Raw genomic sequence first — 57,671 nt, 5'->3', positions numbered from 1 at the left:
TAAAATTAAATTGATTTTTCACTTTATTCCCCGCGTCTTTATGAGCTACATCTATTCCGTCTACTTTCTCGATAAATTTTAATTCAATACAAGTTTCCACAAAATCATGAACACCAATTTCTCCATGATATTTTGTGTACAACGTATTTTCAGTTGTTGCTACACTCATACCCTCCTTTAATAGATTTATGGCTTCAACAGCAACAACAGGTACATTAATATACTCGCCAATATCTTTCCTACCAATAATGTACTCATCATCTAATCCATTATACTTTTCGATGTATAATGGGAAAAATTCTATTATTGAATCATTTACGACTTTCAAATTTTAACACCTCTTTTTGAGATTCCATTGTTGCAAAATTTATTATGCCCAATGGAGAGAATAATAACTTTTTTACTAAATGCTTTTGAACTAATAATGGCAATCGATAGTGATATAGAGGTATAATACAAATTTCATCTAATATAATTTTCTCTGCTTTATATAGAGTTTCATATCTTGTAGGATAGTTATCTATATTTTGACTAGAACGAATTAATTCATCATATCTTTTATTAGAGAACCCTGAATAGTTGTAACTAGAATCTGAGTGCCAAATATATAACATTGAATAAGGATCAAAGAAATCTCCTATCCAACCACTAATAACAATATCGTAGTTTTTATTATTCAATCTTTCCACATATTCAGCCCAATCTACAGTAACTAGTTCTATCTTAAAAGGGGAGAATTTTTCTATATTATTTTTTACTTCTTGTGCAATTGTCACATACAAATCCAAATTGTTTACCATTAGTTTTATAGTTTTTTTCACTTTAGGAGTGTAATTACTAGGATATAATTCTATTTTATTATCTGATTTCAATAATGGTGTATGATTTACTAGATGCCAAGGTACAAAATTATTAGTTAACTTATTCTGTTTATATGGACTCTTAAGATGATTTTTTTTATTGACCTATCTATATAATATCTTTCTTCTCTACTTAAACTAATACAATTAAATTGAATAAATGAGGTTCCAAACTCAGGAATGTATTCGATTAATTCTTCTCTTTGATAATAATCCATATGCATTAATGGTATGCCATCGCTTATATCAATTTTTTTTAAGATAAATTCCTTGTGGATAGATTCTTCATCACCATTACATGTTATATAGATTTCATCATTGTTATTAATATTTTGTAGTAATATGTTTTGAATGTTATTTCTTTTCACCACGTAATCTTTGTTACCAATTAAACCTATATCTTCTTCTGGTATGTTATGCGGAATTGGTAAATAGGGAGTTGAAGCAGTAATATCAAGGAAGTATGGACAATTATATTCTAAAGTGACAGAAAATTTCTTATCATCTATTATATGAATTCCAATATCTCTATCTTCTGCATCTCCCTTAAGAAATTTATTTACATTCTTTATTACTCTAAACTGTTCGACATTACATGTCTTATTTTTTATTATTCGCATCCAAGGGATAACAAAATCCTTTGAAGTAACTTGAGTCTGATTTGTCCACTTTCTATCTTCTAGTTCAAATATGTATGTATTACTATTTTTATTAAAATGAAAATCTTTAACAATACCTTTCCTCAACTCATTCCTTTCATATACGTATAAGCCAAGAAATACGTTATGCAATATATTTGCATTTGCAGTATCTTGACATAAAGCAGGATTGAGATTTGAAAAGCCTAAATTATTATCAAAATTTATATTAAGCCTCAACTAAATCACCTGCTATATCTTCAAGTACAGTTTTTTGAGGAAGTAGATTTGTTTTATTACAGTTACAGTATTCTGTTTTTTTCCAAGTATCCTCAGGAATGTAATTTAAGTGTAAAAAATCTATAAACACCCTTCTTCCACGCGACACGGGGTCTATTTTCAACGCAAACATTCTAATAATTTCAGTCATGATTGAACTAGCAATCAAAGTTATACTATTTGCTATAGCTGCATTCTTATTTTTAAAATTCATTAATTGTTTTACTGTATTTTTTATATCATCATTCTTAACTAATCCATGATAAAAGCACTCTAAGCACGCTGTTGAATTTGGAATTACTGTTAAAAAGTGACCCTGGGTACATCCTAATCCACCAGAGATTAATGGGATATTTTTCATTAAACAATATTGGTTGCACCAAAGCTGTATATTTAATAGTGGTTGATCTGCAGCACATATTAATAGATCTATTTCTTCGGGTAAATGTGACAATAGATCCTGAACCGAAGTAATCTTTAAGTTCTTTGTAATAACAGAAACTTTTGGATTTAGCATATGTATATTATCTTTTGCTGCCTTTGCTTTTGATTTTCCTATGTCATTTGTTCTATATAAGAATTGTCTATTTAGGTTTTTTTCTTCTACTATATCTGGCTCTATAACATAAATTGTTTCACAACCTATTCCCACCAACTGAGTCAACAGATTACTTCCCAAACCTCCTAGTCCAACTATTCCAACTCTTAATGTTTTCAACCTTGACAATAAGTCATAACTATTAGTCTCTAAATTAGAGAAGTTGTCGAAAAAGTTGAGGTTGCTTACGTGTCTTGCTTCTATATTTTCATCGGATACATCATCATGAACTTTTATCAAGGAATTTTTATCTAACTCATATATCATATCTAATATATATTCTTCTGTTATTTCAGGATATTTATTTAACAAAATTTCTTTTATATCATCAACAGAGTTCTTACCGTTAAGTAACTGAACAAAATCTACAAAAAATCCTGATTCATCCTCTATCTCAAAACAAAAACCAGGCTCGTCGCCAATTTGTACCTTATTATTATAATTTGAAATAAAATATGTATCTTTTATCTTGTATTTTATACTTGTCATGCTTTCTACTCCTTTCTTATTAAAGAGAGTAGCCACTCGGCTACTCTCTTATGGACTTATGTACCAACTTAAAAGGGTACATTATTTAATTAAAATATATTATTAAGTTCCAGGACGAAGCTGTGGGACACTTACTGTTTCAAGTTTGCGAACTACGATTTTTTTCATGATATTTCCCCCTTTCTATTTATCTCTTAATTATTAAGTTCCAGGACGAAGTTGTGGAACACTTACTGTTTCAAGTTTGCGAACTACGATTTTCTTCATTTGAAATCCTCCTTTCAATTTATGTCTTAATTATTAAGTCCCAGGACGAAGTTGTGGAACACTTACTGTTTCAAGTTTACGAACTACGATCTTTTTCATTGTTTTCACCTCCTCTCAATGTTAGTTTTGTGGTTTTATAATTTATTACTCCAGTATTTGAAATGTCAAAGTTAATAACATTGTTACCAATTAACTGCCTTAGTTTATGTTCGTAAATTGGTAATACAGGGATTTCTTTTTTTAAAAGACAATCAGCCTTAATAAATTTCTGCTTCATAATTTGTAAATCTTCTATAATTCTCGATTCTTTAATAAGATTGTCAAATTTTTCATTCTTCCATTTTGAATAATTTGACTCACTATCAGATAATAGTACTTCATAAAAACTATGAGGATGAGGAAAATCTGCAACCCAGCCAGCTCTTGCTATATCATAGCTTCCATTTGATAACTTAATAACAAACTCGTCCCAGCTATAAATCTCTAGTTTAAATCTCACTTGTAGTCTGCTTTCCCATAAATTTATCAATTTTTCTGATAATTTTACGTACTGAGGCTCATCATTGCATATAAATACAATAGGTTGTTCAATTGATATACATTTATATCCAGTATCATTTGTATATGAAACTGTGCTCCAATTTCTGATACCACTCGGGATAAGTGCATCAGTTTGAACCTTATCTGTTCCAGTTATAAATACATCGTTATGCACAACTTGCATTAATTCTCTTCTCAATGCCACAGGTATTTTATCTTCTTTGGACATATTAAAGAACAAGTAAAAAGTGCTTAAAAAGTCATAATACTTCAAGTATTTTTCCAAGTACCTTGCGTTCGGCTCTCCATCTATTGTTCCTCCATCATGAATGTGTAGGTCTCCAATATTTAGCCTATTTAATATTTGATTATAGTCAGTACTAAAAGTAAAATGAATTTTATTGTAGATGTTGTTTTTTGTAGTGGATTTAACTACTAATTCTTTTGAACTCCAACTATGAATTTTATAACTGTTATTAGTATGTATTGTCTTATTGTTTATAAAATCTTCAATAGTATAAGGAGTTATTTGATTATCTACTCCTTTTACAGGAGATAGGTTTATATTTGTTAGTAACTCTCTAAAATAAGGAATTGGTACAATAAATTCAATAGAAATTGTTTTTGTGTCCTTAATTTTCAACCCTATTATTTTGGAGTTTTCTTGATTCTTAAATTCACTAGCACCCTTAATATTTAATAGATATGAGGAATATTGTAAATTCTCCCTTATAATATTCTCCCACGTCTTAACTAAATCACCTATATTTCCTTCACTACCGTCACTCCAATAAAAATTACAGATTGATATAGTCCATGTTGTAAAATCATCGTTATGATTGTCACTAACAACTAAGTTCATTCTTAATTCATTATTTTCATATTCATATAAAGGTCTGTATAGTAACTTACTTATATTTACTTCATTAGTCCCTATACAATAAGATGGTGATAAATTTGTTATTTTTTGTGTAAAATTTAGTTTAAGTTCCATATTCACCCCTAAATTTCTTTCTACATATTATGCTAACACAAAATTTTACATTTCTGTATTGAGAAAATACCTCATACTCTTATAATTTTTTATATGAATTTCATACAAACTTGAACTATCCAATGAAAATCCTACTATGTATTTACCTATTTCGTTAGAGCTAAATCATTCTTTAAATGAATATCACAAAAAAATCAACTCTAATAAAAAGATGATTTTTTTATGATTTGACAATAGGAATGCAAATTATGATTTGTCAGCAAAACAGTATATTATATAAAAATTATTCGGGGGATTCTTACATATTTGTGAAATTCCAATATTTACTACTCTACTTTTTTATTCACCGATTCAGTAAATTTATTATATGGAATAATGTCTATTCCTCTATAACTGTATATTTTATGCTTTATCGTTACTTTTGAGTTGCTCATCATCATGGTAAGATAAAAACTCAATTATCTCTCCTCGTTTCTTACAATATATTTCTTAATCTTCTACAAAATTAACCATGTTTCTTCGTCAATCTCGCTACATATATCTTGAAAATAGATATTTATAAAAAAAGATCTAAGTGATAAAGTGGCAAAAACCCCATTGTTATAAAATTAATTTTCAGACTAAAATACTCGTCCAAAATTTATTAGAATCTATACTAACATGTTGAGAATTTTACTTTCTTTCCACATTAAATAAGGAATAGTTAGTTGATTACTCGTATCATTCTCTCAGTTATTGGTCCATAGAGTTGAATTGATTTCAATCAATCCATAAGCTCTTATGGTAATATCCGAAAAAGTGTATCCCCATTCTCGTATCCTAATTGATTACATACCAGGTTAAAAGGTACCCCGGCCTTAATAATTAATGCAACATGTGTTCTTCGTAAAACATGAAAGGTCACTCTGCGAATACCTGCTTTCTCAACTAACCGTTTAAACCTCGCTTCAACTACCGATCGCATTTGGAGTCCACCATTTATTTGGGGGAAAACCAGGTTAATTTCATCGTCATTTTGTTCTCCTAGCTCATCCTTCATAAATTGCTGTTCTTTTTGATATTCCAGTAGCTTTGCTAACACTTGTGCAGGAATTACGATCTTGCGAATCTTGCTTCTCATTCTAATAATGCTCTGCTTTCCCCCAGCTTCAGCTACAGAATTCTTAACAATTATCGTATGATGCTCAAAATCAACATCACTCCATGATAATGCTAATAACTCTCCCAATCGTAACCCAGTAGCTAGTGCAAGTTCATACATTATACCTTCTCTGTCTATATGAGCGACTTCAAGTAACTTCTCTATCTCTAAGTAACTTAAAATTACCTTATCCCCACTGGAAGAATTTTTTGCGTGTGTAGAGCTGACAGAATTCTTGGGGAGAAATCCTTTCTTCACTGTAGAACCATCCATTGACACAAAACAGTTCTCATTATCCTTTAGTTTGTCGTCTACATCCGCCTGATTGTTCCGTTGGGTAAATAACTCCATTGCCTCCTTCTCTGAACAGTCATGAAAGACTACTGCATATTTTCCTTTGTTCCCAAATTCGATTATCGCTTTTTTCATCATTATGTTCCCTCCAATTTCAAATATGTAGATAGGTTACTTACTTGTCTTATTTTTTAGTATTCCTCATCTAATCCTTAGTACTGGTTACCTTGAAACTCTACGATTGGTGTCGACTTCTATAAATTTTTAAGCATCTCGTTTTTCACCTACCATTTCTTATAAAAGGAAATTTAGGCAAATAAAAAAAGGGCAGACGGATAGTGGGAATCACTACTCCATCGCCCTGGTTCTTCCAGCGACAATGCATGTACATCACATCGCTTATTAATCTGTTTTCATTATAGTAAAAGTATTTCTCTCATGGCAAATACGAGCGAAAAAATTTTCACGAAAAGTTTTATCTAGTAATTAGCCTATTCAAGGTACCCATTCAATTCAACATGAATCGGTAAGTAGCGCAAAGTTGTCTTTAATTTTTTATGACGAAGTTGTCTTTGAATCGATTTATAATTGTTTCCATGTTTATACAAAAGATATGCCATAGTTGCTCTTAGATCATGGTTGGTTATTTTTTGAGATATTTTTGCCTTAATTCTAATCCTGTCCAACAGTTTATTTAGATCGTAATCAGCATAAGACTTGTCTTTCATAAAAAATAACTCTTTATCTCTCTCTTGCGACCATTCTAAAAAGTAGGGATGGGTCATGTATTCCCTAAGCTTTTTTTGGAGGGCATCTGTCATTCTCACGGTGCCGATTTTTGTTTTACGACCTTTGTCCACAACAATGACATTATGTTCGAAATCAATTTGCGAAACTGTTAGCTTACATAACTCCTTTGCTCTTAACCCACAAGTAGTTTGTAGCAACATAATCAAGTAGTATTGTTGAAAAAAAGGGTCTAGATCGTAGGCTGCTTTTAATAAACGGATACACTCTTCTTCACTTATCGCTCTATTACGAATCGATTGGTAATAAAACGGATTCTTATAATGCCTAAGTGGATTATATTCTAACAAATCATAATCAACCAAAAGATCCATGAAACTTTTTATTCCGCTAAATATGGACATCGCTTGTGATTTTGTTTTGTTTTCTTGAAGGTACTCGATAAATCCGTCCATAAAATCAAGGTCAATGGGGGCATATTTATCCTGTACATTGCTATAGTAAAACTTGTCAAAGTCAAGTTCTCCCTGCCATCCTACTAATCGTAAATAATCGTCAAAGCATTTTAAGTAGCGTATATAACTTTTAACAGTTGAGTGTTTTAAGGTATTCAGTTCCAACCATTTTTTAAAATAGATAGAGGAGAAAATGATCCCTTCCATTTAGAGACCAACTCCCCAATGTTTTAATTGATTCGCTTCTAATTTCGCAAATGGATGTTTATCCATGGCTTTTTGGTACTGCTCATCGAATAGATTTAAGTAAACTTGTGTGGATTCAATGGATTTATGACCAAGTAATTCTTTCACGATATAAATATCCATCCCACTCTCCAGGGCGTAAATCGCAAACGAATGACGAAACGAATGGGTTGAATAATTTACTTTTACCTCTTCTCCACGATCACTGTCCCACACTTTATCTTTAATCACCTTGTTTTCAATAGCCGTATCAATCAGTCCCTTTACCATTTGTTGAATAGCTCGATTAGAGAGTGCACTTTTTCCATTGTCATCCGAAAACACGTAACATCGATTGTAGTCCTGCTCACTGAATACATTTTTAAAATGAGCATAGGTGAAATGAATATAGTCGGACATTACCTTGGTAGCTCCTTTTGTCATGAATCGTTTCACTTTTGCTCGTTGTTTCCTTCCTTTCGCCTTTACCTTTATCCATCCTTGTTCAAGATTGACATCCCCTATCTGAAAATGTAATTCGTCCACTCGAATTCCCGTTCCTAAAAGGATCCAAAGTATGGTATAGTTCCGAAGAGAACACCGAGTTAAACGAGACAAACTTAGTAAATAATCAATTTGTTCCGCGGTAAAAGCTCTTGGAGGTTGTGGATCTGGAGGATGCAATTGTAGTGCCCTTTTGTTTAATTGATTAATCTGTTTCTCACTAAGCAAATCTCGTGCGACTGAATTGATAAAGCTCCTTAAAAAAGCCGCCTTCTTTCGTCTAGTCGCCTCCGCTAACCCCGGCTGTTGTAAATACAACCCTAGCTTTTCAGGGGTTAATACCTCTATCAACTTGACATTTGTAGAGATACTTTTATCAAAATTGACTCCAAAGAACTTACAAAAACTTCTCGTTTCACTTTTATAAGAAGACTGGGAAGAAGGGGCCACGCTTTGATAGGTTGAAAATTCATCCTCTAGGAAGTGATGTGCTGCTTCTAATAACGTTATGTCTATATTTTTGGGGTTCTTTTCCTCCGTTATGAGTACTCCTAATGTTCCAAGTTCTTTTTCCAATTGAACTTGCCCGTATTTATTTAAAAGGGCTTGCACTTCATCCTGGATAGTGAATGGTGGAAGATTCTCTCTCTCTAGTGCCATCTTACTTCACCTCCCACGGAAACGAGACCTGCTTAGCCTTATCTCCCACTTCCTCTTCTGTACGATGGATGTATAGAGATGTCGTAGACAGGGATTCATGGCGAGCTAATCGTTTAAGTAGCTTTGGTACAACTTCTTGCTTGGTTAGACGCGTAATATATGCATGTCGCAGCTGATGAGGGCCACTTGCCTCTTTCCATTCTGCAATTCTTGTAAAAATGCGGTACTTAGACGCTAAGATGTCTCTTAATGGTTGTGCGTGCTTCCCAAAGATTAATCCGTTCTCTTTTTGTGCTACTTCCTTTAAGAGGTCCATAAGATGAGATGGAATTGGAAGAGAGTGTGTATTTCCACCCTTCGCTGTAAACTTGACGTCCTCGAGGCTCCAATTTATATTACTCCATTGTAATCTTTCCAGTTCACAAGACCGAAAGCCCAGAAAAACCATTAATCCGAATGCTAGCTTATCTAGTAAAGGGGTATCGGAATAGCGTTCGATGGCAGTAAAAAATGTTTCAATTTCTTTATCCGTTGGCATATAACGAGATTGATAATCATCCCCTTGGATATTCTTAATGCCCCTTGTAATATCATTTTTCATATACCTCATGTGATAGAGGGTACTAAAGAACGTTTTGATATTTTTAAAGTGTTTCATGGACCCATTCTCTGTAAACCGTCCACTTTGAATGCACTTGATAAGATAATTTTTATACGTCTTCAAGTGTTCCTGTGTAAACAAGGTAATGGGAACATTTTCCATTGAATAAACACGAAAATCATTTAGCATATTGCAGGACCATCGTAAGTAACGATGCAGTTCATATTGAAACTTTTTCAAACGATCTGGCTTCGTCCCCTGCCTCTTTTTATAAGCCAAAAAAGAGTGTACTGCTGGCGGTAGCTTTATCTCTGACCGTTTTTTCGGTCTGTACGTTAAAGCGTTTCCTGAAAAGGGATTCATTTGCTTGTAAAACAAATCAAAGTTTTCGTGATAAAACTGACTGGTTATGACCTCCTCATAAAGTGCGGGCTGTAAAAAGTCTTCTCGCCCAAGGTCAGATGCCTTTTTTCGAGTCGCCTTACTGACCAACGCCTCAAAGTCTTTAAATCGCAAGATCAGCTGGAACAACATTCTATACTGTAGTCGGTATGATCGCTGCACTAAAAACTGCCGAATCAGTTTGGCTTCAAGTTCCATTATCAAATTGTCTCTGAACCACTGCTTTAATCCATCCTCCCCTAATGGAATAACCTTCTGTGGAGGCGAACTTCTAAATAAGCTTTCCATAATAGAAATCAACTCTTCCTTAGTAAATTTCTCTCCATTATGAGCAAGCATTTTAGATTTTAAACCTAGTTCCTGCGAGATTATTGGATTAAAACTTCCATTCTTTGCGTGTATCTTCTTCTCTCTAGTTCCAGACAAAAAGGTGGTTAACTCTTCTGGAAACTCCCCCATTTCATTACACGTTGATGTGGGGGTTTCCCTATCTGATGGATCTTCGTTCGCTGATGCATCGGTATCCCAATCGATGGAATCAAAAGATAACTGCTCAAATGTGTCGTTTGTTACTTTACTCATTCAACCACTCCTTGTAGAAATGAAAAAAGCACTCCCATAAACAGAGATACCTAAAAAAGGTCTCTGTATTACGGGAGTGCTTCTCCATTTATTATTAGATTGATTTTGTTACTGGTTAAATCTTCTTACTTGTCATTATATAATCTCTTATTTTTAGAATGCAACTTTTACTATTACTAATTTTCTCTATATGCGAACTTATCAGTACCTCTAAGCATTGATATCATACAATAGAGCTATTTCATAAAACTTTCCTGAATTTCTCTATCTTCTGAATATAAAGCTCCTCGTCTTGTTTATCCAAAATAGTCAATATCGTATTACTATCTAAATCTGTATGAATGATTAACTTAACCATCATATCTATTTTTAGATTTATTTCAGCTTCTGAAAACCCTGTTTTTCTACCGTGTTCAAACCCCTGCCTAAAGCTCTGTTGAATCTGGGACAGGCATTTCTCGAGGTTACCATCCATTTCCTTCTTCTGTACATCTAGAAACTCTCTATACGCCCTCTTATACAATAACTCTACAAATAGACCTTCCATAGACAACCTCGCTCCTTTGAACTTAATAACTATACATAATTATTAACACGTTATAAACTATTTCTTCTATCCACTATTGCCAACATACGCAACAACGCTTCATTCTCTCGTTGACCTGGGAAGGTAATATTTCTAGCAACACAAGCTCGCTGGTTAGGATTTTTCGGAATAGACCTTTTATTTTTATCATCCACACCCACATATAATCGTTCTAACGCAGCATGAATTACATCCATCACTTCATTTTTATAGGTAATGAACGTTACTGGCTCCATGGTGATATTCATTAAACGATCTAATTCTATCAGTCTTTGTTCCTCTTGAGATGTTAAAAACCTACGTTTATGTCGCTTTATCATATGGTAAACTCCTTTAGAAGTTGGATTAGGAAAATTTCTTCATTTCTCTACGGAGCATTTAGTTTAATAAGATTCTATTGGGACACTCTCCATTCAAAAGGTTCCCATTTTTCACTCCAATTCAAACACCTAGCTTTTTTTGATACAGTATAAACAATCTTCTTCATGAAAATACCCATTTACCCCTCACTACTCTCTCTTTAATCCACAACTCTGTCACGATTGGTGCCAGGGTTCTAAAGTACAGAAACATAATCTACTACCCTAAGTTATTCCCCCTCATTGTTGACAGCAGTATTTTATTTGGCTTATAGTATGTTCCATAGAATATCATTAGTTCTTTTGACAACTAAGGATACATAAAAATATCACGGGTAAGCCCGCAGATGGATGAAGGAAGCACCTTGTCCTTTGATACAGAAAGCAACACGATTACGTGTGCCTTTCTGTATTAAAGCAGTGTGCCTACAATTCCACTGCGGGTTTTTTGTGGTTTTATCAACTGGAGGAGATGTATTGAAGGAAGCAAAACGTTTCGAAAAGTGGGATGACCTACCTGACGTGTTAACCGCAAGGCATATAGCGGAATTTCTAGAGTTATCTCGTAGTACTATTTACGAGTTGTTCAATGAGAAGGAAGAACACAGAGGTATACCCAACTTCGCCATTGGTTCTTCTAAGAGAGTACTAAAAAGTGATCTACGAGAATGGATTAGCTCGCAAAAAGAAAACAAGTAGCACATACAAACTAATAGGAGTCGGTTTAGGTGAAAGGAACGTATAAGAGGCGTGGTTGTACATGTGAAGACGAGAGAAAGTGTGGATGTGGCAAGCGATGGTCGTACTGGTTAGATATTGGCCGTGACCCTCTTACTGGGAAAAGAAAACAACTATGCAGAGGCGGTTTCCAAACCAAACACGATGCAGAAATGGCTGCTGCTTCTGTAATGGCAGATTTAAGAGAGGGTACCTATATGGAACAGTCTAATATCTTGTTTAAAGATTTTGTGGAACTGTGGATCCCACTCTATGTAGAAAGAAAAGGACCAAAGCCTGGTACTGTTCGACTAAAGAAATATGCAATTAAGAAACTACTTCCGTATTTAGCACACCTTAAAATAAAGGACATCACCGAACAGAGATATCAAGAAGCTTTAAATCACTTACAAGATAGTGGATTATCTAAAACAACACTAGAAGGTATCCACAGTACAGGTAATATGATTTTCCAAATGGCAGTAAACAAAAAATACATTAAATACAATCCTACCTTGGAATCATACATTAAAAAAGATGTTTCCTCAGAGAAGGATATCATAGATGTTCGGAACACTATCCCTAAGTATTTGGAAAAGGATGAATTAAAGATTTTCTTGGATTCTGCGAACAGTGATGGATTGTATATGGATTCATTAATATTTACCCTGTTAGCCTATACAGGCATACGGGTAGGAGAGTTAGTCGCGCTGAAATGGAATGATGTTAATATGGAGAAAAAAACGTTAACAATTTCCAAGACCTACTATAATGAAAAAAATAATATAGCCAAATATGAAATCTTGCCACCAAAAACAAAAAAGGCCAATCGAAAGCTATTTGTTTCCTCTACAGTAATAAGGTTGTTGCTTCAAATCAAAGAGGAACAAGATCAACTTATTCAGCGATTAGGAAAAGGCTATGAAGACCGAGGGTTTATTTTTACGAACGTGCGAACCTATCCAGGCCTCCCTATCCTCACAACATTAGTAGCAAGTAGAATGAAACGAGTACTGAAGAATTGTAACTTGCATCCTGGGATGACACCGCATACGCTTCGTCACACACACACTTCCTTATTGGCAGAAGCCAATGTCGAATTAGATGATATTCGTGATCGACTCGGTCACGAGGACGATGATATAACAAGAAAGATATACCTCCATGTAACAGATCCTGTGAATAAGGAGGTATCGGATAAATTTGATGATCTTATGAACAGCTTTTGAATATTGTTGCTAAGCGAGAGCCTGCTCTCGCTTTTTATGCGTCATAAAAGATAAATCCACTACACCCCCACTAGAATGTTACAGGTAAAAATGGGAAACTTACTTGTTAGCAACACCATTAAAATCAAAAGGAGGAAAGACATGAAAGGACATTTTTATTTACGAAATTGCATCTGTCAAAAGAAAAAATGCAATTGCGGTGCCAAATGGGCTTTTACCATAGACATTGGGATAGATCCACAGACAGGAAAAAGAAAACAAAAAACAAAGAGTGGCTTCTCCACCAAACAAGAAGCAGAAAAAGCTGCAGCTAGCTTACTCTATGAATTAAATGAAGGGACACACCTAGAAGAAACGAACAAAACGTTTAAAGAGTTTTCTAGCGAGTGGCTTGAGATTTATGCACAAACCCGGGATCTAAAACCAGGTACCATCCGTGTGCGACTCCATGAAATAGGAAAACTACTCCCCTATTTGGCACATGTGAAATTGAAAGATATTACGAGGACCATGTATCAAGCAGCAATGAATGATTTGTACATGAGAGGATATGCGAGTAAAACGAGGGAGGGTGTCCATCATACTGGAAGAATGATTTTTCGAAAAGCGATGGAATTTGATCTTCTTAAAAGAGATCCAACGGAATTTGCATTCGTGAAAAGAGAAAAGAAAACCATTGAACAACTGGAAGAGGAGCTGTTACCCAAATACTTGGAGAAGGAAGAATTGGCTTTGTTTTTACAAACGGCAAAAACGTATGGGTTAGAACATGACTACGTTATATTTTTAGTTTTAGCCTATACCGGGATACGTGTTGGAGAACTTCTTGCACTAAAGTGGAAAGATATCGACTTTCATCAACAGACCATACGTATTAGTAAAACCTACTATAACCCAAATAACAATGCCGAAAAGTATCAATTGCTGACACCGAAAACCAATCGATCAAGAAGAAAGGTTATTGTAGATGAAGAAGTTCTAGAAACGTTGGCCCATCTAAAGTCAACACAAGAACAGTTTATAGCACTACACAGGCACATGTACCATGATGAGGACTTTGTATTTGCAAAAATGGAACGTCAATATGGGTATCCCATTGTTCACAAGACCGTTCAAAATCGAATGAAACGGCTGCTTCTAATAGCTCAGTTAGATACACATCTGACACCACATTCCCTGCGGCACACTCATACTTCACTTCTTGCAGAAGCTGGTGTTTCGCTCGAACAAATTATGGACCGACTTGGTCATACCGATGACCAAACCACGAAAAATGTCTACCTTCATGTTACCGAAGACATGAAAAAAGAAGCCTCTCAAAAGTTTGCACAACTCATGAGAGACCTCCGTTAAACAAAGATGTTAGCAAAATGTTAGCATACCGCTCTCACCATACCAACAAACCCAATCATATCAAGGGTTCAAGGGGCAGGTTACATCATACCGCCCATTCCACCCATGCCGCCCATATCAGGCATTCCGCCACCATTCTCTTCCGGAATGTCCGCTACTACTGCTTCAGTAGTTAAGAACATTGCCGCAACAGATGCTGCGTTTTGTAGCGCTGAACGCGTAACTTTTGTAGGGTCTACAATACCAGATTCAATCATGTTTACCCACTCGCCAGTTGCAGCATTGTAACCTACTCCAACTTCTTCACGCTTTAGACGATCTACGATGATAGATCCTTCTAAACCTGCGTTGTGCGCGATTTGACGCACTGGCTCTTCTAGTGCACGAAGAACGATATTGATACCTGTTTGTACATCGCCTTCTGCTTCGATTGCAGCTACTGTGTTGTAAACAGTTACAAGCGCAGTACCACCACCAGCTACGATACCTTCTTCTACCGCTGCACGCGTAGAGTTTAGAGCATCTTCAATACGAAGTTTACGCTCTTTTAATTCTGTTTCTGTAGCCGCTCCAACTTTCACTACTGCTACGCCACCAGCTAATTTTGCTAGGCGCTCTTGTAGTTTTTCACGGTCGAAATCAGAAGATGTTTCTTCCATTTGCGCACGGATTTGGTTTACACGAGCCATGATTTTGTCAGACTCACCAGCACCTTCTACTACTGTTGTGTTCTCTTTTGTCACAACAACTTTCGCAGCGCGACCTAATTGCATGATGTTAGCTGATTTCAGATCTAGACCTAGATCTTCTGTAATCACTTCACCACCAGTTAAGATAGCAAGGTCTTCTAACATTGCTTTACGACGGTCACCGAATCCAGGAGCTTTAACAGCTACTGCATTAAATGTACCACGAAGTTTGTTCACTACTAATGTAGCTAACGCTTCGCCTTCTACGTCTTCTGCAACGATTAATAGAGGCTTACCTTGTTGAACAACTTGCTCAAGTACAGGTAGGATCTCTTGGATGTTACCGATCTTTTTATCCGTAATTAAGATATAAGGGTTATCAAGAACCGCTTCCATCTTATCAGAATCCGTTACCATGTAAGGAGATGCGTATCCACGGTCGAATTGCATACCTTCAACTACATCAAGCTCTGTAGTGAAACCTTTAGACTCTTCAATTGTGATAACGCCGTCGTTTCCAACGCGCTCCATTGCTTCAGCAATTAGTTGACCAACTTCTTCATCAGCAGCAGAAATCGCCGCAACTTGTGCGATAGACTCTTTGCTTTCGATTGGTTTAGAAATTGCTTTTAGTTCTGTTACAGCAGTAGCAACCGCTTTTTCGATACCTTTACGGATACCTACAGGGTTAGCACCAGCTGTTACGTTCTTTAATCCTTCACGGATCATCGCTTGTGCTAGAACTGTTGCAGTAGTAGTACCGTCACCAGCAATTTCGTTCGTTTTGCTAGCAACCTCCGCAACTAGTTTCGCACCCATGTTTTCGAATGCATCTTCTAGCTCGATTTCTTTTGCAATCGTTACACCATCATTTGTGATTAGTGGAGAACCGAATTTCTTCTCAAGAACAACGTTACGTCCTTTTGGTCCTAATGTAACTTTCACCGCGTCTGCCAGTTTATCTACACCACGTAGCATCGAGCGACGTGCTTCTTCACTGAACTTAATGTCTTTTGCCATGAAAATGACCTCCTCTAATTAATATGTTTTTATTATGTTATAAGACAATTAGCCTACGATCGCTAAAATGTCGCTTTCGCGTAAAATTAAGTATTCGTTACCTTCATATTTCACTTCAGTACCTGCATATTTAGAGAAGATAATACGATTACCCTCAGCAACTTCCAGTGCTACACGCTCACCGTTGTCTAATACACGACCTGTACCTACTGCTACAACCTTACCTTCCTGTGGCTTTTCCTTCGCACTGTCAGGAAGTACGATTCCGCTAGCCGTTTTTTCTTCTGTTTCTACTAGCTCAATCACAACACGATCTCCTAGTGGTTTTAACAAGTGAAACAACCTCCTCAAAAGGTAAAAATGATTATTTATTAGCACTCACAATAAAGGAGTGCTAACACAACTATTAGTTTAATGAAAACTTATCCTCTTTGCAAGTGAGAAGAATAAAATTTTTTCAGGATTCTTTCGACAGTATTTTCCTCGCTTTTTCGTCCTAATATTTGAAGTTGCAAGCGTTAACTAGTAGAATTGAAAAGGAAATGCGTATGGCGCACGTTTACCCGCGGTTGCGCAACTGGAATATGACATTTCTATTTGAATAAGTTCTTACTCGCTAAACAAAAAGGAGACTACACTATTGCCTAGAATATATATTGGGATCATTTTTACGTTTATTTGCGTTCAGTTACTACCAGCAATCCCTACATTACTTTATGGATTCATCTTAAAAATGAGGGATACTCCCGTAGCAGAGGCAGAAAAGCTTGTTGCCAACTTTGCATTATACGCTACGTTAGTAGGCTTTATACTTGGATTAATCATTATGGTCATTCTCTTACGAAAAGCTGGGAAACCATACAAGCTTGATCAAGAAACACCTCTTCCAGTCGTACCGAGTGTACTCTTTACCATTCTTGGTTTGCCTTTAGCTTTATTCGCTCAAGGGTTTGCTGCCTTACTAGAGCAAGCAATGGGAATTGAATTGGGTTCTGAGAACACCCAACAAATTATTGGTATTATCGAACAAGCACCTATCTTCATCTTAGTTGTAGCAGTCATCGGGCCAATCTTAGAAGAAATCGTGTTCCGTAAAGTTATTTTTGGGGCATTATATGAAAGATTCTCTTTCTTCCCCGCAGCCATCATCAGTTCCGTAATCTTCTCGGTAGGTCACATGGAATTGGAGCACACGCTTCTGTACACGGCAATGGGATTAGTATTTTCTTTCTTATATGTCTATACAAAACGGATTATCGTCCCAATTATCGCACACGTAGCGATGAACACCTTTGTTGTCTTAGCCCAGTACGTTTTTGCGGACGAGTTAGAAAAATATATGCAATCGGTAGAAGGATTTATAGGAGGTTTTGGATTTTAAATGAGGCCAACACCATTATCATCAGGAATTTTATACACCATACTCGGCTTACTCTTTACATTCGTAGCCGTACGACACGTGGGAGAATACGGCTGGGGATTCTTCGGAGTACTCATCATCTTCATTGCTACCATTGACCTTGGAGCAGGAATTCGAAATATCTTGCTTCACTTTAAATTAAAGAAAAGCATGTAAAAAAAGTGACCTGTTACAGGTCACTTTTTTGTTCTAATTCTTGTTGTTGCTCCGCTTCCATGGCTTTCTTATATCCAAATCTACTAATCACAATACTAATTTCGTACAACACACACAGTGGTAATGTCACTAGTATGTGAGACATGATGTCTGGCGGCGTAATAAACGCTGCTATCACGAGCAATGTAAAATACGCGTATTTACGTATGCTCGCTAAAAACATCGGTGTCACAATCCCTAGTCTTGTTAAAAATAACATAACGATAGGAAGTTGAAATAAGAAGCCAAATGGCAACGTTAGTTGAAATAAAAACGAAAAGTATTCGTTAATTCCTATTGTTGTTTGCACTTCCATATTCCCAGATAGCGTCATCATAAAATCGACAACAAAGGGAAACAAAACGAAGTACGAAAACGATAATCCGCCTAAAAATAACAGAACAGACATCGGAATATAACTAAGGGTTACCCGTCGTTCTTTCTCATATAAACCTGGTGAAATAAATGCCCAAAGTTGAAACAGAATAAGTGGAGCTGTGACCACACAAGCAAGAAAGATGGTCATCTGAATATACACTTTAAACGGATCGGTCATCCGAAAAGCATTTAACGTTAAGGCACTCGCTTCAGGTGATTGTTGTAAATATGTAATGAAGGTCGGCGCTATAAAAAAGCTTCCGATTAGCGCAACAACAAAAAAGATTGCAACGCCAAACAGACGCTTTCGTAGCTCGTCCAAATGCTCCATCACCGTCATTTGTTCGTGACTCATGCTAATCATCCTACTCTATTAACGTTCACTCGTTGAATTTGCTTGTGTTTCTTTCGCCTTGGAAGATGGTTCATCGTCATCTGCAAGACCTTTTGTTGCGTGTTTAAATTCTTTTAACGTACTTCCGAAAGCTCTTCCAAGCTCCGGTAACTTTTTCGGTCCGAAAATTAAAAGGGCTACGATTAAGATAATAATTAAACTAGCTGCTCCTGGCATGATGCATCCGCACCTCCTTATGTCCATCATAACGGAATTTCAATAATATGGCTATGATTGCTAGAAAAGTAGTTAAATCTGAATTTCCTCTGCTGCTCCGTAATGCTTTAAGAAATACACAAGTGTTTGTAACTCTACGGCTAAGTCAATGTGGTGCACACGGATATGTGACGGCACGTTTAAACGAGCAGGTGTGAAATTTAAGATTCCTTTAATATCTGAACTAACAAGTCGATCCGTGATACTCTGAGCAACCGGCGCAGGCACCGTTAAGATCGCTACCTGGATGTCCTCTACCTCTAAAAAACGCTCTAGTTCATCCATATGATAAACCGGCACGTCTCCAATCTCTGAACCCACTTTCTCATTCGACACATCAAACGCCATCTCAATCTTTGTATTATTATTCTTTAAGAAGTTATAATGAAGAAAAGCAGTTCCTAAGTTACCGACACCAATTAACGCAACCTTCGTTAGTTCGTCTTGGTCCAGTGTTTTTCGGAAAAATGTTATTAGATAGTGAACGTTATAGCCATAACCTTTTTTTCCTAACGCCCCAAAGTAAGAGAAATCTCTTCTGATCGTTGCGGAATCGACTTTCACCGCTTCACTTAACTCCGCTGAAGACACGCGTTGTTTTCCCGATGCATGAAGATTTTTTAAGAATCGATAATATAATGGCAATCGTTTCGCCGTTGCCTGTGGTATTTTCGGTTGATCTTGCATTGGAATTCCCCCCAAAATTCGTCAAGTCAAACTGATAGCGCTTCCAAAACTACAAGTTAAAATAGCCTCGCTTTCTATCATACACTATTTTATAAAAAATGTCTGTGAAATCTCACACAATGTGGAGAAGATTGCCGAAGAACCGTTGCTGCGATAAACTAGAGTAGTTGAGGTGAAAATCATGATATTGTTACAAGTCCAAAATCTATCTAAATATTTCGGGGCTGAACCCGTATTAACCAATATAAAATTAGAAGTACAAACAAGAGATCGCATCGGCTTAGTCGGTCGAAACGGTGCTGGTAAATCCACTCTACTAAAAATGATTGCAGGCTCCATGTCGTACGATGAAGGCGAAATTATGAAACCAAAAGATGTGGAGATTGGCTACCTGGCGCAGGATACTGGTCTAGAGTCGTCTCAGTCTATCTGGGAAGAAATGCTGAAAGTCTTTGACTCCCTTCGTCAAATGGAATCGCAGCTTCGTACACTGGAACAACGCATGGCAGATCCTTCTATTTATGAAGATCAGGAGCAATACGACAAGTTGTTGAAAGAGTACGACCATCTCCAAGTAACGTTTAAAGACAGCGGTGGCTACCAATATGAAGCAGACATTCGTTCGGTTCTTCACGGAATGCGTTTTAGCGAGATGGATTACGATACATCGATTGCGACATTAAGCGGTGGTCAAAAGACGCGACTAGCACTCGCACGACTGCTTTTACAAAAGCCAGACATTTTAATACTGGATGAGCCTACCAACCATCTAGACATAGAAACGTTAGCATGGTTGGAAACATACTTACAATCCTACGATGGTGCGATTTTACTTGTTTCCCATGACCGTTATTTCTTAGATAAAGTAGTAACCCAAGTGGTGGAGCTATCTCGCATGAAGTCGAAGCGATTTGTAGGGAACTATTCTAAGTACTTAGAGCAAAAAGCGCTAGATTACGAGCGCGAGATGAAAATGTACGAGCGCCAGCAAGAAGAGATTGCGCGACTAGAAGATTTCGTTCAGCGAAACCTAGCGCGTGCCTCTACGACAAAGCAAGCACAAAGTCGACGTAATAAGTTGCAGCGAATGGATCGATTGGATCGCCCAGATGGTGATGAGAAGTCCGCTTCTTTTGGCTTTTCCTTTGACCGTCCGACTGGGAATGATGTGTTGAGTGTGGAAGGTTTGGCGATTGGATATGATCAGCCGCTTTCCAAAGACATTCATTTTTCGGTGAACAAAGGAGATAGCATTGCCCTCGTGGGTCCGAATGGTATCGGAAAGTCTACTCTTCTCAAGACGTTGTTAAAGGAATTACCGGCTATTGACGGATCTTTCCGCTATGGTAGTCATGTGGTAATTGGATACTACGATCAAGAGCAGCAAAAGCTACATTCCAATAAAAGTGTGTTGCAAGAGCTTTGGGATGACTATCCAACGCATACGGAAAAAGAGATTCGTACGGTGCTTGGGAACTTTTTATTCTCGGGCGATGATGTGTTGAAACCTGTTTCGACGTTGAGTGGTGGAGAGAAAGCACGTGTGGCGCTGGCGAAGCTGATGCTTCTCCGCGCTAACGTTCTGTTGCTGGACGAGCCTACCAACCACTTGGACTTGGATAGTAAAGAAATTTTGGAAAATGCGCTGATCGACTTTGAAGGGACGATTCTGTTTGTGTCGCATGACCGTTACTTCATTAATCGTATTGCAACGCGCGTTGTGGAGTTGAGTTCTTCAGGCGCTGAGAATTTCCTCGGCGACTACACGTATTATGTCGAGAAGAAAGAAGAGCAAGCGGAACTCGCGGCACTGAAGCGATTGGAAGAAGAGAAAAATTCAGCTGCGGTAGTTGCTGCTGCGCCAACTGCGAAGAACTCTTTCTATGCGGATAAGGAAGAAAAGAAGAAAGAGCGTCAGCGTTTGAGGAAGTTAGAAGAGTTAGAAGAAACGATTGCTAGCTTAGAAGAAACCATTGCGGAGCACGAGGAAGCATTGTGTGATCCGGCAGTATATCAAGATTATGAAAAGTCAGCGGAGCACCAAGCAGCGATCGACGAGTCAAAGGGTAAGCTTGAGGCGGCAATGGATGAGTGGGTTTTGTTGAATGAATAAAGTGTGGCCACCCAAGGGATTCTTTGGGTGGTTTTTTTATGGGGATGGCGGTTCTTTTTTTGCTTCTACTCTAATTTTGACGACCGGCTCCTTGCTCTGACGGTTCACTTTTTGCTTTAACTATTATTTTGATGACCTTCTCACGCTGTAGACGGTTCTCTATTCGCTTCCATTCTATTTTTGACGACTCTCTTCTTGCGCTGACGGTCTTCTTTTGGCTTCCACCCTACTTTTTACGATCCTCTTCTCGCGCTGACGGTCTTCTTTTGGCTTCCTCACCTATTTTCACGACCGGCTCCTTGCTCTGACGGTTCACTTTTTACTTCTACTCTACTTTTGACGACCGTCTCCTCGTGCTGACGGTCTTCTTTCTGCTTCTACTCCCCCTATTAACAACCGTCTACCCCAAAACTTATCAACAAAAAAAGCCACACGCCAAGTCTCCCTCACGTGCAGCACTTATTCACATGTGGATAACCGTATTTCTCCACAATGTTACACACACTATCCACTCAAAATTGTTCTAAATCCAAGTTCGGATGTGCATTCATATCCATTTTACCTCGTTTGCCCTGTTGATAAAGTACCGTTCCGGCTGCAGCAATCATTGCAGCATTGTCGGTACATAGGGATAACGGTGGGATAACCACATCTAATTGTTCGTTATCCACAAATGTATCTTCTATCGCTTGGCGTAAACCTCTATTAGCCGCAACTCCACCAGCTAAAACTAGTTGCTTTACTCCCAACTCTTCCACAGCTCGCTTTGTTTTGCCGACTAACACCTCGACCACACTTGCTTGGAAGCTAGCAGCTAAGTTCTCTGGTTGAATCTCTTCTCCGCGCTGCGCCATATTATGAGATAGGTTTATCACGGCAGACTTTAAGCCACTAAAACTAAAGTCATACGAATCTTCCTCCAACCAAACTCTCGGCAATTTGTACGTATCTTCTCCATTCGCCGCCATGCGATCAATATGTGGACCGCCTGGATACGGTAATGATAAAATACGTGCTACTTTATCATACGCTTCCCCAGCCGCGTCATCGCGCGTTTCTCCAATGACTTCAAACACGCCATCTTCCGGCATATACACCAGTTCTGTATGACCGCCGGAAACAACCAGGGATAACAGTGGAAATTGCAGAGGTTTCACAAAAGCGTTCGCATAAATATGGCCAGCAATATGATGCACATTCACCAATGGTTTTTGGAAAGCAAAAGCCAATGCTTTAGCCGCATTAACTCCTACTAACAATGCCCCAACTAATCCTGGTCCTTCCGTCACGGCAATCGCATCAATCTCTTCCATCGTTACATTGGCTTTCTCCAGCGCCTCTTCCACCACTAACGTCATTACTTCCACATGATGTCGAGAAGCGATTTCTGGTACAACGCCGCCAAAACGTTTATGACTTTCGATTTGACTAGCCACAACATTAGAAAGCATCTCTTTACCATTCTTCACAACCGCTGCAGCAGTCTCGTCACAGCTCGTCTCTATTCCTAGTATCAACACATCTTTTGTCATAATTTCACCCACATTACTAAAGCATCTTCTTGATTATCTGTGTAGTACTGTTTACGAATCCCACCATCTTGAAAACCTAGCTTTCGGTATAATCCTTGTGCAGGCTTGTTGCTCACTCGAACTTCTAATGTCATAGTCATCGCCTTAACCGACTTTGCCACATCCATCATATAAGCAAGAATGGCTTCTCCAAGTTTTTTGCCTTGAAAAGCAGGAGATACCGCAATATTAGTGATGTGCACTTCATCGAGCACAATCCACATTCCGCCGTATCCAACAATTTTATCCTCAAACTCTAATACAAAATAACGGGCAAACCGATTATTCGTTAACTCCTGCACATAAGCTTCCCTTGTCCAAGGAACCGAAAAGCACTCCACCTCAATCGGCATCACTGCGTCTAAATCATCTACATCCATTGAACGAATGACCATCGTATTACTGACCATTGCTCTTCTCCTGTTCTTCTTGCCATTTTGCCTCCGCCTCAGCAAGTCTCACATAGGACGGCTCGAATGTATGGACGTCTTCCGCTCGTAGTGATTGTGCAACCTCTGCAATCCAAGCAGCTGATGGCATGCTAGCTGTGTTTGAGACAAATTGTGCTCTATCCCCAAGTACGTTTGTTATTTCTTGTTTAAAAGTAACGAGATCATTGCCTACAAAAAGAATGTTCTTTTGAAGAGTAGATAATTCTTCTAACCAGTCTGTTAGGAGAATATTTGTATCTTCCTTCATTGTTTTTGGTTGCCCGTCCGTAAATGAGTAAAGACCTGTATAGACTAAACCTCGTCTTGCATCAAAGATTGGACAAACTAATTCTGGATAGAAGCGAGCATTGCCACAAATAGAAAGCAAGCTAGATACTCCTACTAGCGGGACATTCCAAGACCACGCTAACGTTTTAGCAATGGTAACACCAATGCGAAGACCGGTATAAGAACCTGGTCCTTTGGCAACGGCTACTCTACTTATTTGATCCTGCGTTACTTCACATTCTTTCAAAAATTCTTCAATCGTTGGCATCACGCGGACACTGTGATTCTTTTTCACATGAATCGTACGTTCACCAATAAACTCAGTCTCACTAACAAGCGCAACGCTTAACGGGTAGTGAGACGTATCTATAGCTAAAGTAATCACAATGACTCCTCCAATACTTTCTCTAACTTCTCGTACTTATCCCCAACTGGTGTATAGGTTATTTTTCGTACCTCATCACCAATTCGCTCTATTCTCAAGACACCGTACTGCTCTGGAAGTTGATCTTGAATTAAATGAGCCCATTCAACGAGCGTAACACCTTCTCCATAGAAGTATTCCTCAAATCCAAGATCCTCTTCACTCTCGCCAAGTCGATATACATCCATATGGTAAAGAGGCATCGTGCCTTTATATTCTTTAATAATTGTAAACGTAGGACTGCTAACGGTACGTTTTATGTTAAGTGCCTTCGCTACACCTTTCGTAAAAGTTGTTTTCCCAGCACCTAAGTCTCCTTCAAGTAAGAGAACTGTTCCAGGCGACAAATGAGTGGCAATATCTTGTGCCAACTGAGTCGTTTCTTCTGGGGTAGTGGTTGTCCATTCCTTCATTTCGTGTCTACACCTCCATGATGTTATGTAATGTATATATTTAAGTAGATTGTGTTTATAGCAATAATTCTATTGTACATGGAATAGCCGAAAAGACCAAAATTATGTTTAGCCTGGATGTTGAGTGGTGTAGTTTGAGTGTTGTCTGCAAACATTTTAAATGATTCTGGTCACTTTTTTTGGAGTTTTGCTTACTTTTGGTAGCAATCCGGACACTTTTTCTGACTTCTGCTCACTTTTCATGGAGATCCGGGCACTTTCTCCGACTTCTGCTCACTTTTCATGGAGATCCGGGCACTTTCTCCGACTTCTGCTCACTTTTCATGGTGATTCGGGCACTTCCTCCGACTTCTGCTCACTTTTTAATAAAACGGCCAATGTTTGGTCGCTTTTTAAAAATGTTGGTCGCTTCCCCGTAAGTTTGGTCGCTTTCTCAATAATCCGGTCGCTTTGATCAAAGTTCGGTCGCTTTCTTCAATAGTTGGTCGCATTCCCTAATAGTTCGGTCACTTCTCCCAAAAGATTGGTCGCTTTGTATTTTTCCAGTATAAAACCCCCATCATAACGTTTGTTTATCTAATAAACTATATCAAGCACTCTCTACATTACTTAGAATGTAAGTGTTATTACAACGATGAGTGGTTACTTCACGTAACAAACAAACAAATAAATAAGAAAACCCTCTAGGACGGGTCCTAAAGGGTTTAGAATTCTTGGCATAAAAAAAAGGAACCTTTACGCTTCCTGAGTAGTTAAATATGGCGGTCCCGACGGGAATCGAACCCGCGATCTCCTGCGTGACAGGCAGGCATGTTAACCGCTACACCACGGGACCTTCAATTGGTATTGCGGGGGTAGGATTTGAACCTACGACCTTCGGGTTATGAGCCCGACGAGCTACCTAGCTGCTCCACCCCGCGATAATAATAATATAAATAATTTTTTCCATTAACACATAACCCATAATATGCCTAAACATCCTATTTGTTACAGCTGACTAGAAAAAAATAATCGCCTGGCGACGTCCTACTCTCACAGGGGGAGAACCCCCAACTACCATTGGCGCTGAGAAGCTTAACTGCCGTGTTCGGGATGGGAACGGGTGTGACCTTCTCGCTATCGCCACCAGACTATGTACATGTAAAAGAACGTTGTTCTTTCAAAACTAAATACTGCGCGCCACCAAAGCGTATTGCCGAGAATCACCAAGTTTGACTTGGTTAAGTCCTCGATCGATTAGTATTCGTCAGCTCCACATGTCGCCATGCTTCCACCTCGAACCTATCTACCTGATCATCTTTCAGGGATCTTACTTCTTACGAATGGGAAATCTCATCTTGAGGGGGGCTTCATGCTTAGATGCTTTCAGCACTTATCCCTTCCGCACATAGCTACCCAGCGATGCCTTTGGCAAGACAACTGGTACACCAGCGGTGCGTCCATCCCGGTCCTCTCGTACTAAGGACAGCTCCTCTCAAATTTCCTACGCCCACGACGGATAGGGACCGAACTGTCTCACGACGTTCTGAACCCAGCTCGCGTACCGCTTTAATGGGCGAACAGCCCAACCCTTGGGACCGACTACAGCCCCAGGATGCGATGAGCCGACATCGAGGTGCCAAACCTCCCCGTCGATGTGGACTCTTGGGGGAGATAAGCCTGTTATCCCCGGGGTAGCTTTTATCCGTTGAGCGATGGCCCTTCCATGCGGAACCACCGGATCACTAAGCCCGACTTTCGTCCCTGCTCGACTTGTAGGTCTCGCAGTCAAGCTCCCTTGTGCCTTTACACTCTACGAATGATTTCCAACCATTCTGAGGGAACCTTTGGGCGCCTCCGTTACCTTTTAGGAGGCGACCGCCCCAGTCAAACTGCCCACCTGACACTGTCTCCCACCCCGATAAGGGGCGCGGGTTAGAAGTTCAATACAGCCAGGGTAGTATCCCACCAATGCCTCCACCGAAGCTGGCGCTCCGGCTTCCAAGGCTCCTACCTATCCTGTACAAGCTGTACCAAAATTCAATATCAGGTTGCAGTAAAGCTCCACGGGGTCTTTCCGTCCTGTCGCGGGTAACCTGCATCTTCACAGGTACTATAATTTCACCGAGTCTCTCGTTGAGACAGTGCCCAGATCGTTACGCCTTTCGTGCGGGTCGGAACTTACCCGACAAGGAATTTCGCTACCTTAGGACCGTTATAGTTACGGCCGCCGTTTACTGGGGCTTCGGTTCAGAGCTTCGCGTGAGCTAACCCCTCTCCTTAACCTTCCAGCACCGGGCAGGCGTCAGCCCCTATACTTCGCCTTGCGGCTTCGCAGAGACCTGTGTTTTTGCTAAACAGTCGCCTGGGCCTATTCACTGCGGCTCTCTCGGGCTTTCACCCTATCAGAGCACCCCTTCTCCCGAAGTTACGGGGTCATTTTGCCGAGTTCCTTAACGAGAGTTCTCTCGCACACCTTAGGATTCTCTCCTCGCCTACCTGTGTCGGTTTGCGGTACGGGCACCTTCTTCCTCGCTAGAGGCTTTTCTTGGCAGTGTGAAATAAGGTACTTCGGTACTATAATTCCCTCGTCATCACAGCTTGACCTTACGGTAACGGGATTTGCCTCGTTACCAGTCTTACTGCTTGAGCGCACATATCCAGCAGTGCGCATACCCTATCCTCCTGCGTCCCCCCATTGCTCAAACGGAAGAGAGGTGGTACAGGAATATCAACCTGTTGTCCATCGCCTACGCCATTCGGCCTCGGCTTAGGTCCCGACTAACCCTGAGCGGACGAGCCTTCCTCAGGAAACCTTAGGCATTCGGTGGAAGGGATTCTCACCCTTCTTTCGCTACTCATACCGGCATTCTCACTTCTAAGCGCTCCACCAGTCCTTCCGGTCTAGCTTCGACGCACTTAGAACGCTCTCCTACCACTCACACCAACGGTGTGAATCCACAGCTTCGGTGATACGTTTAGCCCCGGTACATTTTCGGCGCAGAGTCACTCGACCAGTGAGCTATTACGCACTCTTTAAATGGTGGCTGCTTCTAAGCCAACATCCTGGTTGTCTAAGCAACTCCACATCCTTTTCCACTTAACGTATACTTTGGGACCTTAGCTGGTGGTCTGGGCTGTTTCCCTTTCGACTACGGATCTTATCACTCGCAGTCTGACTCCCACGGATAAGTCATTGGCATTCGGAGTTTGTCTGAATTCGGTAACCCGATGGGGCCCCTAGTCCAAACAGTGCTCTACCTCCAAGACTCTTACAACGTGAGGCTAGCCCTAAAGCTATTTCGGAGAGAACCAGCTATCTCCAAGTTCGATTGGAATTTCTCCGCTACCCACACCTCATCCCCGCACTTTTCAACGTGCGTGGGTTCGGGCCTCCATTCAGTGTTACCTGAACTTCACCCTGGACATGGGTAGATCACCTGGTTTCGGGTCTACGACCTCATACTCATTCGCCCTATTCAGACTCGCTTTCGCTGCGGCTCCGTCTTCTAAAACTTAACCTTGCATGAAATCGTAACTCGCCGGTTCATTCTACAAAAGGCACGCTATCACCCATTAACGGGCTCTAACTACTTGTAGGCACACGGTTTCAGGATCTATTTCACTCCCCTTCCGGGGTGCTTTTCACCTTTCCCTCACGGTACTGGTTCACTATCGGTCACTAGGGAGTATTTAGCCTTGGGAGATGGTCCTCCCGGATTCCGACGGAATTTCACGTGTTCCGCCGTACTCAGGATCCACTCAGGAGAGAACAAGATTTCGACTACAGGGCTTTTACCTTCTCTTGCGGACCTTTCCAGGTCGCTTCATCTACCTCGTTCTTTTGTAACTCCGTATAGAGTGTCCTACAACCCCAAGAGGCAAGCCTCTTGGTTTGGGCTGTTCCCGTTTCGCTCGCCGCTACTAAGGGAATCGCGTTTGCTTTCTCTTCCTCCGGGTACTTAGATGTTTCAGTTCCCCGGGTCTGCCTTCCAACTCCTATGTATTCAGAGAAGGATACTGTTCCATTACGAACAGTGGGTTTCCCCATTCGGAAATCTCCGGATCAAAGCTTACTTACAGCTCCCCGAAGCATATCGTTGTTAGTGACGTCCTTCATCGGCTCCTAGTGCCAAGGCATCCACCGTGCGCCCTTATTAACTTAACCGTTAATAATGCTATATTTTTTTCTTACCATAATGGAAAGAAATCTTAAGATGGCGATTCTCGGTTTTAATTGCTTTGGTGTCTTACAGTATTTAGTTTTCAAAGAACAAAAGTTTTGATGGATTGAACCATCAAAACTAAACAAACCAATGTATGTGCCGAACGTCAGTACTTCCGAAGAAGTACTGTTCCGTAATATATCCTTAGAAAGGAGGTGATCCAGCCGCACCTTCCGATACGGCTACCTTGTTACGACTTCACCCCAATCATCTGTCCCACCTTAGGCGGCTGGCTCCAAAAGGTTACCCCACCGACTTCGGGTGTTACAAACTCTCGTGGTGTGACGGGCGGTGTGTACAAGGCCCGGGAACGTATTCACCGCGGCATGCTGATCCGCGATTACTAGCGATTCCAGCTTCATGTAGGCGAGTTGCAGCCTACAATCCGAACTGAGAACGGTTTTATGGGATTGGCTTAACCTCGCGGTCTTGCAGCCCTTTGTACCGTCCATTGTAGCACGTGTGTAGCCCAGCTCATAAGGGGCATGATGATTTGACGTCATCCCCACCTTCCTCCGGTTTGTCACCGGCAGTCACCTTAGAGTGCCCAACTAAATGATGGCAACTAAGATCAAGGGTTGCGCTCGTTGCGGGACTTAACCCAACATCTCACGACACGAGCTGACGACAACCATGCACCACCTGTCACTCTGTCCCCCGAAGGGGAACGCCCTATCTCTAGGGTTGTCAGAGGATGTCAAGAGCTGGTAAGGTTCTTCGCGTTGCTTCGAATTAAACCACATGCTCCACCGCTTGTGCGGGCCCCCGTCAATTCCTTTGAGTTTCAGTCTTGCGACCGTACTCCCCAGGCGGAGTGCTTAATGCGTTAGCTGCAGCACTGAAGGGCGGAAACCCTCCAACACTTAGCACTCATCGTTTACGGCGTGGACTACCAGGGTATCTAATCCTGTTTGCTCCCCACGCTTTCGCGCCTCAGTGTCAGTTACAGACCAGAAAGTCGCCTTCGCCACTGGTGTTCCTCCACATCTCTACGCATTTCACCGCTACACGTGGAATTCCACTTTCCTCTTCTGCACTCAAGTTTCCCAGTTTCCAATGACCCTCCACGGTTGAGCCGTGGGCTTTCACATCAGACTTAAGAAACCACCTGCGCGCGCTTTACGCCCAATAATTCCGGACAACGCTTGCCACCTACGTATTACCGCGGCTGCTGGCACGTAGTTAGCCGTGGCTTTCTGGTTAGGTACCGTCAAGGTACCGCCCTATTCGAACGGTACTTGTTCTTCCCTAACAACAGAGTTTTACGATCCGAAAACCTTCTTCACTCACGCGGCGTTGCTCCGTCAGACTTTCGTCCATTGCGGAAGATTCCCTACTGCTGCCTCCCGTAGGAGTCTGGGCCGTGTCTCAGTCCCAGTGTGGCCGATCACCCTCTCAGGTCGGCTACGCATCGTCGCCTTGGTGAGCCGTTACCTCACCAACTAGCTAATGCGCCGCGGGTCCATCTGTAAGTGATAGCCGAAGCCACCTTTGAATCATCTGTCATGCGACAAATGATGTTATTCGGTATTAGCCCCGGTTTCCCGGAGTTATCCCAATCTTACAGGCAGGTTACCCACGTGTTACTCACCCGTCCGCCGCTAACTTGCGGGAGCAAGCTCCCACAAGTCCGCTCGACTTGCATGTATTAGGCACGCCGCCAGCGTTCGTCCTGAGCCAGGATCAAACTCTCCAATAGATGTTTGATTAGCTCATAAAAAACTTGTTTTGTTGTTTCCTAGAAACAACTGAATTAAACGTTGGCACTTGGTTTGTTTAGTTTTCAAAGTTCAATAATAATTGGAGCGGGTGATGAGAATCGAACTCACGACATCAGCTTGGAAGGCTGAGGTTTTACCATTAAACTACACCCGCGATATGTATGGCGCGCCCGAGAGGAGTCGAACCCCTAACCTTTTGATCCGTAGTCAAACGCTCTATCCAATTGAGCTACGGGCGCTTAATTAAAATGTGTTTGGTGCGGCCGAGAGGACTTGAACCTCCACGGGGTTAACCCCCACTAGGCCCTCAACCTAGCGCGTCTGCCGTTCCGCCACGACCGCTTCAGCGACTCTTACTATTATACTCACTTCAGCGTTAATGTCAAGCGTTTTTTTAGCAGTTTTTTTAAAATCTTATGCGGGTGAAGGGAGTCGAACCCCCACGCCTTGCGGCGCTAGATCCTAAGTCTAGTGCGTCTGCCAGTTCCGCCACACCCGCATAATGAAATTAAATGGTGAGCCATGAAGGACTCGAACCTTCGACCCTCTGATTAAAAGTCAGATGCTCTACCAACTGAGCTAATGGCTCGTAAATGGCTGGGCTAGCTGGATTCGAACCAACGCATGACGGAGTCAAAGTCCGTTGCCTTACCGCTTGGCTATAGCCCAATGTTTTGCAACAAGGATTATATCTTATCATGTTTCAAAATCTATTGCAACCCTTATTTCAAAAAAAGATACTCAGTTTGTTTAGAGTCACATTTAGCGACTACTACTGAGTCATTACTGTTCATGTAACAAAATGGCGGTCCCGACGGGAATCGAACCCGCGATCTCCTGCGTGACAGGCAGGCATGTTAACCGCTACACCACGGGACCAAGTTAAAAGTTATATATTATTATAGAAGAAAATGACCCGTACGGGATTCGAACCCGTGTTACCGCCGTGAAAGGGCGGTGTCTTAACCGCTTGACCAACGGGCCAGACAACACAAAGTATGTATGGCGGAGAAGGAGGGATTTGAACCCTCGCGCCGGTTACCCGACCTACACCCTTAGCAGGGGCGCCTCTTCAGCCACTTGAGTACTTCCCCATCATATGGCTCCGCAGGCAGGACTCGAACCTGCGACCGATCGGTTAACAGCCGATAGCTCTACCACTGAGCTACTGCGGAATAAGTATGTGATGTCTTATTGACATACTAGATTATAATAGCAGGATTACTATAAGTCAACAGGATATAAGAAAAACTTTTATGAAAGCCTTTCTTTTAATTTACCTCTACATTTACCACAAGCATATTTCTTTGTGTCCATCCTTCTTTTTCGCGGATATTGCATGTGACAAGTTGTGCACTCGTATATATATTTTACTGTTTGTTTCGCCCTCGGTTGTAGTGGGGTACAAAAACGCGGAGCTCCTACCCTCTTCAAAAGACGTTTAAAATCTTCATCTCCATGTTTATATCCTCTTCCTTCTATATGAAGGTGGTAATGACATAGCTCATGAAGAATAATCCCTTTAAGTTCTTCCTTAAAAGGGATGTAGCCAGGATTAATATCAATGTTATGTGATTTTAACAGATACCGGCCACCCGTCGTTTTTAAGCGACTATTGAAATACGCTCGATGAACAAATTTTTTGTGAAAATAAGTGACGGATAGATCTTCTACTAGTTGTTGAAGTTCCTCATTTGTCATATAACTCTCCCCTAACCTATATAAAAGAACCTCTTTCGCGTTCCCTACATATAGTATCAAAAATTAGGCGTAAGGAGTGAGGAATATGGTTACTATGCCGACGTGGTTTCAGAATCAAATCCGAAAAGCTTACCTAGAGAAGAACAGTAGTAAGGTAAAACTACTAAACCAATGTTGGTTCCTATATAGAAAAAAACAAACGGACTATTAATCTCCGCTTGTTATTTTGCTTTCATATCCCTTAGAACTGGATCTTCTAATAAATGATTTTTCCTTTGCGCTTCTTGTAGAGTCAATCTTAATTTCTCCGTCTCTACTAGGTAATTTTCGTACTTTAACTTCTCTAATTCTAGTTCATCTTTTAGCATGGAAGCTTTTATCTGCTGCATCTTTCTAAAGTGAGCAGTTACTTCTTGTGTAATAGGCACCATTACACCTAATAAAACAATTAAGACAACATATAACATCTTTTATTCCTCCAGTCTTTTTTACTAATACGTAAAACCTGACGAAAAAGTTCCCAAATCGTTTGATGTAATTTCCACATAAGAAAAAGACCTTAAAGTGATTTTCTACACTATAAGGTTCTTTTCCTTTATTATTCTTTCGGCGATAGCATCGTCAAAGCTAACCGTTGTTTTGGTATATCGATGGAGTCTACCCACACCGTTACTACATCCCCAAGAGATACTACGTCTAAAGGATGCTTAACAAATCCTTTTTTCAGCTTGGAAATGTGCACTAAACCGTCTTGTTTCACTCCAACGTCAACGAAGGCACCGAAGTCTACCACGTTTCGGATGGTTCCTTGTAGCTCCATCCCTGGAGATAGTTGCTCTAGCGTCATGACTCCTTTTTTCAAAAGTGGTTTCGGTAGGTCTTCACGCGGATCTCTTCCTGGCCTCTTTAATGCATCCAGAATATCTTGGAGAGTAAGTTCTCCAATCTCCAATGTTTCTGCCATTTCTTTGACGGAAATAGATTCTAATTTACGCACCACATCTTGAGATCCTAAATCTGTGACTTTAATAGAAAGCTCTTTAAGTAATTGTTCTGTCGCTTGGTAGCTTTCCGGGTGGATGCCTGTGTTATCTAAAGGGTTTTTCCCTTCCATAATACGCAAGAATCCGATGGCTTGCTCATACGTCTTCGCGCCTAGACGCGGGATTTTCTTTAATTGTTTGCGGTCCGTAAACTTCCCGTTCTCTTCACGCATTTTCACGACATTCTCTGCAACTGTCTTGCTTAAGCCAGATACATATTGTAATAGAGCTGGGCTTGCTGTGTTCACGTTAACTCCCACTTTGTTAACGGCTGTTTCTACTACGAAGGTTAGCGATTCGTTTAGTTTCTTCTGCGTAACGTCATGTTGATATTGCCCTACTCCCACAGATTTCGGATCAATTTTCACTAGTTCTGCCAATGGGTCTTGGATACGTCTTGCAATAGAAACGGCACTACGCTCTTCTACTTGCAGATCCGGGAATTCTTTACGCGCTAGTTCTGAAGCAGAATATACACTTGCTCCCGCTTCATTTACAATAATGTACGCAGAAGGCAATTTGGATTCTTCTAAAATTTCCGCAATCAACTCTTCTGTTTCACGCGAAGCTGTTCCGTTTCCTATTGCTATTAGTTCTACGTTATAGCCTTTTAGTTTCTCTACAATCTTTTTCTTCGCTTCTTCACGCTTGTTTTTTGGCGCATGCGGGTAGATCACATCCACTTCTAGCAACTTACCAATCTCATCAACAACCGCTAGTTTACAACCAGTACGATACGCAGGGTCTACTCCTAGTACCATTTTTCCTTTCAATGGTGCCTGAAGTAGAAGACCTCGCAAGTTCTCCGAGAAGATATGAATTGCTTGTTCTTCTGCTACTTCTGATAAGGAGCTACGAATTTCACGCTCAACAGCTGGTTGAATCAGTCGTTTGTAAGCATCTTTAAACACTTCTAGTAAGTATTGCTTAGCAATCGTCTCTTTCTTTTTAATCCAGTTACGTTCTAAGTAGCTTTCAATAATATCCTCTGAAACTTGTATCGATACTTTGATAATGTCTTCTTTTTCCCCGCGATTCATCGCTAACGTTCGATGTGGTACAAGTTTAACGATCGGCTCTGAGTAGTCGTAGTACATTTCGAATACTCGTTTCTCATCCGCTTCTTCATTCTTCACTTGTGTAACAATTTGTCCTCTGTGGAACGTGGTATCACGAATCCACTGGCGAGTCGTCGGATCATCAGCCACTACCTCAGCGATAATAAATCCCGCTTGCTCTACTACTTCTTCTACTGTATGTAATTCATGTTCATCCGATAAGAAAGGCTTCGCTAAGTCTTCTAACGTTCCTTGTTCTGGAAGAGTTAAGATCGTTTCTGCTAAAGGCTCTAGTCCTTTTTCTTTTGCAATCGTTGCTTTTGTTCTTCGTTTTTGTTTGTAGGGACGATATAGATCCTCTACTTGTTGAAGTTTCGTCGCTGCTACGATCGAAGCTTGCAATTCTTCTGTTAGTTTGCCTTGCTCATCAATTAAGCGGACTACTTCTTCTTTTCGCTGCTCTAGTTGTTGTAAGTATGCGTGACGATCTTGGATTTCTTTAATTTGCACTTCATCCATACTACCCGTCATTTCTTTACGATAGCGGGCAATAAAAGGTACTGTATTCCCTTCCCCTAGTAAGTTAAGTACAGTCGCTACTTTGTTTACTGGAAGTGATAATTCTTTCGCAATTAGTTCTTGTATGGATTTTGCCAACATCATTACCTACTTTCTATTCAATCGATTTCCTTGTCTTTCAGTTTATCATAGATTAGGTGGGACTTCCTAAGCGCAATGAAAAAGCCACCCATTGTGTAATGGATAGCTTTACATAATACCTGCTAAAAGAGTGGCATCATCTTTCTCTGTTGCATAGCGAGTAAATAGGTCATTAACAGTGATTTCAAATGATAACGGAGATTCCGTGACTAGCTTGGAAGACGGAAACTGAAAACCATCTGAATAGAGAAGGAATCTAGTCCCTTCGTCTAACACCATTGTGTGAACTTTATATGGAAACGGTCGTCCCGACAAATAACCTGTTGTCGATAAAGGATAGATAACTTTGCCGGTAGTCGGATAAATATACAACCGAACGTTCCCGATTGATACATATTCTACTCGTTTGGAGTCATGCCAAAGTTTCATAATTGCCAATGCAGCCCCTCTTTTGTAAAGCAAGTGATGATTGCACTCTTTCACCAGTTGGTCTAAAGGAATATCTGCATTGCCTTTGATAACATCAATAACAGTCCTAGAAGACTCTGCAGCTCCCGGGCCGCTTCCTAGTCCATCCGCGATCACAAAAAGAGAGAAGTTAGTTCTAGTAATAATAGCGTACCGATCTCCACATTGCATCTGTCCCAATTTATTCTGTTGATGAGCATATATATGTGCGGGCCCAGATACATAGGTAGACTTCGTTCTAGTCAAAAGCGACTAACTTCCCTTCTCAGCTTGTATAGCTTGTTGCAGTTTTTGGATGGCTTTTCGTTGCAACCTTGAAACGTGCATTTGAGAAATATTTAGTTTTTCTCCCGTTTCTTTCTGGCTAAGTTGATCTAAAAACGTCAGTTGGATAACTTCTCTCTCTCTTTCTGTTAAAACATGAAGTACTCTTTCTAACACCATTCGTTGGTCTACTTTTTCAAAGTCATCATCGTTTTTCCCTACGATGTCTAGTAGCGTAACTGATCCACCTTCATCATCCGCATCAATAGAATGATCCATGGATAAAGCGTGATAGCTTTGGCCCATTTCCATGGCTTCTAGTATTTCTTCTTCTGTTGCTTCTAGGTACTCTGCAATTTCTTTAATTTGCGGAGAGCGCTGTAAGATTGTCGTGAGATTCTCTACCGCTGATTTAATTTTTGGACCTATTTCTTTAATACGACGAGGGACGTGTACACTCCATGTTTTATCCCGTAAGAAACGTTTGATTTCACCCATGATAGTAGGGATGGCAAAAGACTCAAATGATTTCCCCATGGTGACGTCATATCGCTTAATTGCCCCTAATAATCCAAGCATTCCAACTTGCTTCAAGTCTTCCGCATAGTACTTACCTTGTCCATATTTACGAGCAATAGAAACTACTAAAGGAGTATAATGAATCACTAGTTCATGCTGTGCTTGTTCTGTTTGATGCTCTTGTACTTCTTTAATCAGTTCGAGGACATATCTCTTCTTATCCTCAATCTGTGGTTGAGATTGGTTTGACATCTCTGTCCACCTGCTCTTTCTCGAGGTACTTCGTCATAAATACCGTTACACCATCATGTTGAAGTACTTTTACATCATCCATCAAGCTTTCAATCAAATACAGTCCCAATCCTCCTTCGCGAAGATTGTCCACCTGTTCATCTCCTTGATAAGGGCCTGTTTCCATCCTAGCTTGTTGGAAGTTAAAGCTTTCTCCATGATCTGTAACCATTACCTCTAGTTTATCTGTGTGGAGCGCAAAGCCAATTTGCACATCTCCAACATGATTAGAATAGGCGTGTTGAACGGCGTTAGTGATCGCTTCACTGACAGACACTTTAATATCTTCAATAGCTTCGTAAGAGAAACCCATTCGACTTGCTATACCCGATAACGTCAATCGAACAACACCTACATGCTCTGGTTTCGCAGGTATCTTCATTTCAATGTAATCGTAAGTCTCACTCATCTCTCTTCACCCTTTGCTGATGGTTTAATGTCCATGATGTCTGCTAAGCCTGTAATGGAAAATAAACGTTCAATCCTATCTGACACACCAACTAATTGAAACTTCTTATTGGTAGCAGTTACTTGTTTAAATGCACCGACTAATACCCCTAGACCAGTACTATCCATGTAACTAACATTGTGTAAATCTATTGTTAAATCCAATTCTTTCGTCCAATTTTTTTCTACAGTATCTTTTACTTGAGGAGCTGTGTAGACATCTACCTCACCAGAAATAAACACAGTTAATGCAGTCTCTTCTTTATTTATTGTTAACGAAAAGTTCATCGTTTCCACCTCGTATAGTTTCGGTATCTAGTTCTTTTTACCCCATACTGTTTCGCTTCAAACCTATTCTTCTTTTTTCATAACAATCAATGTAAAGTCATCACGAAGTTCGAAGTCTTGTAGTTTCTCTAAATCTTTATATATGTGATTTACTAGTTCCTGCGCAGGCAGGTGGAAGTACTTACGGATGTAGTGAATCACATCTTCACGCTCTAGGAATCCATCGTCTGTACGACATTCGGTTACACCATCGGAGAAAAGAATAATCATGTCTCCAGCTTCGAGTTTCTTTGAGTACGTCTCATAACGAACTCGTTTATTTACCCCTAGCAAGAGACCTTTAGCAGTTAAATCGTGAAATTCATCTTCTTCCGCATGGTAATAAAACCCTGGCTCATGACCTGCAGATGCGTAAAGGAAAGTTTCCATTTTTTGATTATACAATCCATAAATCATTGAGATAAACATATGACTATCAACATTTTGCTCTACTACTCTATTTAAACTTTGTAAAATATAGGCCGGAGAATGACGGTCGTCTGGTATACTGTCCATCGCGTATTTAATCATAGACATGCAAAGTGCAGCAGGAATACCCTTTCCAATAATATCTGCCACTGCAATACCCAATGCACCGTTACCATCTTCTATAAAATGATAGTAATCTCCGCTCATTTGTTTGGCAGGAACGCTAATGACACCAAGGTCTAGACCTTTTACATTTGGAATGTGGCTTTGCAAAAGAGATTGCTGCATATTTGCAGCTACTTCTAGCTCCGATCGAAGTTCTTTTTGCTTTGAACGTAAGCTTTGGTGTTCTTGATATGCAAGACCGTACCCCATCATAACTTCTAGCAATATATCAAATGAGTTTATAACGTGGCCTGATACTCCGGATTCTTGTAGAATCTGTTTATGAATAGAGATGATTTCTTCCGGAGAGATTTGGTGCTCGATAGATTGACGGCTAAACTTCTGCCCATCGTATAGCCCATTTTCACTCGGTTGTTCCATATATCGCTTTACCATTTCGGCGTACATCGCTTGCATTGACTCTTTAAAGTCCATGTTTTCTCCTCCTAGCGAAGCCATTTGGTCGCCTGGATCGTCGTTCCCTTTCCAAGATCCGATTCAATAGAGAACTCATCCATCAGTCGACGAACTCCAGGTAATCCGGCTCCTAGGCCTCCGGAAGTGGTAAACCCATCTTCCATGACTTTTCGCAAGTCACCAATTCCAGGACCTTTATCTATAGAAGCAACCATCATTCCTTTTTTGGTGGCTTGCTCTAGTTTTTGAATACAAATTTGTCCATCTTCTGCATATAAATAGATGTTTCTAGCTAACTCACTAATTGCAGTGGTAATCCTAGCTTGGTCAACCGTACCAAACCCAAGTTCTTTCGCTACATTTCGGCCTAGTTGGCGAGCCGCAACAATATCCCACTCGTTCATGATTTTCACGCAGGATCGCATTTCCATGCGGTTACTCCCCCAATTCCAAATGTAATTTCTCTAAGCCTTTTTCTAAATCTAGTGCTGTTAGAACGTTGTCTAAGTAAATACCAAGTTCAATCAATGTTATAGCGACAGCTGGTTGGATGCCAGTTAACACCACTTTCGCACCCATCAATCCAGACATGGAGATCACATCGCCGAGTACTTTTGCAATAAAAGAATCGATAACATCTACAGAGGTAACATCAATCACAACTCCTTTTGCGCTTGTTTCGTGAATTTTATTTAAAAGATCTTCTTGAAATTCTATCGCTGTCGCGTCATCAAGTTCCGTTTGGATAGAAATTAGTAAGCAGTCTTTTAGTTTTAAAATAGGTATCTTCATCTTCCATCCTCCATTACATCCACGATTTTACGATCTGTGTATTGTAATGCTTTCGCAATTCCTTTTCGCAAGTTACTTGTTGTTGTAATATCCGATAAATTAATGCCTAGTGTCACCATTGTTTGTGCGATTTCCGGGCGAATTCCGACTAACATACATTTACATCCGACAAGTCTAACGGCGCTCGCAGCTTGGATAATATGATGCGCGACCATCGTATCGACTACCGGGACACCTGTGATATCAATTAATACTACCTCTGATCGATGTTTCACAATCCCATTTAAAAGGTTTTCCATAATTAGTCTTGCACGTTCTGTGTCAATTGTTCCCACTAGAGGCATGACCGATATTCGATCAAACACCGGGATTACTGGTGCCGTTAGTTCTTGGAGTGCAATTTTTTGCAGGGAAACCGTTCGTTCCCACGCCTCGTCATAACGTTGGATAATTTGGTTAACCATCGGTGTCATCCATGTTTCAAATTTATCGAGGTAATCAAGTGTCGGTACTTCTTTTTTCATTTCTGTGTACGTTAATTTGCCAAGCGTTTGTAGACCAGTGATGACAAACGTTACTGGCCAACCAATTCGAACAACTCTTTCTGCAAAGTCATCGAGACGGACGTTAAAATCGTCTGAGTCTGTTAAATGCAGTACCACTAGATCAATAAATTCCACACTTGTTTTATAGAAAAGTTGGTCTGAGGCAGCTTGTACCACTCGCCCATCTCCAACTACTTTCATTTTATCAATCCACTCGTTCATAAACGTTTCTTTATGTTCTGTTATATATTTTGCAACTTGTAGGTACATCCCAGCATGTACTCCTTCCAATTATAAGAATGTATTTTTAGACATATTTTGTTCTATCTTATCAATTTTTGTATTTAAATCCTACTATGAGTCTGTTCCAGTAGTGGTGGAGATTGGTTTTGGGGTGTTTTTGCTGGGAATTGGGTGATTTTGTCGTAGTTTGGTCGCTTTTGCGGGAAGTTGGTCGCTTTTCTCGAAGTTCGGTCGCTTTTGCCGATGTTTGGTCGCTTTTCCCGAAGTTCGGTCGCTTTCGCCGAAGTTTGGTCGCTTTTCCCGAAGTTCGGTCGCTTTCGCCGAAGTTCGGTCGCTTTCGCCGAAGTTCGGTCGCTTTTCCCGAAGTTCGGTCGCTTTCGCCGAAGTTTGGTCGCTTTTCCCGAAGTTCGGTCGCTTTCGCCGAAGTTCGGTCGCTTTCGCCGGAGTTTGGTCGCTTTCGCCGAAGTTTGGTCGCTTTCGTGCGAGTTTGGTCGCTTTTCCCGAAGTTCGGTCGCTTTCGCCGGAGGTTGGTCGCTTTTCCCGAAGTTCGGTCGCTTTCGCCGGAGTTTGGTCGCTTTCGCCGAGATTCGGTCGCTTTTCCCGAAGTTCGGTCGCTTTCGCCGGAGGTTGGTCGCTTTTCCCGAAGTTCGGTCGCTTTCGCCCGAGTTTGGTCGCTTTTCCCGAAGTTCGGTCGCTTTCGCCGGAGTTTGGTCGCTTTCGCCGAAGTTTGGTCGCATTCGCCGAAGTTCGGTCACTTTCGCCGAAGTTTGGTCGCTTTTCCCGACTTCTGCTCACTTTTCGGCCGGATCTGCACATTTTTCCCCACTTCTGCTCACTTTCCGGCCGAGTCTGCTCACTTTCCGGCCGAGTCTGCACACTTTTTCCGATTTCTGCTCACTTTCCGGTCGAGTCTGCACACTATCTCTGTCTTCTGCTCACTTTCTGACCCGAGTCTGCACACTTTCCAGCCGAAGCTGCACCTTGGTCACGTACAAAAAGAAAAAACGTCTTATGAATAAGACGTTTGCTTAAAATTCTATGAGCCCAACACTTATTTGCAGAGCTTCGTCTACGCGCTCCATCATCTCGTCGTCGAGATGTGTGATTTTGTCCGTCAGACGCTGTTTGTCAATGGTTCGAATTTGCTCCAATAGGATTACCGAGTCACGTTCAAACTTATAACGTTTCGCATCGATTTCGACATGTGTAGGTAACTTTGCTTTTTGGATTTGTGCGGTGATTGCAGCTACGATAACAGTCGGACTAAACCGATTCCCGATGTCGTTCTGGATGACCAAAACCGGCCGGACGCCACCTTGCTCGGAGCCAACAACAGGCGATAGATCTGCAAAATACACGTCACCACGCTTCACCATCAGAGTTTTACCCTCCGCTTACTAAGCGTTCAACAGTATGTTCTGCTTCGAACTCCGCTTGAAGTGCTTCAGAAGCAATCTCCAAGTTAATTTTCGCCATTTCCATATATCCTCGTCTCATCGTTTCACGGATTTGACGCTTTTTTCTCTCTCGAAGATATACCTTCGCAGCACGATAAATAAACTCACTACGATTGACGTTTTCTTGCTCCGCAAAACCATCCAATTCGGCTAAGAAATGTTGCGGTAATTGAATAAGCACTTCCGTTTTTGCGCTAGATTCAGACACAAATGACACCTCCACCATCGCTACAAACCGATTCTTTATACCTCCTCTATCATACCATGATAAAGTTGGGGTGAAAAGAACCTTTCCGCATTCTTTCCCTATTATCCTCCATTTGACATGGTCTTTATACCTTATTTTAGTAAAGGGTTGATGACTTTCGTATCTTTTCCCTCTCTAAAATAACGCCTTGGAACTCGGGAGGAGATAATACACGGAATCTCGTATTGTATTGTCTCGGACTTCGCAGCGACTTCTCCCATGCTAATTTGCTCGGTTCCTTGTTTTCCAACCAAGGTAACTTGTGTCCCTAAAGGATATTCTGTCGGTAACAAAATCATACATTGATCCATGCAAATTCTTCCAACAATCTCACACCTCACACCACCCACTAACACGTCAGCACCTTGTAGACGACGTAACCAACCGTCTGCGTAGCCGATAGGGATGGTTCCTATCCATGCCGCTTCCTTCGTGTGATACGTTGAGCCATAACTGACTGGTTCACCCGCTTCCACTTTTTTTACATGAATTAAACGAGAATGTAAGGAGAAACTTTCTGCTACACCTGCTGGCATTTCGTTCTTCATTTCTTCAGATGGAAGCAAACCATACATCGCAATGCCTACTCGTACCATGTTCGTAGGGTCGTCTGGAATTTTAATCGTAGCTCCACTGTTAGAATGATGAATGTATTTCGGCTTTTTAGGCAACGCCTCTACATACTGTACAAATTTATCCCGTTGTTCTAACATAAATGATTGATCGTCTTCATCCGCTTTCGCAAAGTGCGTAAACACACCATCTAACTCGATACCTTTATGACTTTCAATCCAATCCGTCATCGCCAAGAATTCTTCCATCGTTCGGACGCCAAGACGTGCCATTCCGGTATCGATTTTCACATGAACTTTTACCGGGATGGATGAATCCAACCATCCTTCCGCTTCCACCAACCAATCTTGCCTAAAAACAGTTAACGTTAATTTATTCTTTTGTGCTAAAGGAACGTCTTGCGGTCTCGAGGCACCAAGCACCAAAATTGGGTGAGTAATTCCCCCGTTTCGAAGCACTAAAGCTTCATCAATAAAAGCAACCGCTAAGCCACCCACTCCACTTCGGATAGCACTCTCTGCTACTTCTACCGCACCATGCCCGTAACCGTTTGCCTTAACCACCGCAAAAATCTCTTTCCCTTTAGGCAATGTATTTTTTATTGAAATGATATTTTGTTCTATTTGTGTAAGGTCTATATCTACCCACGTATCTCGGTAAAAAAGATTGTTTTTCTGCTCCATGGCTAGATCCTTCTTTCTTTTCCATAATAAAAGTAGGCTCCCCTAGGAGCCTACTTTTATTATTTTACCATGTGACCTTGAACAGAGCGAGCAATCATTACCATCTCATCAGGCGTTAGGTTTGTAGAAGCTACCATGTAGTCTACTCCGTCATACGTCCAAGTGATAGAACGATCTGTTACTGCAGCAACTGTGAATCCAAGATCTACTACTTCACCATTCATGTTTGTTGGTGCAAAAGAAGATGTAGCTACTACTTCTGAACGCTCTTGTACAACTGTATATGATTTCTCATCTCCACCGTACGTCAATACTACGCGCTCGCCGTTTTCAGTTTTCACTGTTTTTTCCTCAATTAATGTTACACCAGCAATTTCAGCTGTAGGATATTTCACCGCAAACTCTTCTTCAGGCGTTGCTGTTACTGGCATGTTTTCTAATTGAGCACCTGTCATGTTCTTTTGCATGTCGAAGTCGCCTTCTTCAAACTTTGCGTCCCACTCGAACTTCGAGAATTCCACTTTCACTACTTCGTTTCGGTCTGTGTCCATTACCACAACTGATTGTGGGCTTAGATCTTTTTTATTGAAAGTAATTGTTTGTGTAGGTAGCATCTTGTTATGTTGATAGCGAGTTTTCGTTTCGAAAGCATACGCTTCTTCTGTTGGCTTGAACGTTGCTTCTGCATCTTCTGTGATATCTTTAACTAGAGATTCTAGAAGATATGCTTGAGAGCTGTTTTCTGGCCACTCGCTTTGGAATTTAAAGCTTTTGTTTAATGTTGGTGTTAAAACAAAAACACCTTCATCATTTTTTAAGATCATTTGGCTTTGTTGTTTCGCATCGTTTTTCAGGTGTACGCGATAGTAAGATGGAGAGTTATGCCATACTTCTACTTCATATGTCTGCGCTTCTTCTCCCATTTGAAGAGTCATTGTCGCAGTTGCTTTATACCCTTTCATCTCTGTTACTTTTTCTGTAAGGTCTTTCTGTACATCCGCCTGTGTCTTTTGGCCACACGCTGCTAATGCTAGAACTAAAATTAGCGAAAAAGCCATAACTAACCATTTTTTCATCTGTGTCCAACCCCTTTTTTTGGTCTCGTATCACGTTGCTTGAAACGAAGCATGTGGCGTACACACCTTGTCTCACTCTCGCAATATGAATATATGAGACAACCTTTCGTGATATTCTAAAAGGGACAAGATTTTTTAAAAATGTTAAACAGATGATTAATTTCTGCCGCGGCTTAACGCACCCCTTACGCTCTTCTATCTTGGCAAGCTTCAGGGGTGCAACCGCTCGGGAAACTCCATAAGCCCTCCGGTGGTTGGAGAGCTACCTCCTCAGGCTTCTCAAGTTTCCTGCCGCGGCTTAACGCACCCCTTACGCTCTTCTATTATCACTTGCGCCATCGCATAGTGTAGACTATGAGTAATAGATACGTGTGCTACCTGGCTTTCTGGATGCGGACCTGTTATCTCCGGCTTACCTGATGGTAGTTTGGTTATTTCGATATCTTGAAAAGAACAATGCTCACCGATGCCGGTTCCCAGTGCTTTAGAGTATGCTTCTTTTGCAGCGAATCGACCTGCTACCCATTCTGCTCTTCTTCTATTAGTAGTAGTTGGCATCATCTCTTTTTCCTTTGGTGTAAGTATTCTATCGATAAAAGAAGGTTTTCTTGTAAGTAATGATTCCATACGATCTATTTCTGTCATATCTATTCCTAAGCCAATAATCATTTCCCTTGTCCTTTCATACTATTATTTATATTAGGAGGTTTTGCCATGTTTATTCGAAATGAACGATTAAATGAGTTTACCAGATGGTACCCGGTAGTAACTGCCATCGTCATCGTCCATGTTATTACGTTTCTTTTAACCGATATTCCTTTTCTAGAAAATCCTTGGATGTTTCGAATGTTTGCAGGGACAAACCTTTACATTGAACTAGGAGAATGGTGGAGATTAATCACTCCGATCTTCCTTCACAGCGGTTTCGGACACTTTATTTTCAACACATTTTCACTAGTCATCTTCGCTCCGCCTTTAGAGAGAGCACTTGGTAAAGGACGTTTTATTCTCACTTACTTAGGCACAGGAATTATTGCCAATGTCATGACGTTTTTCGCTGAGGGTCCTATGTATACGCACGTTGGATCTAGTGGAGCCATCTATGGTTTATTAGGCGTCTACTTAGCCGTCATTCTTTTTGCTAAACACTTAATTCCGCGCCACTCTTCTCAGACGGTTCTACCAATTTTAGCACTTGGTTTCATTATGACGTTTATTCAACCACAAATAAACATTATTGCGCACGTTGGTGGGTGTATTATTGGACTTGCATTCGGATATTTCTGGATTCAACGAAACAAATTACATTTTTACTAAGAAACCGTCATGCCAATTGCTCCTTCTAGCATAAGTTGGACTAGGAGGGGATCTTCATGCTTGGTGGTGTATTGGTTGTTTCATTTGCATCTCTTTTAATTTTCGCTGGTGCGATTGGGTTTATCTTAGCCATTCGTAAACCTTTGGATGTCGAAAGTGCTCATCGTGTAGACCCTGTGCCAGATAAAAAGAACTCAAGTGACTAGTCACTTGAGTTTTTTAATGCTCATAGATCATCTTTCTTGTCATTCCACCGTCCACCGTTAAATTAATACCGTTCACAAAGTTATTTTCCTTATCCGCTAAATATTCCACTGCTTTTGCAATATCCACAGGCTTTCCTACTCGTTTAGACAAATGTTGCTCATGGTCGATATCTCGTAATTGACTGTAGTCTCCCGTTTCAATCCATCCAGGTGAAATAGCATTGACCGTAATCTTGTCATCGGCAAGGGATGCTGCTAGTGCATGCGTTAACGCAACAATCCCGCCTTTCGTTGCCGCATATGCCTCCGAGTTTGGTTCCGACATAGACGCTCTCGTCGAAGCAATGTTTATAATCGCTCCGCCGTGACCTTTCATCTTTTTCGCGACTTCTTGCGATCCAAAAAATACACTGCTCAAATTTGTCTGCAGCACGTCGTTCCACTCTTCCTCCGTCATATCTTCTAGAGGTGTGAAGCGAGAAACACCAGCATTATTAACCAGGACATCGATTTGCCCAAACTTCTTCTCCGCTTCCTCTATAAAATGAGCTATTTGCTTTTGTTTTCTTACGTCTGTTTGGATAAACAAGTAATGATTACTCTCTTTTATATCACTTTGGTGCTGGATGTCTGCAGCCGCTACGTTCCAACCCTTTTCTAGAAAATAATTGACCAATCCTCTACCAATTCCGTTGGTTCCACCAGTTATTAAAATCGTTTTTGGCATATGAATCCCCTTTTTATCTTTTTTACTACTATAGCCTATTAAACAAAAAAGAAACCATTCAGAGAGCTTATCTCCCCGAATGGTTTCGTTTATTTTTTCGGTACGTACCACTCTAACATTTCTTTCGCCCTATCTGAAGAAAGGTCTCTCACTACTCCACGAGATGCAGCCATACCAGATTTCACGAAGAGCTGTAGATGTGTGACATCTGCTCTTTTCTGAAAAATAGACTGCACCACTTTCATGGATTGGACGCGTTTACGAATTGTCCATAACGTATGCTCTTGAACACCTCGGAAACGCACAATAATATCACCCTCACCAATGTAACTTCCTGCAGACTCATATTGTTTAAACCCAAGAAAAACCGCAAATGGAACGAGAATTAATGTCCATAATCCTTGCCACTGAAGAATACTTACCGCCACAATGATTGGGATAAGAGTCAACAACACCATACGGATGATGTAGCGAATTCGCACTTCTTTCGGCAACGATTGTACTTGTGTGTCCAGTGACACCTGTGGAAATAGGTGTCTCACTAGTTCCACCGCTTGCTTTTCTTTAACAATCGGAAAGAGCGCGAAACCTGGCATTAGCGAATCCATTTTCACATTACCTGCACTCTCCAAAATAACCGTTACAAACCCAAACGGTGCTCGTATCGGACTTTTCACCATACGAATCGCTTGAATTCGGTCCATTGGAATCGTCCACTGTTTCTTTTCTAGCAGACCACTTTCAATAATGAGATCTCGATCCACCTGTGTGACACGGTAGTTAGCATAACGAAACATGGTGATGACGACAGAGGCGGCCCAGGCACTAAACAATCCAAACAACACTAGAATACTGATAAGCAAGGTTGCCGATTGGATAATCCCTCCTATTCGTTCGTATACCACTTCGTATGGTATCAACTCTTCAAATTGAGAGAGAAATGCAAATACCGTCGCAATGACGATTCCAATTCCACCCGACGTAGATGCCATGATGAATAGTTCTTGCGGATTCATCACAAAGAAAGGCTTCGGTTTCGGTACTTCTACTTCTACTTCTACTTCGGACTCTTCCTCGATTTTCTCTTTTCGCCTCATAAGCTCTTTTTTTAATTGCTTTGCTTGCTCTCGAGTAATAGCTGTTAATTCAGCCTCTGCTTTATTGGCAATAGCTCCTCCAGAAGATGCGGTCTCCACTTTTACAAGTACTAATCCGAAAGATCTGTGAAGGAGTCCTTCCGTTTCATCTAAACTTTGTATTCTTTCCACCGGGATATAGCGTTTTTTCTTCACGAAAAGACCGTGTTCGATACGAAGCTCATCCTCTTCTACCCAGTAGACAAATCGTTTCCATTGAATAATCCCTGATATTAGAATGTAAATAAAAATAGCTAACCATATGTAATTCACGACAATTCCAAAGATTCCTGGTGGACCACCAGTGTTCCCTGCAAAGAAACCAATTAGGATAGGAACGATTAACTCTTTTAAGTTCTTTAGACTTAAATAAACTGCGGAAATTGGATGAAGACGTTGTTTACTCATTTCGATTCTCCGTCTTGATCCAATTGGAAATCCATTGGCGCAATGTTTCTGCTTCTGCTTCCTCTAATGCCGGAATCTCATGCTGAGTTGCTGCTGTAGATATCTCTACAGACGCTAAGTGAAACTTTCGTAAAATCGGCCCTTGCATCGTGTCTACATGTTGTACGCGAATTAGCGGAATTAGGGTTTGCGTTTTAATAAATAATCCTTGTTGAATTAGAAGGTCTTCTCCTCTAATCTCGTACCGCCAACGTTTGTAGCGCAAAGTTGGTATAGCGTAGATCGTGAAGAATGCTACTACAAGTGCAAGTGCAAGAGCACCAATAAAGAACCATACAGAGATTTTCTCTGCCCAAAACACGAAATACACTGATACTCCTACCGGAATAAGTGAAGCTAACGTAAAAAGCGCTCCATAAATTCTCCAAACGGTTAATGCCTTTTGACTAATTTTTTCTCTAGGTATTGAAAGCATGTTCATCCCCCTCTCCCAACTATACGTTTGGGTTGTGACTAGAGTTTCATTTTACCTGAAAAACAGCTGGTGTTACCCATTCAATGCCTTCTTTCTTTTTTAGTTCATCGCAAAGTGCAAAAAGAGCGAGATCTTTGTCTTTCGCTTCGATCATGCAGTCGACTTGTTTGACCGAACCTTTTATCTTTTGGATAAAGGCCCAGAAGACTTCTGCATCCACTAAGTCAGCATGTGCGCGAGGGTCTTTTTCTGAACGGGGACTAGACATGTGAATCTTTAACGGCAGTTCAGAGAATTTCCACGTATCCACCATTCGATCCCAGTGCTGAAACCAATCTTCGTTCTCGTGGTACACCATATGGTGATGTAAATCAAATACGAGCGGAAGTCCTAACTTCTCACATAAATATAATGCGTCTTCTACGTTATATGTTGTATCATCGTTTTCTAGCATAATCATTCGTTGTAAATCTCTTGGTAACAAGCCGAAGTTGTGTATGTACCGCTCAAGTGTTTTTTCTTTATCCGCGTAACTTCCCCCAACATGAAGTACGCAACGGTGATCAAGAGGTATCTCCATAGCTTCGAGTAACTTTTTGTGCATCGTCAAGCTTTCTGCAGAGCTTTTGAAGATGTCTTTATCCGAAGTCGTAAAGACGATGAAATGATCAGGGTGGAAATCAATGCGCATATTATGTTCTCTACTCAGGTTTCCAAGTTCCTTTAGGTCGTCTTTGATTGGGCGGAGGTAATTCCAATCTGGAAGTCCGGGGTGATTCGCAAGCGGGATGAGCCTAGAGCTCAAGCGAAAGAATTGAATGCCGTTTGCTACATTATGGCGCAGCAATCTTATGCAGTTTTGAATATTCTTTTTCGCTATCCGTTCTAACTTTCTTCTAGCCGCCTCCTCATCTGCAATTTGCTGATATTGTTTATATGTCATCGTTTGAGAAGGAGATGCTCCCACCAACTCCTTACTCATCGCAACGTATCCTAAACGAACAATCATGTCGACACATCCTTTATTGTGATGGTTATAGTATGAGTTTCGTGAGGGGAATGTAGTATAAAAGATTTTTGAGGTTGTGGTGGTTGTCTTTTCGGTTTGTATTTTATTTTGAAGGCTGTCTCTTTCTTCTGGCGGTTTTCTGTTTACTTTACCCAGTTCTTTCACGACCGTCTCGGGCTACTGGTGGTCCTCAGTTTGCTACATCCACTGATTTCACAACCTTCTCACGCTTCTGCTGGTCCTCAGTTTGCTCCACCCACTTCTTTCACGACCGTCTCACGCTGCTGGCGGTCCTCAGTTTGCTCTACCCACTTCTTTCACGACCGTCTCACGATTCTGGCGGTCCTCAGTTTGCTCTACCCACTTCTTTCACGACCGTCATCCCTTTAAATGGAGACTCCGTTAAGATCCCGCCACATCACGTGGCCAACACGGAGTTGTTACTGGTCACGTAACAAAAAAAGGCAAATCTGCAATAAAACAGATTTGCCTTTTCCACTATATTAAGAAGAGTAGCTGTTAGAACGTGGCTTTCTTCCGCCACCTTCACCTTGACGACGCTTGCGATCGCCATCACGGCTATCGCGTCCTCCGCGGCCACCTTTGTTATAAGGCTTGCCAGAGCCTTTACGGTCTCCGCCACGACGGTTACGATCGCCACCGCGACCTCCACCACCGTTTCCTTTATTGAAACGTTTCATTGGTAGATTGTCTTCTGGTGTGATATCAACAGGAGTTTGATCTGGCTCTTTCGTCATAAGCTTGATTACAGCTGCAACTACTTGTGCTGGATCTTCCTCGCTGATTAATTGTTGAGCAAATGGTAGGTAATCTTGAACATTACCTTCTGCAAGTTGCTCTCTAATTTTTTCTAAAGCTAGCTTTTGTTGAACTTCTACCGCTTCATCCGCACTCGGTGGCTTCAGTGGAGACATACGCTTTTTCGTAGTGTTTTCTACGATACGTAGGTAACCCATTTCGCGTGGAGTTACAAAAGTCATTGCCATACCTTGTTTACCCGCACGACCAGTACGTCCGATACGGTGAACATAACTTTCAGGATCTTGAGGGATATCATAGTTGTAAACGTGTGTTACACCAGAGATATCAAGACCACGAGCAGCTACGTCTGTTGCTACAAGGACATCAATTTTACCTTCTTTAAACTTCTTCAGAACTGTCATACGACGAGCCTGTGTTAAGTCACCATGAATACCTTCTGCAGCGTAACCACGGATATTTAACGCACGAGCTAACTCATCAACACGGCGCTTTGTACGACCGAAGATGATAGCTAGTTCTGGAGATTGTGTATCTAAAAGACGAGCTAAGATATCAAACTTCTCACGCTCTGCAGCTTTTACGAAGAATTGCTCAATGTTTTCCACTGTCATTTCTTTCGCTTTTACTTTGATGATCTCAGGATTTGTCATGAAGCGCTCTGCAATACGACGAATCGGATCTGGCATTGTAGCTGAGAAAAGAAGTGTTTGTTTTGTTTCAGGGATATTAGAAAGAATGCTTTCAATATCTTCAATGAATCCCATGTTTAACATTTCATCTGCTTCATCAAGAATTAACGTGTGCACGTCTTTTAATTTCAGCGTACGACGGTTAATGTGATCAAGTAAACGACCTGGCGTACCCACAACGATTTGAGGGTTCTTTTTAAGAGAGCGAATTTGACGTCCGATGTCCGCTCCACCGTAAACAGAAAGTACACGAGCGCGTTTATGGTAACCAAGCTTGTAAAGCTCTTCAGAAACCTGAATCGCTAACTCACGTGTAGGTGCGATAATTACACCTTGAATATTAGGGTTGTTTACATCGATTTTCTCAATCAAAGGAATACCGAAAGCAGCCGTTTTACCAGTACCAGTCTGTGCTTGACCAATTACGTCTCTACCTTCTAAACTTACAGGAATTGTACCTGCTTGGATTGGTGTTGCTTCTTCAAAACCCATTTTTAAAACTGACTTTAATGTCAGTTCGCTTAAACCTAACTCTGAAAACTTAGTCAATGGTTCTCATTCTCCTTTAAAACGTTTTATATCAACCGTTCCACCGTTATCTATATTTACAGTTGCAACCCTTCAGCAATGTTGCGTTTTTTTATCCGTCGCAATTAAAGGTCCATCACATATTGAACGTAACTTATCTTAATTCATTATCCACAAAAATATCCCTAGTGTACATTGAATGTTGTGAACAAAAAAATAACCTCTCCTTGCGGAAGAGTTTCATAATCAATACTATGGGACGATGATATTGCTATGTTACCACTAAACATCTTCCTTTTCAATCTGACAACTACACTAAAAAGGAAATGTAAACGATTACTATTCCAGGAAAGACAACTTTTTTGTTAGGTAAAATAAGGGTTTACTGACATATGTGTTTTTTTCTTGTTTTTTCTTTTAGGAAAGTTTGTGAGCGGTTTAGACGTTTGTTTGGGATTGGTGAGAGGGGAGTGAACTTGCGGTTGGGTGAAGATCTTTATTTACGGAGCTGAGATTCCATAACATCATGGCTTGGGTGATTTGCCGGTGGTTGCTGTGCTTGCTTCCTGCGGCTTAAGCGCTTTTGTACACACGGGCAGCCTCACTTCTTAGCGGCTTCGCCGACTTGCCGCTGGTTCTGGTGCCTTCCACCTGCGGCTTAAGCGCTTTTGTCGCCTGAAGTACTTCTTTCCGATGGCGACTTAAGCCCTTTGTCGCCCGAGGCTCTCCTTTCCCATGGCGACTTAAGCCTTTTGTCGCCCGAGGCTCTCCTTTCCCATGGCGACTTAAACCCTTTGTCGCCCTACGCATTCCTTTCTCATGGCGACTTAAGCCCTTTATCGCCCGACGCACTCCTTTCTCATGGCGTCTTAAGCCCTTTGTCGCCCGAGGCTCTCCTTTCCAATGGCGACTTAAGCCTTTTGTCGCCCGAGGCACTCCTTTCTCATGGCGACTTAAGCCCTTTATCGCCCGACGCTCTCCTTTTTCATGCCGGCTTAAGCCCTTTAGCCGCCATCCAACGCCCACTTCAACACTATCTACATCCAAAAAAAGCCAAGCACCTCAAGGCACCTGACTTTTCCCCCTTCTATCTTCACGCTAAATGCTGATGCAAAAACTTTTCCACTCTTTCAAACAATACATCCCTGTTCGGCGATAAACAGATGACGTGCTTTGCTTCTTCGTCTAGGAACAATTCCTTTTCCTCCGACGCTATCTTTTTTGCTAAATAGATTGCACTGGACGGATCTACTACTGGGTCCCGCTTCCCCTGGGCGATAAAGGTTGGCGCTTCTACACAGGAGTAGCATGGTCTTGCCAGTCGGACCATTTTCATGAAAGCTAATGTGGCCTTCGATGGCGTTTGCCCTACTTTTTCTCGCATTCTTCTGTAAAACTCGTTTTCTTGCAATGTACCTTCTTTTCTTGCTTTTACTAGACCTATGGCGTCTCTACCAAACTCGATTGGCGAGACATATCTTGCCGCCGCACTCAGTAGTACCAGAGCTTGCACATCTTTCTTTGATGCTAACTCAATCGCCAGTAATCCACCCATGGAAAAGCCAACTACCGCTACTTGGTCGTGCTTACTAGCTAGTTCATCGTACGCATCGTTTACCTGCTTTACCCAAGCTTCTGCTGAAACTTGGTCGCTGACGCCGTTTTCTGAGTGGCCTTCTAAGGTTATTACCGAGATATCCCAATCTGTCTTATCACTTAAATAGGTTGCGAGCGGCTCCACTTCAAAGGGACCGCCTGTAAAGCCGTGGATACAAAGAAGTCCTACTGACACGTTGTGCACACTCCTTACTTTTTATAAAAGAAATTGAATCGTTTCTTCGACTTTCATGCCTCGAGAACCTTTAATTAATAGAAAATCTCCAGCTGTCACCGTCTCTTCTAAAAAGGCTTGTGCCGCTTTCTTGTCTTCAAAATGATGCACACGCTCTGCTGCTTGCTCCGCTGCACCTTTTGCAATCCAACCACCTAGTTCACCAAATGTGACAACTACGTCCACTTCATCCATTGGAATAGAGCGACCAACGTCCAAATGCAGCTCTTTTTCTTGATCTCCTAGCTCTAAAGCATCCGCTAAGACCACGATTTTTCTGCCATCTTCTAATGGGAAGGCTGCTAAAAATTCGATGGCCGCTTTCATGGATGTAGCACTAGCATTGTACGCATCGTTTAAAATGGTAACACCACGCTTACCGTTTACCAGTTGCATACGCATAGGCGTTAACTCAATGGCTGCTAATCCACCTTGGATCTCACTTTCCTCATACCCTAACTCTTTCGCTATAGAAATCGCTGCTAATGCGTTCGATACGTTGTGTTGTCCTAGCACCGGCATGTGGAATCTACTTTCATAGCCATTCACTTGGAAAGAAGTACCCGTTGTAGTCATCTCTTCTGCAGAAGAATGCAAGTCATTCTCCGTTTTTCTTCCGAATGTTTTCACAGCATATTCGCGCGGATCATCCATATGCCTTGTTAAAAGTGGTTCGTCCCCACATAAAAATAACGTTCCACTAGTGTCTAAGCCTTCTGCAATTTCTAATTTAGCTTCAGAAATCCCATGTCTTGAACCTAATTCTTGCATGTGCGATTCTCCAATATTTGTCACAACGGCAAAGTCTGGTCTCGCAAGCTTTGTTAAGAAGCGAATTTCTCCTCTTGCACTCATGCCCATCTCAACGATCGAGATATCCGTGTCTTCTTCTAAGTCTAGTAATGTTAAAGGGACACCTAGATGGTTGTTGTAATTCCCTTTTGTTTTCTGTACTTTTGCTTTTACTCCCAACACACTCGCAATCATATCTTTCGTCGTAGTTTTTCCGTTACTCCCCGTAATTGCTACGACTTTTAAAGTAAGGCTATCCCGATACGCTTTTGAGAGTTGTTGAAGAGCGATTTCTGGATCTTCCACTTCAATAATGACACCGTTAGAAGGCATGCCGTCTGTCCCTTTTTTCCAAAATGAAGCTGTTACACCTTTATCAAAAGAAGGTGCAACAAATTCATGCCCATCCACGTTTGCACCAGGTAGTGGAACAAATAGACTTCCTTCTCTCGCAGTTCGAGAATCTATTGTCACATGGTCAATCACTTCGTCTAAACGGTCTTGTGCGTTATGTACTGTGTGAGAGAATGGCAGTAGTGCTACTAAGTCTCTAATTGTTTTTTTCAAAAGAATGACCTCCTTTTAAAAAGAAGCGAGGACTGCTCCTCACTTCTTCATTATTATTCCATTGTGTGTTGAATTTGTTGTTTTTCTTCATAGCGAGAAAGAGCTAACGATACCAACTTCTCGATTAAGTCTGGATATTCTACACCTGCGTGTTTCCATAATAATGGGAACATACTGAATGGAGTAAATCCAGGCATTGTGTTTACTTCGTTGATGACAATTTGCCCATCTTCTGTTAAAAAGAAATCAGCACGCACTAAGCCCGCGCAGTCTAGAGCTTTATATGCCACGATTGCTTTTTCTTTAACTTCTTTCACGATTTCTTCTGATAGTTGAGCTGGGATAATCATTGCTGTATCGCCATCTACATACTTCGCTTTGTAGTCATAGAAATCTTTCGTCGGTACAATTTCACCCACGACAGAACACGCTGGCTTCTCGTTACCTAATACTCCCACTTCTATTTCACGAGCAACGACACCTTGTTCAACGATAATACGACGGTCAAATTTTAACGCTTCGTTCATTGCCGCTATTAGCCCTTCTCGGTTAGAAGCTTTGCTGATTCCTACGCTAGAACCAAGGTTAGCAGGTTTGACGAAACAAGGATAGCCTAGGTGATTCTCCATCTCTTCTATTATAGCTGTTTGGTTTTCTTTCCACTCATGCTTTGTGGTCGCAACGTAGTTCACTTGCTCTAATCCAGCTTGAGCAAATAGATTTTTCATTACAATTTTATCCATACCAGCTGCTGATGCTAGTACGCCATTTCCAACGTAAGGAACGTTTAATAGTTCTAGCATTCCTTGCACGGTACCATCTTCTCCGTTTGGTCCGTGTAATAACGGGAATACAACGGTTGGTTGGTCTGCTTGATCTGTATCTTGGAAAATAGAAAGAGCAGATAAAGTAGCCTGCTCGTTTGAAAACTGAAGCTTTTTCACATCGTCCACTGGTCCATCAATCTGGGGACCACGAACCCACTCGCCTTTAGAAGTAATGTATATCGGTGTTATATCGTATTTTGCTTTATCTACAGCGGAAATTACCGCTTTAGCTGTTTGTAAGGACACTTCATGTTCTGCGGATTTTCCGCCATATACTAAATATAAGGATGTTTTCATTGTCTACTCCTCCATATGATTATCACTGTCTATTTTATCATGTTTTTACTAGGATATCAGCGACCTACCTAATCCGTTACAATACTATATGCAAGGCATTTCGTCCACTTTCTTTTGCACTGTTTTTACTGGCACTTATCCAGCCATCTTTAAGCCCATTACACCAACAATAATCATGCTGACAAAAAGGATTTTGCGCCAGTCTTTTTTCTCCCCAAAAAAGATCATCCCAAATATAACGCCACCAGCTGCTCCTATTCCAGTCCAAATCCCATATCCTAAACCAAGTGGGATGGACTCAAGTGCTTTTGATAATAAAAAGAAGCTAGTTAGTCCAGAAGCAAGTGTTAAAACCAAATAAATCTTTTTGGTAAATCCATCCGATAACTTCATAAACGTTACAAGTCCAACTTCAAATAGTCCTGCCAAAATTAAATACATCCATGCCATTATGATTTCGCCTCCTCTTTATCCCCGTCTACTAGCTTTAAGCCGATTATGCCTGCAATCAACACTAGTAAAAAGAAGAGTTTGAAGAACGAGAACGATTCTTGAAAATATAAAATACCAACAACCGCTGACCCAGCTGCGCCTATTCCTGTGAACACTGCATAAGCCGTACCAATAGATAACAATTTAAGTGCCTTTGCGAAAAAGTAAAAACTAACTATGATAGCTACTAACGTAACAGCAGTCATGCCAGGACGAGTAAATCCTTCTGATAATTTTAAGCCTGTCGCCCACACCACTTCTACGATTCCGCCTAGAATCAAATAAAACCAAGCCATCTCATTTTTCCTCCTTAAGTAATGCTTCTAACGTCGCCCAAGCTGATACAATACGTTGTTGAAGTTCTTCATCTTCATACAGTCTCTGTTCTAAAAGCAAACCATCCATCAATGCGTAGAAAGAATGAATCCAATTTTCTTCTAGAACCAATAACTCTAGTTCCCTTAACGTTTGCACTAATTCATGCGACATCATCGTTTCCACATGAATAACCATCTGTTTAATATCTTTTTCTAAATGCTCTGGCGGGAAAAATAATGCTCGTAGATAAAAAGCACGCTCTAGTTCCCTACCATTCGGATCCGTGTAAAATGTAAATATGGCTTTTAAGCGTTCTTTTCCTCGTTGATCCTTCATCGCCCGTTTCATCGTCTCTTCTTCTTTTTTCATTACTTCGGAAAAAGCTGTTAAGAACAAATCATCTTTCGACTCCACATGCGCATATAAAGAAGGGGTCTTCATCCCAGCTGCTTTGGCAATCATGGATAAAGAAGCACCGTCATACCCTTTCTCAGCGAAAAGTCTCATCGCTTCTGTGATAACTGTTTGCTTTGACATCGTTACACCTCATTTACCTAACGAACGTTAGTTAGTATACGCATACTATACGTCGCTATGACTTTTCTGTCAATGAAAGGAGATTCCTCTAAATGCAGGCCACACCACGAGGCTGACGATGAGTTGTTACTGGTCACATAACAAAATAACCTACCGGCTGTAACAACCGATAGGCTATAACTATCTAAACCACTGAATATATTTCTTTGTTATCTTGGTAAAAGGACCGTTAAATAGTTTTTCTCTCCAATATAAGTCGGATGTTTTTTGGACTGCACCCGCACGATTCGGATATGGATAGATCATTCTGGAAAGGGAGCCTATCTTCTGTTTTTTTTGTACAGCGTACACAACTGTCTGCATCCAATCACCCGCTCCCACTCCAAGTGCATGGGCACCAATAATCGTTCCGTCTTTTTTCGTAATCATTTTGACGATTCCTTCTGTACGGTGCTCAGCGATAAAACGGTCCACCTCATCCAAGGACGATTTATAAATGTTGATATTCTCTTTTCCAAAACGTTGCACGGCACTCTCTTCTGTTAACCCCATTTGGAACCACTCCGGATCCGTAAAAGTAATCCAAGGGAAAGATTCGTACGATAGCTTAGATGGTATTCCTAATACGGCAGTTTGCACCAC

58 protein-coding genes, 12 tRNA genes and 3 rRNA genes (2 of these 73 only partly in view) are annotated in these 57,671 nt (G+C 41.0%); 10 read left to right on the top strand and 63 right to left on the bottom strand.

What is annotated here, in order from left to right:
• The 11 genes from G8O30_RS15525 to G8O30_RS15475 all read right to left on the bottom strand — a co-directional run.
• Positions 1-328 carry the beginning of a zinc metalloprotease gene (locus G8O30_RS15525; protein ID WP_239672910.1) on the bottom strand. 920 nt of this gene lie to the left of the window's left edge, so the window shows 328 of its 1,248 coding nt (coding positions 1-328); the start codon lies at positions 326-328; its stop codon lies off the left edge, out of view.
• Positions 312-821 (bottom strand): ABC transporter substrate-binding protein, encoded by a 510-nt coding sequence (locus G8O30_RS15520; RefSeq protein ID WP_338040682.1) that lies wholly within the window; start codon positions 819-821, stop codon positions 312-314. Before G8O30_RS15520 ends, G8O30_RS15525 begins: the two co-directional genes overlap by 17 nt.
• 95 nt (positions 822-916) lie before the next feature.
• Positions 917-1,738, bottom strand: a complete 822-nt coding sequence (locus tag G8O30_RS15515) for an ABC transporter substrate-binding protein (RefSeq protein ID WP_239672908.1) — start codon at positions 1,736-1,738, stop codon at positions 917-919.
• The gene (locus tag G8O30_RS15510) at positions 1,728-2,864 is read right to left on the bottom strand and encodes a ThiF family adenylyltransferase (RefSeq protein WP_239672907.1); all 1,137 of its coding nucleotides are present in this window, start codon (positions 2,862-2,864) and stop codon (positions 1,728-1,730) included. The genes G8O30_RS15515 and G8O30_RS15510 overlap by 11 nt, the downstream gene beginning before the upstream one ends.
• A gap of 343 nt (positions 2,865-3,207) precedes the next feature.
• Entirely contained in the window at positions 3,208-4,665 is a 1,458-nt protein-coding gene (locus G8O30_RS15505; protein WP_239672906.1) for an ABC transporter substrate-binding protein, read from the bottom strand.
• Positions 4,666-5,443: 778 nt separating this feature from the next.
• Positions 5,444-6,238, bottom strand: a complete 795-nt coding sequence (locus tag G8O30_RS15500) for a tyrosine-type recombinase/integrase (RefSeq protein WP_239672905.1) — start codon at positions 6,236-6,238, stop codon at positions 5,444-5,446.
• 353 nt (positions 6,239-6,591) lie between these two features.
• Positions 6,592-7,509 (bottom strand): tyrosine-type recombinase/integrase, encoded by a 918-nt coding sequence (locus G8O30_RS15495; protein WP_239672904.1) that lies wholly within the window; start codon positions 7,507-7,509, stop codon positions 6,592-6,594.
• A complete protein-coding gene (locus G8O30_RS15490; RefSeq protein ID WP_239672903.1) occupies positions 7,510-8,691 on the bottom strand; it encodes a tyrosine-type recombinase/integrase in 1,182 nt (393 codons plus the stop codon).
• A gap of 1 nt (position 8,692) precedes the next feature.
• Entirely contained in the window at positions 8,693-10,276 is a 1,584-nt protein-coding gene (locus G8O30_RS15485) for a tyrosine-type recombinase/integrase (protein ID WP_239672902.1), read from the bottom strand.
• A gap of 241 nt (positions 10,277-10,517) precedes the next feature.
• Positions 10,518-10,823 (bottom strand): hypothetical protein, encoded by a 306-nt coding sequence (locus G8O30_RS15480; RefSeq protein ID WP_239672901.1) that lies wholly within the window; start codon positions 10,821-10,823, stop codon positions 10,518-10,520.
• A gap of 50 nt (positions 10,824-10,873) precedes the next feature.
• On the bottom strand, positions 10,874-11,182 hold the full coding sequence (locus G8O30_RS15475; RefSeq protein ID WP_239672900.1) for a hypothetical protein: 309 nt from the start codon (positions 11,180-11,182) through the stop codon (positions 10,874-10,876).
• Between the two features lie 516 nt (positions 11,183-11,698).
• Here G8O30_RS15475 and G8O30_RS15470 point away from each other — a divergent pair.
• The 3 genes from G8O30_RS15470 (at position 11,699) to G8O30_RS15460 (ending at position 14,520) form a co-directional block, all read left to right on the top strand.
• On the top strand, positions 11,699-11,920 hold the full coding sequence (locus tag G8O30_RS15470; protein ID WP_239672899.1) for a helix-turn-helix domain-containing protein: 222 nt from the start codon (positions 11,699-11,701) through the stop codon (positions 11,918-11,920).
• A gap of 29 nt (positions 11,921-11,949) precedes the next feature.
• On the top strand, positions 11,950-13,167 hold the full coding sequence (locus tag G8O30_RS15465; protein ID WP_239672898.1) for a tyrosine-type recombinase/integrase: 1,218 nt from the start codon (positions 11,950-11,952) through the stop codon (positions 13,165-13,167).
• 141 nt (positions 13,168-13,308) lie between these two features.
• On the top strand, positions 13,309-14,520 hold the full coding sequence (locus tag G8O30_RS15460; protein ID WP_239672897.1) for a site-specific integrase: 1,212 nt from the start codon (positions 13,309-13,311) through the stop codon (positions 14,518-14,520).
• 80 nt (positions 14,521-14,600) lie between these two features.
• On the opposite strand, the gene groL is transcribed toward G8O30_RS15460, so the two are convergent.
• Positions 14,601-16,229, bottom strand: a complete 1,629-nt coding sequence (gene groL, locus G8O30_RS15455) for a chaperonin GroEL (RefSeq protein WP_239672896.1) — start codon at positions 16,227-16,229, stop codon at positions 14,601-14,603.
• A gap of 48 nt (positions 16,230-16,277) precedes the next feature.
• On the bottom strand, positions 16,278-16,562 hold the full coding sequence (gene groES, locus G8O30_RS15450; RefSeq protein WP_239672895.1) for a co-chaperone GroES: 285 nt from the start codon (positions 16,560-16,562) through the stop codon (positions 16,278-16,280).
• Positions 16,563-16,869: 307 nt separating this feature from the next.
• Between groES and G8O30_RS15445 the strand changes: the two genes are divergently transcribed.
• Both G8O30_RS15445 and G8O30_RS15440 read left to right on the top strand, forming a co-directional pair.
• A complete protein-coding gene (locus G8O30_RS15445) occupies positions 16,870-17,610 on the top strand; it encodes a CPBP family intramembrane glutamic endopeptidase (protein ID WP_239672894.1) in 741 nt (246 codons plus the stop codon).
• On the top strand, positions 17,611-17,805 hold the full coding sequence (locus tag G8O30_RS15440; RefSeq protein ID WP_239672893.1) for a YdiK family protein: 195 nt from the start codon (positions 17,611-17,613) through the stop codon (positions 17,803-17,805).
• Positions 17,806-17,818: 13 nt separating this feature from the next.
• Here G8O30_RS15440 and tatC read toward each other — a convergent pair whose 3' ends face one another.
• The 3 genes from tatC to G8O30_RS15425 all read right to left on the bottom strand — a co-directional run bounded on the left by tatC (position 17,819) and on the right by G8O30_RS15425 (position 19,519).
• Positions 17,819-18,577, bottom strand: coding sequence for a twin-arginine translocase subunit TatC (gene tatC / locus G8O30_RS15435; RefSeq protein WP_239672892.1), 759 nt, complete (start codon positions 18,575-18,577; stop codon positions 17,819-17,821).
• Positions 18,578-18,595: 18 nt separating this feature from the next.
• Positions 18,596-18,793 carry a twin-arginine translocase TatA/TatE family subunit gene (locus G8O30_RS15430; RefSeq protein ID WP_239672891.1) on the bottom strand — a complete coding sequence of 66 codons (198 nt, stop codon included), beginning with the start codon at positions 18,791-18,793 and terminating at the stop codon, positions 18,596-18,598.
• Between the two features lie 72 nt (positions 18,794-18,865).
• Positions 18,866-19,519: a redox-sensing transcriptional repressor Rex gene (locus G8O30_RS15425; RefSeq protein ID WP_239672890.1), complete on the bottom strand. Its 654-nt coding sequence runs from the start codon at positions 19,517-19,519 to the stop codon at positions 18,866-18,868.
• A 181-nt stretch (positions 19,520-19,700) separates the two neighbouring features.
• On the opposite strand from G8O30_RS15425, the gene G8O30_RS15420 reads away from it, so the two are divergent.
• Positions 19,701-21,632 carry an ABC-F family ATP-binding cassette domain-containing protein gene (locus G8O30_RS15420; RefSeq protein ID WP_239672889.1) on the top strand — a complete coding sequence of 644 codons (1,932 nt, stop codon included), beginning with the start codon at positions 19,701-19,703 and terminating at the stop codon, positions 21,630-21,632.
• A gap of 512 nt (positions 21,633-22,144) precedes the next feature.
• On the opposite strand, the gene tsaD is transcribed toward G8O30_RS15420, so the two are convergent.
• The 20 genes from tsaD to G8O30_RS15320 all read right to left on the bottom strand — a co-directional run bounded on the left by tsaD (position 22,145) and on the right by G8O30_RS15320 (position 32,386).
• Entirely contained in the window at positions 22,145-23,164 is a 1,020-nt protein-coding gene (tsaD, locus tag G8O30_RS15415; protein ID WP_239672888.1) for a tRNA (adenosine(37)-N6)-threonylcarbamoyltransferase complex transferase subunit TsaD, read from the bottom strand.
• The gene (rimI, locus tag G8O30_RS15410; RefSeq protein WP_239672887.1) at positions 23,161-23,613 is read right to left on the bottom strand and encodes a ribosomal protein S18-alanine N-acetyltransferase; all 453 of its coding nucleotides are present in this window, start codon (positions 23,611-23,613) and stop codon (positions 23,161-23,163) included. The genes tsaD and rimI overlap by 4 nt, the downstream gene beginning before the upstream one ends.
• Complete coding sequence (tsaB, locus tag G8O30_RS15405; RefSeq protein WP_239672886.1) at positions 23,603-24,307, bottom strand: tRNA (adenosine(37)-N6)-threonylcarbamoyltransferase complex dimerization subunit type 1 TsaB; 705 nt, start codon at positions 24,305-24,307, stop codon at positions 23,603-23,605. The genes rimI and tsaB overlap by 11 nt, the downstream gene beginning before the upstream one ends.
• A complete protein-coding gene (tsaE, locus tag G8O30_RS15400; RefSeq protein ID WP_239672885.1) occupies positions 24,304-24,759 on the bottom strand; it encodes a tRNA (adenosine(37)-N6)-threonylcarbamoyltransferase complex ATPase subunit type 1 TsaE in 456 nt (151 codons plus the stop codon). The genes tsaB and tsaE overlap by 4 nt, the downstream gene beginning before the upstream one ends.
• A 759-nt stretch (positions 24,760-25,518) precedes the next feature.
• A tRNA-Asp gene (locus tag G8O30_RS15395) sits at positions 25,519-25,594 on the bottom strand.
• Between the two features lie 11 nt (positions 25,595-25,605).
• Positions 25,606-25,679: transfer RNA gene (locus tag G8O30_RS15390), tRNA-Met, on the bottom strand.
• A gap of 93 nt (positions 25,680-25,772) precedes the next feature.
• A 5S ribosomal RNA gene (rrf, locus tag G8O30_RS15385) occupies positions 25,773-25,889 on the bottom strand.
• Positions 25,890-25,975: 86 nt separating this feature from the next.
• Positions 25,976-28,906, bottom strand: a 23S ribosomal RNA gene (locus G8O30_RS15380).
• 206 nt (positions 28,907-29,112) lie between these two features.
• Positions 29,113-30,663 (bottom strand): 16S ribosomal RNA (locus G8O30_RS15375).
• The 16S, 23S and 5S rRNA genes sit together here with 12 tRNA genes alongside, the layout of an rRNA operon.
• Positions 30,664-30,765: 102 nt before the next feature.
• Positions 30,766-30,839 (bottom strand) — tRNA-Gly (locus tag G8O30_RS15370).
• A gap of 8 nt (positions 30,840-30,847) precedes the next feature.
• A tRNA-Arg gene (locus G8O30_RS15365) sits at positions 30,848-30,924 on the bottom strand.
• Positions 30,925-30,940: 16 nt separating this feature from the next.
• Positions 30,941-31,027 (bottom strand) — tRNA-Leu (locus G8O30_RS15360).
• Positions 31,028-31,102: 75 nt separating this feature from the next.
• A tRNA-Leu gene (locus G8O30_RS15355) sits at positions 31,103-31,184 on the bottom strand.
• Between the two features lie 14 nt (positions 31,185-31,198).
• A tRNA-Lys gene (locus G8O30_RS15350) sits at positions 31,199-31,274 on the bottom strand.
• 5 nt (positions 31,275-31,279) lie between these two features.
• A tRNA-Gln gene (locus G8O30_RS15345) sits at positions 31,280-31,354 on the bottom strand.
• A gap of 134 nt (positions 31,355-31,488) precedes the next feature.
• A tRNA-Asp gene (locus tag G8O30_RS15340) sits at positions 31,489-31,564 on the bottom strand.
• A 33-nt stretch (positions 31,565-31,597) separates the two neighbouring features.
• A tRNA-Glu gene (locus tag G8O30_RS15335) sits at positions 31,598-31,669 on the bottom strand.
• A 19-nt stretch (positions 31,670-31,688) separates the two neighbouring features.
• Positions 31,689-31,779: transfer RNA gene (locus tag G8O30_RS15330), tRNA-Ser, on the bottom strand.
• 6 nt (positions 31,780-31,785) lie between these two features.
• Positions 31,786-31,860: transfer RNA gene (locus tag G8O30_RS15325), tRNA-Asn, on the bottom strand.
• A gap of 79 nt (positions 31,861-31,939) precedes the next feature.
• A complete protein-coding gene (locus G8O30_RS15320) occupies positions 31,940-32,386 on the bottom strand; it encodes a SprT family protein (protein ID WP_239672884.1) in 447 nt (148 codons plus the stop codon).
• Positions 32,387-32,480: 94 nt separating this feature from the next.
• Between G8O30_RS15320 and cmpA the strand changes: the two genes are divergently transcribed.
• A complete protein-coding gene (gene cmpA / locus G8O30_RS15315; RefSeq protein ID WP_239674579.1) occupies positions 32,481-32,597 on the top strand; it encodes a cortex morphogenetic protein CmpA in 117 nt (38 codons plus the stop codon).
• 10 nt (positions 32,598-32,607) lie between these two features.
• Here cmpA and G8O30_RS15310 read toward each other — a convergent pair whose 3' ends face one another.
• The 10 genes from G8O30_RS15310 to G8O30_RS15265 form a co-directional block, all read right to left on the bottom strand.
• The gene (locus G8O30_RS15310) at positions 32,608-32,853 is read right to left on the bottom strand and encodes a hypothetical protein (protein ID WP_239672883.1); all 246 of its coding nucleotides are present in this window, start codon (positions 32,851-32,853) and stop codon (positions 32,608-32,610) included.
• A 131-nt stretch (positions 32,854-32,984) separates the two neighbouring features.
• A complete protein-coding gene (locus G8O30_RS15305) occupies positions 32,985-35,150 on the bottom strand; it encodes a Tex family protein (protein WP_239672882.1) in 2,166 nt (721 codons plus the stop codon).
• 105 nt (positions 35,151-35,255) lie between these two features.
• The gene (locus G8O30_RS15300) at positions 35,256-35,861 is read right to left on the bottom strand and encodes a PP2C family serine/threonine-protein phosphatase (RefSeq protein WP_239672881.1); all 606 of its coding nucleotides are present in this window, start codon (positions 35,859-35,861) and stop codon (positions 35,256-35,258) included.
• A gap of 6 nt (positions 35,862-35,867) precedes the next feature.
• Complete coding sequence (gene sigB / locus G8O30_RS15295; RefSeq protein WP_239672880.1) at positions 35,868-36,650, bottom strand: RNA polymerase sigma factor SigB; 783 nt, start codon at positions 36,648-36,650, stop codon at positions 35,868-35,870.
• A complete protein-coding gene (gene rsbW / locus G8O30_RS15290; protein ID WP_239672879.1) occupies positions 36,622-37,098 on the bottom strand; it encodes an anti-sigma B factor RsbW in 477 nt (158 codons plus the stop codon). The genes sigB and rsbW overlap by 29 nt, the downstream gene beginning before the upstream one ends.
• Positions 37,095-37,424 carry an anti-sigma factor antagonist gene (locus G8O30_RS15285; protein ID WP_239672878.1) on the bottom strand — a complete coding sequence of 110 codons (330 nt, stop codon included), beginning with the start codon at positions 37,422-37,424 and terminating at the stop codon, positions 37,095-37,097. Before G8O30_RS15285 ends, rsbW begins: the two co-directional genes overlap by 4 nt.
• A 63-nt stretch (positions 37,425-37,487) precedes the next feature.
• Positions 37,488-38,492 carry a PP2C family protein-serine/threonine phosphatase gene (locus G8O30_RS15280; protein ID WP_239672877.1) on the bottom strand — a complete coding sequence of 335 codons (1,005 nt, stop codon included), beginning with the start codon at positions 38,490-38,492 and terminating at the stop codon, positions 37,488-37,490.
• An 11-nt stretch (positions 38,493-38,503) separates the two neighbouring features.
• Complete coding sequence (locus G8O30_RS15275) at positions 38,504-38,905, bottom strand: anti-sigma regulatory factor (protein WP_239672876.1); 402 nt, start codon at positions 38,903-38,905, stop codon at positions 38,504-38,506.
• A gap of 4 nt (positions 38,906-38,909) precedes the next feature.
• Positions 38,910-39,266, bottom strand: a complete 357-nt coding sequence (locus tag G8O30_RS15270) for an STAS domain-containing protein (RefSeq protein ID WP_239672875.1) — start codon at positions 39,264-39,266, stop codon at positions 38,910-38,912.
• Positions 39,263-40,081 (bottom strand): STAS domain-containing protein, encoded by an 819-nt coding sequence (locus tag G8O30_RS15265; RefSeq protein ID WP_239672874.1) that lies wholly within the window; start codon positions 40,079-40,081, stop codon positions 39,263-39,265. Before G8O30_RS15265 ends, G8O30_RS15270 begins: the two co-directional genes overlap by 4 nt.
• 140 nt (positions 40,082-40,221) lie before the next feature.
• Between G8O30_RS15265 and G8O30_RS15260 the strand changes: the two genes are divergently transcribed.
• A complete protein-coding gene (locus tag G8O30_RS15260) occupies positions 40,222-41,073 on the top strand; it encodes a hypothetical protein (RefSeq protein WP_239672873.1) in 852 nt (283 codons plus the stop codon).
• 9 nt (positions 41,074-41,082) lie between these two features.
• Here the strand turns inward: G8O30_RS15260 and G8O30_RS15255 are convergent, their stop codons facing one another.
• From G8O30_RS15255 to acpS, 5 genes are all read right to left on the bottom strand, one after another.
• Complete coding sequence (locus G8O30_RS15255) at positions 41,083-41,433, bottom strand: type II toxin-antitoxin system PemK/MazF family toxin (protein ID WP_239674578.1); 351 nt, start codon at positions 41,431-41,433, stop codon at positions 41,083-41,085.
• Positions 41,434-41,437: 4 nt separating this feature from the next.
• On the bottom strand, positions 41,438-41,719 hold the full coding sequence (locus G8O30_RS15250; RefSeq protein ID WP_239672872.1) for a CopG family ribbon-helix-helix protein: 282 nt from the start codon (positions 41,717-41,719) through the stop codon (positions 41,438-41,440).
• A gap of 131 nt (positions 41,720-41,850) precedes the next feature.
• Positions 41,851-43,014, bottom strand: coding sequence for an alanine racemase (alr, locus tag G8O30_RS15245; RefSeq protein ID WP_239672871.1), 1,164 nt, complete (start codon positions 43,012-43,014; stop codon positions 41,851-41,853).
• Positions 43,015-43,073: 59 nt separating this feature from the next.
• Positions 43,074-44,090, bottom strand: coding sequence for a LolA family protein (locus tag G8O30_RS15240; protein WP_239672870.1), 1,017 nt, complete (start codon positions 44,088-44,090; stop codon positions 43,074-43,076).
• A gap of 279 nt (positions 44,091-44,369) precedes the next feature.
• The gene (acpS, locus tag G8O30_RS15235; protein ID WP_239672869.1) at positions 44,370-44,759 is read right to left on the bottom strand and encodes a holo-ACP synthase; all 390 of its coding nucleotides are present in this window, start codon (positions 44,757-44,759) and stop codon (positions 44,370-44,372) included.
• A gap of 45 nt (positions 44,760-44,804) precedes the next feature.
• Between acpS and G8O30_RS15230 the strand changes: the two genes are divergently transcribed.
• Together G8O30_RS15230 and G8O30_RS15225 are read left to right on the top strand one after the other, a co-directional pair.
• Positions 44,805-45,407, top strand: a complete 603-nt coding sequence (locus G8O30_RS15230; protein ID WP_239672868.1) for a rhomboid family intramembrane serine protease — start codon at positions 44,805-44,807, stop codon at positions 45,405-45,407.
• Between the two features lie 56 nt (positions 45,408-45,463).
• Positions 45,464-45,613 carry a hypothetical protein gene (locus G8O30_RS15225; RefSeq protein WP_239672867.1) on the top strand — a complete coding sequence of 50 codons (150 nt, stop codon included), beginning with the start codon at positions 45,464-45,466 and terminating at the stop codon, positions 45,611-45,613.
• Positions 45,614-45,626: 13 nt separating this feature from the next.
• Here G8O30_RS15225 and G8O30_RS15220 read toward each other — a convergent pair whose 3' ends face one another.
• The 12 genes from G8O30_RS15220 to G8O30_RS15165 form a co-directional block, all read right to left on the bottom strand.
• Positions 45,627-46,340, bottom strand: coding sequence for an SDR family NAD(P)-dependent oxidoreductase (locus G8O30_RS15220; RefSeq protein ID WP_239672866.1), 714 nt, complete (start codon positions 46,338-46,340; stop codon positions 45,627-45,629).
• Positions 46,341-46,429: 89 nt separating this feature from the next.
• Entirely contained in the window at positions 46,430-47,884 is a 1,455-nt protein-coding gene (locus tag G8O30_RS15215; protein ID WP_239672865.1) for a PH domain-containing protein, read from the bottom strand.
• A complete protein-coding gene (locus tag G8O30_RS15210) occupies positions 47,877-48,359 on the bottom strand; it encodes a PH domain-containing protein (RefSeq protein ID WP_239672864.1) in 483 nt (160 codons plus the stop codon). The genes G8O30_RS15215 and G8O30_RS15210 overlap by 8 nt, the downstream gene beginning before the upstream one ends.
• Before the next feature lie 46 nt (positions 48,360-48,405).
• Entirely contained in the window at positions 48,406-49,368 is a 963-nt protein-coding gene (gene uvsE, locus G8O30_RS15205) for a UV DNA damage repair endonuclease UvsE (protein WP_239672863.1), read from the bottom strand.
• 503 nt (positions 49,369-49,871) lie between these two features.
• Positions 49,872-51,389 carry a degradosome RNA helicase CshA gene (gene cshA / locus G8O30_RS15200; protein WP_239672862.1) on the bottom strand — a complete coding sequence of 506 codons (1,518 nt, stop codon included), beginning with the start codon at positions 51,387-51,389 and terminating at the stop codon, positions 49,872-49,874.
• A gap of 1,072 nt (positions 51,390-52,461) precedes the next feature.
• Complete coding sequence (locus tag G8O30_RS15195) at positions 52,462-53,160, bottom strand: alpha/beta hydrolase (protein WP_239672861.1); 699 nt, start codon at positions 53,158-53,160, stop codon at positions 52,462-52,464.
• A gap of 21 nt (positions 53,161-53,181) precedes the next feature.
• Complete coding sequence (locus tag G8O30_RS15190; RefSeq protein WP_239672860.1) at positions 53,182-54,558, bottom strand: UDP-N-acetylmuramoyl-tripeptide--D-alanyl-D-alanine ligase; 1,377 nt, start codon at positions 54,556-54,558, stop codon at positions 53,182-53,184.
• 53 nt (positions 54,559-54,611) lie between these two features.
• Positions 54,612-55,682 carry a D-alanine--D-alanine ligase gene (locus tag G8O30_RS15185; protein ID WP_239672859.1) on the bottom strand — a complete coding sequence of 357 codons (1,071 nt, stop codon included), beginning with the start codon at positions 55,680-55,682 and terminating at the stop codon, positions 54,612-54,614.
• Positions 55,683-55,817: 135 nt separating this feature from the next.
• A complete protein-coding gene (locus G8O30_RS15180) occupies positions 55,818-56,132 on the bottom strand; it encodes a DMT family transporter (protein WP_239672858.1) in 315 nt (104 codons plus the stop codon).
• Positions 56,132-56,470 carry a DMT family transporter gene (locus G8O30_RS15175; RefSeq protein WP_239672857.1) on the bottom strand — a complete coding sequence of 113 codons (339 nt, stop codon included), beginning with the start codon at positions 56,468-56,470 and terminating at the stop codon, positions 56,132-56,134. Before G8O30_RS15175 ends, G8O30_RS15180 begins: the two co-directional genes overlap by 1 nt.
• A 1-nt stretch (position 56,471) precedes the next feature.
• On the bottom strand, positions 56,472-57,029 hold the full coding sequence (locus G8O30_RS15170) for a TetR/AcrR family transcriptional regulator (RefSeq protein ID WP_239672856.1): 558 nt from the start codon (positions 57,027-57,029) through the stop codon (positions 56,472-56,474).
• Positions 57,030-57,209: 180 nt separating this feature from the next.
• Positions 57,210-57,671, bottom strand: partial view of a dihydrolipoyl dehydrogenase family protein gene (locus G8O30_RS15165; RefSeq protein WP_239672855.1) — the final stretch only. The gene runs 963 nt beyond the window's last position; the window shows 462 of its 1,425 coding nt (coding positions 964-1,425); the start codon falls outside the window, past its right edge — the gene reads right to left on this strand; the stop codon is at positions 57,210-57,212.

It is taken from the genome of Mangrovibacillus cuniculi (assembly GCF_015482585.1).
GTDB lineage: Bacteria > Bacillota > Bacilli > Bacillales > R1DC41 > Mangrovibacillus > Mangrovibacillus cuniculi.
This window is presented reverse-complemented; position numbering and strand designations above follow the sequence as displayed.

Coding starts and splice junctions, on each gene's coding strand:
- G8O30_RS15510 (WP_239672907.1), bottom strand. CDS start 2,864: ATGACAAGTATAAAATACAAGATAAAAGATACATATTTTATTTCAAAT.
- G8O30_RS15505 (WP_239672906.1), bottom strand. CDS start 4,665: ATGGAACTTAAACTAAATTTTACACAAAAAATAACAAATTTATCACCA.
- G8O30_RS15500 (WP_239672905.1), bottom strand. CDS start 6,238: ATGATGAAAAAAGCGATAATCGAATTTGGGAACAAAGGAAAATATGCA.
- G8O30_RS15495 (WP_239672904.1), bottom strand. CDS start 7,509: ATGGAAGGGATCATTTTCTCCTCTATCTATTTTAAAAAATGGTTGGAA.
- G8O30_RS15490 (WP_239672903.1), bottom strand. CDS start 8,691: ATGGCACTAGAGAGAGAGAATCTTCCACCATTCACTATCCAGGATGAA.
- G8O30_RS15485 (WP_239672902.1), bottom strand. CDS start 10,276: ATGAGTAAAGTAACAAACGACACATTTGAGCAGTTATCTTTTGATTCC.
- G8O30_RS15480 (WP_239672901.1), bottom strand. CDS start 10,823: ATGGAAGGTCTATTTGTAGAGTTATTGTATAAGAGGGCGTATAGAGAG.
- G8O30_RS15475 (WP_239672900.1), bottom strand. CDS start 11,182: ATGATAAAGCGACATAAACGTAGGTTTTTAACATCTCAAGAGGAACAA.
- G8O30_RS15460 (WP_239672897.1), top strand. CDS start 13,309: ATGAAAGGACATTTTTATTTACGAAATTGCATCTGTCAAAAGAAAAAA.
- groL (WP_239672896.1), bottom strand. CDS start 16,229: ATGGCAAAAGACATTAAGTTCAGTGAAGAAGCACGTCGCTCGATGCTA.
- G8O30_RS15440 (WP_239672893.1), top strand. CDS start 17,611: ATGAGGCCAACACCATTATCATCAGGAATTTTATACACCATACTCGGC.
- tatC (WP_239672892.1), bottom strand. CDS start 18,577: ATGAGTCACGAACAAATGACGGTGATGGAGCATTTGGACGAGCTACGA.
- G8O30_RS15430 (WP_239672891.1), bottom strand. CDS start 18,793: ATGCCAGGAGCAGCTAGTTTAATTATTATCTTAATCGTAGCCCTTTTA.
- G8O30_RS15425 (WP_239672890.1), bottom strand. CDS start 19,519: ATGCAAGATCAACCGAAAATACCACAGGCAACGGCGAAACGATTGCCA.
- G8O30_RS15420 (WP_239672889.1), top strand. CDS start 19,701: ATGATATTGTTACAAGTCCAAAATCTATCTAAATATTTCGGGGCTGAA.
- tsaD (WP_239672888.1), bottom strand. CDS start 23,164: ATGACAAAAGATGTGTTGATACTAGGAATAGAGACGAGCTGTGACGAG.
- rimI (WP_239672887.1), bottom strand. CDS start 23,613: ATGGTCAGTAATACGATGGTCATTCGTTCAATGGATGTAGATGATTTA.
- tsaE (WP_239672885.1), bottom strand. CDS start 24,759: ATGAAGGAATGGACAACCACTACCCCAGAAGAAACGACTCAGTTGGCA.
- G8O30_RS15320 (WP_239672884.1), bottom strand. CDS start 32,386: ATGACAAATGAGGAACTTCAACAACTAGTAGAAGATCTATCCGTCACT.
- cmpA (WP_239674579.1), top strand. CDS start 32,481: ATGCCGACGTGGTTTCAGAATCAAATCCGAAAAGCTTACCTAGAGAAG.
- G8O30_RS15310 (WP_239672883.1), bottom strand. CDS start 32,853: ATGTTATATGTTGTCTTAATTGTTTTATTAGGTGTAATGGTGCCTATT.
- G8O30_RS15305 (WP_239672882.1), bottom strand. CDS start 35,150: ATGATGTTGGCAAAATCCATACAAGAACTAATTGCGAAAGAATTATCA.
- sigB (WP_239672880.1), bottom strand. CDS start 36,650: ATGTCAAACCAATCTCAACCACAGATTGAGGATAAGAAGAGATATGTC.
- rsbW (WP_239672879.1), bottom strand. CDS start 37,098: ATGAGTGAGACTTACGATTACATTGAAATGAAGATACCTGCGAAACCA.
- G8O30_RS15285 (WP_239672878.1), bottom strand. CDS start 37,424: ATGAACTTTTCGTTAACAATAAATAAAGAAGAGACTGCATTAACTGTG.
- G8O30_RS15280 (WP_239672877.1), bottom strand. CDS start 38,492: ATGGACTTTAAAGAGTCAATGCAAGCGATGTACGCCGAAATGGTAAAG.
- G8O30_RS15275 (WP_239672876.1), bottom strand. CDS start 38,905: ATGGAAATGCGATCCTGCGTGAAAATCATGAACGAGTGGGATATTGTT.
- G8O30_RS15270 (WP_239672875.1), bottom strand. CDS start 39,266: ATGAAGATACCTATTTTAAAACTAAAAGACTGCTTACTAATTTCTATC.
- G8O30_RS15265 (WP_239672874.1), bottom strand. CDS start 40,081: ATGTACCTACAAGTTGCAAAATATATAACAGAACATAAAGAAACGTTT.
- alr (WP_239672871.1), bottom strand. CDS start 43,014: ATGGAGCAGAAAAACAATCTTTTTTACCGAGATACGTGGGTAGATATA.
- G8O30_RS15240 (WP_239672870.1), bottom strand. CDS start 44,090: ATGAAAAAATGGTTAGTTATGGCTTTTTCGCTAATTTTAGTTCTAGCA.
- acpS (WP_239672869.1), bottom strand. CDS start 44,759: ATGATTATTGGCTTAGGAATAGATATGACAGAAATAGATCGTATGGAA.
- G8O30_RS15230 (WP_239672868.1), top strand. CDS start 44,805: ATGTTTATTCGAAATGAACGATTAAATGAGTTTACCAGATGGTACCCG.
- G8O30_RS15225 (WP_239672867.1), top strand. CDS start 45,464: ATGCTTGGTGGTGTATTGGTTGTTTCATTTGCATCTCTTTTAATTTTC.
- G8O30_RS15220 (WP_239672866.1), bottom strand. CDS start 46,340: ATGCCAAAAACGATTTTAATAACTGGTGGAACCAACGGAATTGGTAGA.
- G8O30_RS15215 (WP_239672865.1), bottom strand. CDS start 47,884: ATGAGTAAACAACGTCTTCATCCAATTTCCGCAGTTTATTTAAGTCTA.
- G8O30_RS15210 (WP_239672864.1), bottom strand. CDS start 48,359: ATGCTTTCAATACCTAGAGAAAAAATTAGTCAAAAGGCATTAACCGTT.
- uvsE (WP_239672863.1), bottom strand. CDS start 49,368: ATGATTGTTCGTTTAGGATACGTTGCGATGAGTAAGGAGTTGGTGGGA.
- G8O30_RS15185 (WP_239672859.1), bottom strand. CDS start 55,682: ATGAAAACATCCTTATATTTAGTATATGGCGGAAAATCCGCAGAACAT.
- G8O30_RS15180 (WP_239672858.1), bottom strand. CDS start 56,132: ATGGCATGGATGTATTTAATTTTGGCAGGACTATTTGAAGTTGGACTT.
- G8O30_RS15175 (WP_239672857.1), bottom strand. CDS start 56,470: ATGGCTTGGTTTTATTTGATTCTAGGCGGAATCGTAGAAGTGGTGTGG.
- G8O30_RS15170 (WP_239672856.1), bottom strand. CDS start 57,029: ATGTCAAAGCAAACAGTTATCACAGAAGCGATGAGACTTTTCGCTGAG.